This is a genomic window from Synechococcus sp. W70.1 (genome assembly GCF_047461515.1).
Taxonomy (GTDB): domain Bacteria; phylum Cyanobacteriota; class Cyanobacteriia; order Thermostichales; family Thermostichaceae; genus Thermostichus.
In genome coordinates, this window is the sequence record NZ_JANSHH010000003.1 from 1 (window position 1) to 55,675 (window position 55,675).

The 55,675-nt window shown below is 60.7% G+C and carries 56 protein-coding genes and 2 tRNA genes (1 of these 58 cut by a window edge); 30 read left to right on the forward strand and 28 right to left on the reverse strand.

The genetic code is table 11. The annotated features are described in order from the left end of the window. Positions 1-132: 132 nt before the first annotated feature. Together NW808_RS00460 and NW808_RS00465 are read right to left on the reverse strand one after the other, a co-directional pair. Positions 133-1,662: a TM0106 family RecB-like putative nuclease gene (locus NW808_RS00460; protein WP_414419922.1), complete on the reverse strand. Its 1,530-nt coding sequence runs from the start codon at positions 1,660-1,662 to the stop codon at positions 133-135. 75 nt (positions 1,663-1,737) lie between these two features. After that, positions 1,738-2,016 carry a hypothetical protein gene (locus NW808_RS00465; protein ID WP_414402159.1) on the reverse strand — a complete coding sequence of 93 codons (279 nt, stop codon included), beginning with the start codon at positions 2,014-2,016 and terminating at the stop codon, positions 1,738-1,740. A 198-nt stretch (positions 2,017-2,214) separates the two neighbouring features. Here NW808_RS00465 and NW808_RS00470 point away from each other — a divergent pair, with 198 nt between their 5' ends. Next, positions 2,215-3,093 (forward strand): ABC transporter ATP-binding protein, encoded by an 879-nt coding sequence (locus NW808_RS00470; protein WP_414411058.1) that lies wholly within the window; start codon positions 2,215-2,217, stop codon positions 3,091-3,093. Between the two features lie 35 nt (positions 3,094-3,128). On the opposite strand, the gene NW808_RS00475 is transcribed toward NW808_RS00470, so the two are convergent. Continuing rightward, positions 3,129-3,845 carry a response regulator transcription factor gene (locus NW808_RS00475; RefSeq protein ID WP_414419923.1) on the reverse strand — a complete coding sequence of 239 codons (717 nt, stop codon included), beginning with the start codon at positions 3,843-3,845 and terminating at the stop codon, positions 3,129-3,131. 282 nt (positions 3,846-4,127) lie between these two features. Here NW808_RS00475 and NW808_RS00480 point away from each other — a divergent pair, with 282 nt between their 5' ends. The 8 genes from NW808_RS00480 (at position 4,128) to rpiA (ending at position 10,150) form a co-directional block, all read left to right on the forward strand. Beyond that, a complete protein-coding gene (locus tag NW808_RS00480) occupies positions 4,128-4,499 on the forward strand; it encodes a hypothetical protein (protein WP_414396293.1) in 372 nt (123 codons plus the stop codon). Between the two features lie 146 nt (positions 4,500-4,645). Then, positions 4,646-5,449 (forward strand): SH3 domain-containing protein, encoded by an 804-nt coding sequence (locus NW808_RS00485; RefSeq protein ID WP_414419924.1) that lies wholly within the window; start codon positions 4,646-4,648, stop codon positions 5,447-5,449. A gap of 261 nt (positions 5,450-5,710) precedes the next feature. Further along, positions 5,711-5,836 (forward strand): hypothetical protein, encoded by a 126-nt coding sequence (locus tag NW808_RS00490; protein WP_414406100.1) that lies wholly within the window; start codon positions 5,711-5,713, stop codon positions 5,834-5,836. Positions 5,837-5,943: 107 nt separating this feature from the next. Further along, positions 5,944-6,429 (forward strand): hypothetical protein, encoded by a 486-nt coding sequence (locus NW808_RS00495; protein WP_414419925.1) that lies wholly within the window; start codon positions 5,944-5,946, stop codon positions 6,427-6,429. A 2-nt stretch (positions 6,430-6,431) separates the two neighbouring features. Continuing rightward, positions 6,432-7,076 carry a cobalt transporter CbiM gene (cbiM, locus tag NW808_RS00500; RefSeq protein WP_414419926.1) on the forward strand — a complete coding sequence of 215 codons (645 nt, stop codon included), beginning with the start codon at positions 6,432-6,434 and terminating at the stop codon, positions 7,074-7,076. Next, a complete protein-coding gene (gene cbiQ / locus NW808_RS00505) occupies positions 7,063-7,878 on the forward strand; it encodes a cobalt ECF transporter T component CbiQ (RefSeq protein WP_414411053.1) in 816 nt (271 codons plus the stop codon). Before cbiM ends, cbiQ begins: the two co-directional genes overlap by 14 nt. A gap of 148 nt (positions 7,879-8,026) precedes the next feature. Continuing rightward, a complete protein-coding gene (gene rimO / locus NW808_RS00510; RefSeq protein WP_414419927.1) occupies positions 8,027-9,427 on the forward strand; it encodes a 30S ribosomal protein S12 methylthiotransferase RimO in 1,401 nt (466 codons plus the stop codon). A gap of 30 nt (positions 9,428-9,457) precedes the next feature. Further along, entirely contained in the window at positions 9,458-10,150 is a 693-nt protein-coding gene (rpiA, locus tag NW808_RS00515; protein WP_414419928.1) for a ribose-5-phosphate isomerase RpiA, read from the forward strand. Here rpiA and pdxA read toward each other — a convergent pair. Next, positions 10,107-11,159 carry a 4-hydroxythreonine-4-phosphate dehydrogenase PdxA gene (pdxA, locus tag NW808_RS00520; RefSeq protein ID WP_414419929.1) on the reverse strand — a complete coding sequence of 351 codons (1,053 nt, stop codon included), beginning with the start codon at positions 11,157-11,159 and terminating at the stop codon, positions 10,107-10,109. The genes rpiA and pdxA overlap by 44 nt on opposite strands. Before the next feature lie 366 nt (positions 11,160-11,525). On the opposite strand from pdxA, the gene NW808_RS00525 reads away from it, so the two are divergent. Then, the gene (locus NW808_RS00525) at positions 11,526-11,825 is read left to right on the forward strand and encodes a hypothetical protein (protein ID WP_414419930.1); all 300 of its coding nucleotides are present in this window, start codon (positions 11,526-11,528) and stop codon (positions 11,823-11,825) included. A gap of 95 nt (positions 11,826-11,920) precedes the next feature. On the opposite strand, the gene NW808_RS00530 is transcribed toward NW808_RS00525, so the two are convergent. The 5 genes from NW808_RS00530 to NW808_RS00550 all read right to left on the reverse strand — a co-directional run bounded on the left by NW808_RS00530 (position 11,921) and on the right by NW808_RS00550 (position 14,374). Further along, complete coding sequence (locus NW808_RS00530) at positions 11,921-12,460, reverse strand: AarF/UbiB family protein (RefSeq protein WP_414419970.1); 540 nt, start codon at positions 12,458-12,460, stop codon at positions 11,921-11,923. Continuing rightward, positions 12,343-12,663: a hypothetical protein gene (locus tag NW808_RS00535; protein ID WP_414419973.1), complete on the reverse strand. Its 321-nt coding sequence runs from the start codon at positions 12,661-12,663 to the stop codon at positions 12,343-12,345. The genes NW808_RS00530 and NW808_RS00535 overlap by 118 nt, the downstream gene beginning before the upstream one ends. Before the next feature lie 96 nt (positions 12,664-12,759). After that, positions 12,760-13,341, reverse strand: a complete 582-nt coding sequence (locus NW808_RS00540) for a peroxiredoxin family protein (RefSeq protein ID WP_414396314.1) — start codon at positions 13,339-13,341, stop codon at positions 12,760-12,762. Positions 13,342-13,378: 37 nt separating this feature from the next. After that, complete coding sequence (locus NW808_RS00545) at positions 13,379-13,816, reverse strand: SRPBCC family protein (protein WP_414419931.1); 438 nt, start codon at positions 13,814-13,816, stop codon at positions 13,379-13,381. A gap of 3 nt (positions 13,817-13,819) precedes the next feature. Beyond that, the gene (locus tag NW808_RS00550) at positions 13,820-14,374 is read right to left on the reverse strand and encodes a hypothetical protein (RefSeq protein WP_414419932.1); all 555 of its coding nucleotides are present in this window, start codon (positions 14,372-14,374) and stop codon (positions 13,820-13,822) included. Positions 14,375-14,521: 147 nt separating this feature from the next. Between NW808_RS00550 and NW808_RS00555 the strand changes: the two genes are divergently transcribed. Further along, positions 14,522-14,606, forward strand: a tRNA-Ser gene (locus tag NW808_RS00555). Positions 14,607-14,759: 153 nt separating this feature from the next. Continuing rightward, positions 14,760-15,071: an Arm DNA-binding domain-containing protein gene (locus NW808_RS00560; RefSeq protein ID WP_414419933.1), complete on the forward strand. Its 312-nt coding sequence runs from the start codon at positions 14,760-14,762 to the stop codon at positions 15,069-15,071. Here NW808_RS00560 and NW808_RS00565 read toward each other — a convergent pair. From NW808_RS00565 to NW808_RS00595, 7 genes are all read right to left on the reverse strand, one after another. Then, on the reverse strand, positions 15,023-17,845 hold the full coding sequence (locus NW808_RS00565) for a BPTD_3080 family restriction endonuclease (RefSeq protein ID WP_414419934.1): 2,823 nt from the start codon (positions 17,843-17,845) through the stop codon (positions 15,023-15,025). The two genes, NW808_RS00560 and NW808_RS00565, sit on opposite strands and share 49 nt — an antisense overlap. Further along, positions 17,826-18,251: a HEPN domain-containing protein gene (locus NW808_RS00570; RefSeq protein ID WP_414396324.1), complete on the reverse strand. Its 426-nt coding sequence runs from the start codon at positions 18,249-18,251 to the stop codon at positions 17,826-17,828. The genes NW808_RS00565 and NW808_RS00570 overlap by 20 nt, the downstream gene beginning before the upstream one ends. Further along, a complete protein-coding gene (locus NW808_RS00575; protein WP_414396327.1) occupies positions 18,235-18,555 on the reverse strand; it encodes a nucleotidyltransferase domain-containing protein in 321 nt (106 codons plus the stop codon). Before NW808_RS00575 ends, NW808_RS00570 begins: the two co-directional genes overlap by 17 nt. Next, positions 18,552-21,461: a site-specific DNA-methyltransferase gene (locus tag NW808_RS00580; protein ID WP_414419935.1), complete on the reverse strand. Its 2,910-nt coding sequence runs from the start codon at positions 21,459-21,461 to the stop codon at positions 18,552-18,554. Before NW808_RS00580 ends, NW808_RS00575 begins: the two co-directional genes overlap by 4 nt. Before the next feature lie 363 nt (positions 21,462-21,824). Further along, positions 21,825-22,082 (reverse strand): hypothetical protein, encoded by a 258-nt coding sequence (locus NW808_RS00585; RefSeq protein ID WP_414396330.1) that lies wholly within the window; start codon positions 22,080-22,082, stop codon positions 21,825-21,827. Between the two features lie 12 nt (positions 22,083-22,094). Then, positions 22,095-22,355 carry a hypothetical protein gene (locus NW808_RS00590; protein ID WP_414396333.1) on the reverse strand — a complete coding sequence of 87 codons (261 nt, stop codon included), beginning with the start codon at positions 22,353-22,355 and terminating at the stop codon, positions 22,095-22,097. A gap of 220 nt (positions 22,356-22,575) precedes the next feature. Beyond that, entirely contained in the window at positions 22,576-24,987 is a 2,412-nt protein-coding gene (locus NW808_RS00595) for a DEAD/DEAH box helicase (RefSeq protein WP_414419936.1), read from the reverse strand. Between the two features lie 159 nt (positions 24,988-25,146). Here NW808_RS00595 and NW808_RS00600 point away from each other — a divergent pair, with 159 nt between their 5' ends. Both NW808_RS00600 and NW808_RS00605 read left to right on the forward strand, forming a co-directional pair. Next, entirely contained in the window at positions 25,147-25,782 is a 636-nt protein-coding gene (locus NW808_RS00600; RefSeq protein ID WP_099813308.1) for an anthranilate synthase component II, read from the forward strand. Next, positions 25,779-26,567, forward strand: a complete 789-nt coding sequence (locus NW808_RS00605; protein ID WP_414419937.1) for an MBL fold metallo-hydrolase — start codon at positions 25,779-25,781, stop codon at positions 26,565-26,567. The genes NW808_RS00600 and NW808_RS00605 overlap by 4 nt, the downstream gene beginning before the upstream one ends. A 46-nt stretch (positions 26,568-26,613) precedes the next feature. Here the strand turns inward: NW808_RS00605 and NW808_RS00610 are convergent, their stop codons facing one another. Further along, complete coding sequence (locus NW808_RS00610; RefSeq protein ID WP_414419938.1) at positions 26,614-27,591, reverse strand: deoxyhypusine synthase family protein; 978 nt, start codon at positions 27,589-27,591, stop codon at positions 26,614-26,616. 159 nt (positions 27,592-27,750) lie between these two features. Here NW808_RS00610 and bioB point away from each other — a divergent pair, with 159 nt between their 5' ends. From bioB to NW808_RS00625, 3 genes are all read left to right on the forward strand, one after another. Continuing rightward, on the forward strand, positions 27,751-28,683 hold the full coding sequence (gene bioB / locus NW808_RS00615; RefSeq protein ID WP_414419939.1) for a biotin synthase BioB: 933 nt from the start codon (positions 27,751-27,753) through the stop codon (positions 28,681-28,683). A 266-nt stretch (positions 28,684-28,949) separates the two neighbouring features. Next, positions 28,950-30,923 (forward strand): ATP-binding protein, encoded by a 1,974-nt coding sequence (locus tag NW808_RS00620; RefSeq protein ID WP_414419971.1) that lies wholly within the window; start codon positions 28,950-28,952, stop codon positions 30,921-30,923. A gap of 69 nt (positions 30,924-30,992) precedes the next feature. After that, positions 30,993-31,280 carry a 2TM domain-containing protein gene (locus NW808_RS00625; protein WP_414419940.1) on the forward strand — a complete coding sequence of 96 codons (288 nt, stop codon included), beginning with the start codon at positions 30,993-30,995 and terminating at the stop codon, positions 31,278-31,280. Here NW808_RS00625 and NW808_RS00630 read toward each other — a convergent pair. The 3 genes from NW808_RS00630 to petG all read right to left on the reverse strand — a co-directional run bounded on the left by NW808_RS00630 (position 31,273) and on the right by petG (position 34,196). Continuing rightward, on the reverse strand, positions 31,273-32,301 hold the full coding sequence (locus tag NW808_RS00630) for a hemolysin family protein (protein ID WP_414411037.1): 1,029 nt from the start codon (positions 32,299-32,301) through the stop codon (positions 31,273-31,275). The genes NW808_RS00625 and NW808_RS00630 overlap by 8 nt on opposite strands. An 83-nt stretch (positions 32,302-32,384) precedes the next feature. After that, positions 32,385-34,010, reverse strand: a complete 1,626-nt coding sequence (locus NW808_RS00635; protein WP_414419941.1) for a bifunctional pantoate--beta-alanine ligase/(d)CMP kinase — start codon at positions 34,008-34,010, stop codon at positions 32,385-32,387. 72 nt (positions 34,011-34,082) lie between these two features. After that, positions 34,083-34,196, reverse strand: a complete 114-nt coding sequence (petG, locus tag NW808_RS00640) for a cytochrome b6-f complex subunit V (protein WP_414361271.1) — start codon at positions 34,194-34,196, stop codon at positions 34,083-34,085. A gap of 123 nt (positions 34,197-34,319) precedes the next feature. Here petG and NW808_RS00645 point away from each other — a divergent pair, with 123 nt between their 5' ends. The 7 genes from NW808_RS00645 (at position 34,320) to NW808_RS00675 (ending at position 41,508) form a co-directional block, all read left to right on the forward strand. Further along, positions 34,320-35,729, forward strand: a complete 1,410-nt coding sequence (locus NW808_RS00645; RefSeq protein WP_414419942.1) for a 2-succinylbenzoate--CoA ligase — start codon at positions 34,320-34,322, stop codon at positions 35,727-35,729. Positions 35,730-36,208: 479 nt separating this feature from the next. Next, positions 36,209-36,964: an ankyrin repeat domain-containing protein gene (locus NW808_RS00650; protein WP_414419943.1), complete on the forward strand. Its 756-nt coding sequence runs from the start codon at positions 36,209-36,211 to the stop codon at positions 36,962-36,964. A 334-nt stretch (positions 36,965-37,298) separates the two neighbouring features. After that, positions 37,299-37,649 (forward strand): hypothetical protein, encoded by a 351-nt coding sequence (locus NW808_RS00655; RefSeq protein ID WP_414419944.1) that lies wholly within the window; start codon positions 37,299-37,301, stop codon positions 37,647-37,649. 483 nt (positions 37,650-38,132) lie between these two features. Next, entirely contained in the window at positions 38,133-38,951 is an 819-nt protein-coding gene (locus NW808_RS00660) for a hypothetical protein (RefSeq protein ID WP_414419945.1), read from the forward strand. 256 nt (positions 38,952-39,207) lie between these two features. Further along, positions 39,208-39,894: a thermonuclease family protein gene (locus NW808_RS00665; protein WP_414419946.1), complete on the forward strand. Its 687-nt coding sequence runs from the start codon at positions 39,208-39,210 to the stop codon at positions 39,892-39,894. A 426-nt stretch (positions 39,895-40,320) separates the two neighbouring features. Beyond that, a complete protein-coding gene (locus tag NW808_RS00670; RefSeq protein WP_414419947.1) occupies positions 40,321-40,533 on the forward strand; it encodes a hypothetical protein in 213 nt (70 codons plus the stop codon). A 552-nt stretch (positions 40,534-41,085) separates the two neighbouring features. After that, positions 41,086-41,508 (forward strand): hypothetical protein, encoded by a 423-nt coding sequence (locus tag NW808_RS00675; protein WP_414419948.1) that lies wholly within the window; start codon positions 41,086-41,088, stop codon positions 41,506-41,508. Here the strand turns inward: NW808_RS00675 and mazG are convergent. Together mazG and NW808_RS00685 are read right to left on the reverse strand one after the other, a co-directional pair. Then, the gene (gene mazG / locus NW808_RS00680; RefSeq protein WP_414419949.1) at positions 41,470-42,585 is read right to left on the reverse strand and encodes a nucleoside triphosphate pyrophosphohydrolase; all 1,116 of its coding nucleotides are present in this window, start codon (positions 42,583-42,585) and stop codon (positions 41,470-41,472) included. The two genes, NW808_RS00675 and mazG, sit on opposite strands and share 39 nt — an antisense overlap. After that, positions 42,554-42,781 (reverse strand): DUF2949 domain-containing protein, encoded by a 228-nt coding sequence (locus NW808_RS00685; protein ID WP_414396373.1) that lies wholly within the window; start codon positions 42,779-42,781, stop codon positions 42,554-42,556. Before NW808_RS00685 ends, mazG begins: the two co-directional genes overlap by 32 nt. A gap of 354 nt (positions 42,782-43,135) precedes the next feature. Between NW808_RS00685 and NW808_RS00690 the strand changes: the two genes are divergently transcribed. The 3 genes from NW808_RS00690 (at position 43,136) to NW808_RS00700 (ending at position 46,449) form a co-directional block, all read left to right on the forward strand. Beyond that, positions 43,136-43,369, forward strand: a complete 234-nt coding sequence (locus NW808_RS00690; RefSeq protein WP_414396374.1) for a DUF3148 domain-containing protein — start codon at positions 43,136-43,138, stop codon at positions 43,367-43,369. Positions 43,370-43,507: 138 nt separating this feature from the next. Next, entirely contained in the window at positions 43,508-45,091 is a 1,584-nt protein-coding gene (gene serA, locus NW808_RS00695; RefSeq protein ID WP_414406090.1) for a phosphoglycerate dehydrogenase, read from the forward strand. 68 nt (positions 45,092-45,159) lie between these two features. Next, on the forward strand, positions 45,160-46,449 hold the full coding sequence (locus tag NW808_RS00700) for a bifunctional folylpolyglutamate synthase/dihydrofolate synthase (RefSeq protein WP_414419950.1): 1,290 nt from the start codon (positions 45,160-45,162) through the stop codon (positions 46,447-46,449). A gap of 45 nt (positions 46,450-46,494) precedes the next feature. Here NW808_RS00700 and NW808_RS00705 read toward each other — a convergent pair. The 4 genes from NW808_RS00705 to NW808_RS00720 form a co-directional block, all read right to left on the reverse strand. After that, a tRNA-Pro gene (locus NW808_RS00705) sits at positions 46,495-46,568 on the reverse strand. A 76-nt stretch (positions 46,569-46,644) separates the two neighbouring features. Further along, a complete protein-coding gene (locus tag NW808_RS00710) occupies positions 46,645-46,947 on the reverse strand; it encodes a Mo-dependent nitrogenase C-terminal domain-containing protein (protein WP_414419951.1) in 303 nt (100 codons plus the stop codon). A gap of 323 nt (positions 46,948-47,270) precedes the next feature. Then, a complete protein-coding gene (locus NW808_RS00715) occupies positions 47,271-48,383 on the reverse strand; it encodes an LptF/LptG family permease (protein WP_414410952.1) in 1,113 nt (370 codons plus the stop codon). A 6-nt stretch (positions 48,384-48,389) separates the two neighbouring features. After that, a complete protein-coding gene (locus tag NW808_RS00720) occupies positions 48,390-49,568 on the reverse strand; it encodes a pentapeptide repeat-containing protein (protein ID WP_414419952.1) in 1,179 nt (392 codons plus the stop codon). 145 nt (positions 49,569-49,713) lie between these two features. Between NW808_RS00720 and NW808_RS00725 the strand changes: the two genes are divergently transcribed. The 3 genes from NW808_RS00725 to NW808_RS00735 all read left to right on the forward strand — a co-directional run bounded on the left by NW808_RS00725 (position 49,714) and on the right by NW808_RS00735 (position 54,101). Further along, entirely contained in the window at positions 49,714-51,495 is a 1,782-nt protein-coding gene (locus NW808_RS00725) for a DUF1565 domain-containing protein (RefSeq protein ID WP_414419953.1), read from the forward strand. Between the two features lie 60 nt (positions 51,496-51,555). Further along, on the forward strand, positions 51,556-53,571 hold the full coding sequence (locus tag NW808_RS00730) for an ArsA family ATPase (protein WP_414419954.1): 2,016 nt from the start codon (positions 51,556-51,558) through the stop codon (positions 53,569-53,571). A 71-nt stretch (positions 53,572-53,642) separates the two neighbouring features. Then, positions 53,643-54,101, forward strand: a complete 459-nt coding sequence (locus tag NW808_RS00735; protein WP_414419955.1) for an MAPEG family protein — start codon at positions 53,643-53,645, stop codon at positions 54,099-54,101. Here NW808_RS00735 and NW808_RS00740 read toward each other — a convergent pair. After that, entirely contained in the window at positions 54,098-55,126 is a 1,029-nt protein-coding gene (locus tag NW808_RS00740; RefSeq protein WP_414419956.1) for a DUF3326 domain-containing protein, read from the reverse strand. The two genes, NW808_RS00735 and NW808_RS00740, sit on opposite strands and share 4 nt — an antisense overlap. Before the next feature lie 17 nt (positions 55,127-55,143). Further along, positions 55,144-55,675, reverse strand: partial view of a protoporphyrinogen oxidase gene (gene hemG / locus NW808_RS00745; protein WP_414419957.1) — the 3' end only. Its footprint extends 935 nt past the window's final position; the window shows 532 of its 1,467 coding nt (coding positions 936-1,467); its start codon lies beyond the right edge, outside the window — the gene reads right to left on this strand; the stop codon is at positions 55,144-55,146.

Genomic DNA, 55,675 nt, shown 5'->3' on the forward strand with positions numbered 1-55,675 from the left:
CAGCGGCGAACCTACTGGAGGGGTGACCCTCCGGAAAAATAGCTCGGTGCCAGACCCTACTACACCCCTCGGTGGGGGTTTTTTGCTGGAAGAAGGAGGGCAGTTACTGCCTTGCTAGGCAATGGGAAGGAGCTATCTCCTACTGGACTCAGAAGCTGCACTCTGACTCAACCAAGCTTTAAGGCGATAGGTAGCCTGGCAATCGTCCTCGTTGTAGATGAGTGTCTGCTCTAGATAGTGGCGATCTCGTGTTTCTAGCCACTGGCTATACCAGTAGATGGAGTAGGCTCCATTGGCCTCGGGCAGTCGCCACTTGAACCCCAGCCAGCGGGCGATGTTCTTCAGGGAGTAGCTCTCAACGGGCAGCACTACCGACCGCTGAATCCAGGTGTGTAAATCCACAAAGCGCTCCAACAGTTGCTGCACCTCTCGGGGATCCGTTTGGTACTGCTCCCCCAGTTGCCGGCAAGTCTGTACTTCAAAGCCATGGAAATGATAAATGGGCGCCTCAGGGTAACGTTGAACCAACTCTAGAAACTGTTGCCAGGCCTGTCCTTCCTCCTGTGGCTCGGCAGCTAGGCAACTGTAGTAGTTGACAACCTTGTGCTCCTCTGCTTGTTCTACCACGAGCAAGCCCAGCAGGTAAGCAACGTTGTGGCGGGGATCTGCCTCGATGTCGAAGTACAGCTCCACGGGCGCTGTCGGCAGAGCTGGGGGTGGGGATTGCAGCCAGATAGGCTGGCGGCTGAGGGCGGCGCGGGCTTGGAGCTGCAGTTGCAGGGCCACGCGGGCTCCCAACTGGGGAATGGCCTGCAGCGTTTCCAGAGGGGCGTTGGCTAAGGCTTCAATTGAGTCGATCCCCGCCTTTTGCAGAAGGGGATAGCGGGATCTAGTTACACCCGGTAGCAGGCTGAGGGGCTGGGCGGTGGCGTTTAGCTGCCGACAGTAGTTCCGCCAGTGGCAGAGATGACAGCGGCTGCGGGCCATTAACACCTGGGGCGGCTCGGGTCGACTGAGGGAGCGCAGGTAATCTTGCAGCAGGCGGCGCACCTGAGCACGTCGTCGATCTAGCTCGACGGGGTACCATTCCTTGTCTTTCAAAATTAGAAAGCCGTGCTTGGGCACCTGCCCCTCCAGGGATCCAAGCAACTCGGCCTGCAAAGCCAACAACAGTTCGTACTCCGGCTTGGGGCGCTTGCCGAGGCGAATGTGCACCGGCAGGTAAACGGGCCGGTCTTGGCTGCGAAGGGCGGGATCCCGAATCAGGAGGTCCAGCGAGCTGCTTACCCAAACGGAGCGAAACTCTGGAACAGCCCTAGTGGAGTCGTCCTCAGGGAGCTCAAGCTCTGTCTCAGGGGAAGAGGCGAGGGCAACTTCAGAGCTGGCAAGCTCCGCCTCAGCTTCCCAAAACAGCTCTGCTACAATCTGCCCGCCGTAGATCCGCTCCGCCCCTGCTGCCATAGCTGCCAGAAGGGCTTCATTGCCCGGCGCGACCTGTTCTCCCGGGAATCGCTCCAGGACAGTAGCTTGCAGAGCTTGGCGATCCCGACGCCATTGCTCCAGCAGGTTTTCCGTCGGCAGCTTGGCTTCTTGAGGTCCAAAGCGATCCAAGTAGGGCAGGCGACGACAGCGAAAAAAGGCCAGCACCTCTTCTGTGTCCACAGAACCCTGCTGGGCTGGTGCAAGCGGGAACTCCAAGGGCGGATGACCTCAGCTCTGCTGTCATTGTGACATGCCTTAAGCCTTGGGCTGCTGAGCTAGCAAGAAGTGGGCAATGAGGCGCTCAACCGTTGCGGCCTGGCGCTGGGCGGTTTCAGCTTGCTGCTGGCAGACGGCCTTGAACTCCTCCAGCCACGCGCTGTGCTCTTGCGTCATCCGCGCCTGCTGCTGAACGATGTCTTTTAACTGGGACAAGTCGTCTTTGATAGAGCTGACGGCTTCAACTAGGGTCAACACAGCGCCGACTAGGCGATCCAGGCGGAAGTCAATCTGATCGAATCGGTCTCCACTTGGCATAGTTCCTCTCCACTCTGGTGCTTCGGGTAGAGCTTCGGCTAGCCCCGCTCCTCAGCAATTATTTTGCAAGGGCGAGGTGAAAGCTCCGAGTAAGGAAGATCACAGCCGCCCAGGAGAGAAGGCCAACCCAACTGGCGTATGCTAGGGAAGAAAGGTTTCTTTACACTGCAGATGGAGCCGACTGCAACCACTCTTTCAATGGCCCCGACTCTGCCCCAGACCCAGCCGGCGGCAGTGGAAACGCAGGGGGTGTGGAAGCGCTTTGGGCAGCAGGTGGCTGTTCAGGACTTGAGCCTGCGGATCTTTCAGGGGGAGGTATTTGCCCTGCTGGGGCCCAACGGCGCCGGCAAATCCACCACCATCCGCATGCTCACTAGCCTCACGCGACCCAGCCAGGGATCCATCCAAGTGGGGGGCTACGACGTGGTGCGGGATCCCTTAGCAGTGCGGCGGCAGATTGGGGTGGTGTTGCAGCCTATTACCCTAGAGGCGGAGCTAACGGTTTGGGAAAACCTGGAGTTCCACGGCCGCATGCACCACATTCCCAACCCGGAGCGGCAGCGGCGCATTGACGAGTGGCTGGAGTACGTGAAGCTGGCCGACCGGCGGCACGACAAGGTGAAGACCCTCTCCGGCGGCATGAAGCGGCGCCTGCAAGTGGCCAGAGCCCTGCTGCACCAGCCTCAAATCTTGTTCCTGGACGAGCCGACGGTTGGATTGGATCCCCAAGCGCGGCGGCTGTTGTGGGAGATCCTGCGGGATCTGAATCGACAGGGGATGACCTTGCTAGTTACCACCCACTACATGGAGGAGGCCGAAGAGCTGTGCGACCGCATCGGCATCATGGACGGCGGCAAGCTGATCGAGCTGGGCAGCCCTAGTCAGTTGCGGGCCAAGTACGGGGAAGCTCTGCTGGTGCGCTCCCGACCTGGACAGGAGGTGAGCTACACCTTTTTCCCCAGCTTGGCGGAGGCCCAGCGGCAGTTGGAAGCTGAATCCGACAAAACCGGCCTGATGGTGCGCCCTGCCAACCTAGAAGATATCTTTGTGCGCTTGACAGGCCGTCGTCTGGATTAGCGCGCTTTTACTCTCAACCTCTCTCTCTTTTATGGCTATTTGAATTCCCCTCCTCCCTCCTTTGGAGTGGGGGGCTCAAACTTGTAGCCAACGCCGCGCACGGTGCGGATTAGCTCTGGCTGACTGGCATCAGTCTCTAACTTCTTGCGAATTTGGCCAATGTGGACATCAACGACTCGCTCATCTCCTTCATAGTTAAAGTCCCACACCTCTCGGATCAGCTCAGCGCGTCGCCAAACCCGTCCAGGGTAGCGGGCCATGGTGTAGAGCAAGTCAAACTCCAGAGCCGTTAGGCTAATGGGGCGCTGGTCGCGAGTGACTTCCCGGGTTTCTGGGTTAATCACCAAGGAGGCAAAGGTTAGAACGGGGGCGCTTCCTCCCTGGGCTTTCGTCCGCCCTCGGCGCAGGATAGCCTGCACCCGTGCTTGTAGCTCCGGTAGGGTGAAGGGTTTGGTCAGGTAGTCATCTGCGCCTAGCTGAAATCCTTGCAGCTTGTCGGCAGGATTCACTCGGCTGGTTAGCATCAATACATACACGCCAGTCTCCTTTTGCATCTGCCGGCAGAGGCTGTAGCCGCTGACATCTGGCAAGTTCAAATCCAAAATCACCAAGTCCGGCTGAAAAGTACGTAACTGCTGCAGGCCCTCGGCACCGGTTGCAGCCACCTCGACCGTGTACCCTTGGCGCTGCAAGTACCGCTTGAGCAGCGTGCAAATGCTGGGATCGTCGTCGACAATAAGGATGCGGAACATAGCGGGGTAACTAGGAGGGGACAGGGCTGCAGAAAAGCTCTGCCAGCAGGACATATCCGGGCTGCAGAAAGCGGCAAACCCAGGCAGTCTTTATTTATACAACAGACTGCTTCAGACTCTTATTGAATTGGCTGTTTGAATTGGCTGTTTGGCTTTCCTCGAGCCTCTGTCTCTAGGCAAATGAGTGGCAACCACTCCAGTTAGGCTGTCTGCAAAGAAGGGGAGTAACAACTTGCCGGCCAGGCCTTAGAGTGGCATGGTGGGGGTTTTTCCCAGAGGCTTATGTACTACGATCCCAACGCCGTCTTTCGCAAGGATATCCAGGTGGCCCTCTTCACCTGGGGAGTGCTAGAGCTGGTCTGTTTCGTCATCATGCCGTTCACGCGGGCCTACGAGTATGCGCAGGTAGCGGATTGGCTGTGGCCATCGCTGGTGCTGGGGCCAGCGGGGGCGGTGGTGGTAGCCTTTTGCTCAAAGCTCACGGTAGCTGCTAGTAACATCCCCGACCCGAAAAGGAAAAGGGCACAGCGGCAAATTGCTCAGGTAATCAGTTTCTTCGGCTTCTTGGGCTTGGCCTTGCCCTTGCTCCTAGCCGGCTGGACCTTTGGCCACGAAATTCTCACCACTGACTGGGAGAATATGTTCACCAAGTAGAGGCTAAACGTGCTGCTGAGCTTGCCCCTTGGGAGATAGCTTCCCAAGCCAGCACCCAGAGGCGAAACTAGAAGTACTAGAGATGCTCTGGGGCTTGCAAGCGTTGGCAAGGCTCTTACTCTCAGCTTTTGGGAGCTGAGTTTTGGATGGCTAACTACCCGGTGCGAGGCCGTTCTTCTCCCGCGGCGGGGAGTTTTCCCTTCGGCACCCTAATGGCCCTGAGCCTCTCGGTTGGGGCCTTGGCTGCTCTGGGTTGGCAGGCGTGGCAGTTCATTGCTCCCCTGCTGGCTCCCCCTGCAGTGCCGCAGTTTCCTCGAGCGGTGCGGGTGGAGCCTTTGCCTAGACCGACAAGCTTGCCCTTTTCCCCCTCGGCTCGCCCTACTCAGAGGGAGTCTCCGCCGGCTGTAGGCAGCCTTGATTCCACTGCCTTTCCGCCTGGCAGCCGGGGGCGGGTGATCGAGCCTCTGGGTCTAGCCATCCGCAGCAAGCCCTCGGTGGAGGGAGCTTACCAAGGGGGAATTGGGGCGGGGGAAATAGTGACGGTGCTGGAGTACAGCGCCGATGGCCGCTGGCAACGGGTGCGGCGAGAGCTGAACGGCCAGGAAGGCTGGGTACGCGCTGGCAACCTGGGCCCCGTGGAAGGAGCAGCAGTTGCCTCGGCTCCACTTTCTGCAACTTCTGGGGTTGAATCTACACCTAACTCTACCCCCTCGCCAATTCGGCCACTGGTAGAAACCAGCCTTGCTCCAGGGGAACGGGGACGGGTAATTGAGCCGATTGGCCTAGCGCTACGGGCCACTCCCGACCGGGAAGGAGCTTACATCGGTGGTGTGCCCATGAACGAGGTGGTGGAAGTGCTGGAATACAGCGCCGATGGCCGCTGGCAGCGCATCCGGCGGCAGAACGGGCAGGAAGGTTGGGTGCGGGCCGGAAACTTGGCGCAGGAGTAGTTTCTGGGGGATGCCCCAGCGGGGGATTGTAAGGGTGAAGAAATCTGTGGTTCGGTAGAGCAGGACTGCCTGGGCCAAGCGACAAATGCCGGCGCTGGAGGGTCCGTCGAAGGGCTACTCTCTCTGGATCAAGGGTAGAGCCTGAACAGCAAAAAGGGAGGCGGAGGGGATCCCATGTGTGCTCAAGTTCAGTCCTGAGCTGGCCCTCGTCTGTGGCGAGTAGGTGGGAGAAGAGCACAAGGGTCTTGTCCGGGAGGCCAGGTGGCGGACTGGGAAGCCGCCTTTCACTTCGACCACCTGTTTGGGAATGACAGGCTGCCCTTCAAGGACGGCCTCAAAGGCAGCGCTGGGGTTCGCCTGATTGCCTCGGCAGGACGGGGTTCTTGACGTAGGTCTTTGCCCTCAAGTCCCGTTGGCTTTTGTTGTCCTCTATCCTTTGCTTAGCGATGAACCCAGTCTGGCCAAGTCGCGCCCCTTTCCACTCTTGCTGGCAATTGAGCTGGCTGGCTTTTGGCTTGCTTCTGGCTGCCCCGGCTTGGGGACACGGGGTGGAGGCCTCTTGGCGAGCAGTTCCCACGTTCGAGATCCAGGCCCGCTACGATACAGGCGAGCCGATGCGTTCGGCGCAGGTAACGGTGTTTGCACCTAGCAATCCCAGCACTCCTTGGCAGGAGGGGCAGACGGACGCCCAGGGCCGGTTTTGGCTGCAGCCGGATCCGGAGCTCAAGGGCCTGTGGCAGGTGCACATTCGCCAGGCGGGGCACGGCGTAGTGGTGAAGGTGCCGGTTGGAGAGGGGCTAGGGATCCCCAGCCCCCCCTCTCCTGGCTTTGGGCCTCTGCAGCGGGGGGTCATGGCTGCCTGCGTTATCTGGGGCTGCTTAGGCACAGCGCTGTTTTTCTTGCGGCCCCGCCCTGCCGCCTCTGTGGGTGGAGAACGGCCAAGCTCCGAAGTCGGCGCTGCTGCTCTGGAGCAGGACTAGCCATGCACATCAGCGAGGGCCTTTTGCCAGCGCCCCTGTGGTTGGGAGGCTATGGCCTCACCGCCTTGATCACCGGCTACAGCCTGGGCCGCCTGCAGCGGCTGGAAAGGGATCCCCGCCGCCCGCTCCCCAAGGCAGCGCTGCTGACAGCGGCTTTTTTTGTCGCCTCCTCCATTCACCTGCCCTTTCCTCCAACCAGCCTGCACCTGCTGCTCAATGGCCTAATGGGCGTGCTCTTGGGGGTCTTGGCCTACCCGGCCATCCTGGTGGGCCTGTTCTTTCAGGCCGTGGCTTTCGGGCATGGAGGGCTGACCACCCTGGGGATCAACGCCGCCATCCTGGGGATCCCGGCGCTTTTGGCAGGAGGGATCTTTCAAGCAAGCCGGCGGCAGCTGGGAACGGGCTGGGCTGCCTTTTGGGCAGGAGCTGCAGGGGTGGTGCTGGCGGCGCTGCTATTTTACGGCGTGGTGCTGGCGGCGCTGTACAGCGAGGGGATCCCTTCCACGTCCGCAGAGCGCTTGGCCCTGGCCGGCTTGATGGCAGCTCATCTGCCGCTGGCAGGGGTGGAGGGGCTGTTTACCCGTTGGGTGGTGCTGTTCTTGCAGCGGGTACAGCCGCAGCTTTTGGGGGAGGATGAAAAGCTCTAAGGCTAATCTGCCCTGCCCACCTCTCGCCTCCAGGAGTTTTTCCTCCCCTTGGCTCCACCGCTGGCGGCCTCTGCCCAAGGTGGTTGGCCTACTGGCATTGATGGCGGCTTTTGCCCAGGTGCAGCGCTTGGCCTTGCTACCCCTAGTTTGGGTGTTGGTGGCTCTTCTTTGGGCGCTCTCCGGCTTGCCCCTGCGCCGAGGGCTAAGACGGCTGGCCGCCCCAGGAGTTTTGTTGATAGCCTTCGTCCTCTTCTTGCCTTTTGCCGTTGGGGAGACCTTCCTCTGGCAGTGGGGCTCCTTGGCTTTGCGCTGGGAGGGGCTGGAGAGGGCGCTTTGCCTTGGCGGGCGCAGCCTGGCGCTGTTGGCCCTGGCAATGCTGCTGGGGGAGACCACCCCTCTGCCGGCCCTGTTGGCAGCCCTAGGGGCTTTGGGGATCCCCGACCTACTCCTGGAACTGGCTTGGCTAACCCAGCGCTATTTGCAGGAGGTGGCTACCCAGTGGCAGCGGATGCAGCGGGCAGCTCGGCTGAGGGGCTGGCGACCGCGGGGATCCCTGTGGCGTCCGGACCTGGCCTTGCGACAAGACCTTCCCTTCCTGGCTGCTGCAGTGGGCACTCTCCTGGTGCGCAGCTACGAGCGCTCCGAGCGGGTCTATCAGGCGCTGCGCCTGAGGGGCTATGGAAGAGCACCTCTGCTCCCAGAAGAGATGGCAAGGGATCCCTGGAGCTGGGCAGCCACGGGGCTGGCGGTGGCTGTGGCTCTCGGCTTGGTGTGGGTTCAATTTGGGGGTTATCCCGATTGAGCTGGTTGGCAGGGGAGTTAGACAAGATGGACAGTCCTCCTCCCCGCCTTTAGAAGCGAAACCCAACTAGAACTAGAATAGGAAGGCCTCAATTTTCCCAATTCATTTGTTGTCTATTGTTGCCATTCTCTCGGCCTCTCCTGTGGCTATGAACCGGTTGGAAACCGCTCTGCCTACGCCCTCTCGCAGCCTTTCTGCTTCCCCAAAGGAAGCGCCGGCTGTTGCCGTTGTGCATCTGGGCTGTGAGAAAAACCGCGTGGACACGGAACACATGATGGGCCTGCTGGCCCAGGCGGGCTACCGGGTGGAGGGGGATGAAGAGAGCGCCGACTACATCATTGTCAACACCTGCAGCTTCATCGAAGCGGCGCGGCGGGAGTCGGTCAGCACCTTGATGGAGCTGGCAGTGCAGGGCAAGAAGCTCATCATCGCTGGCTGCTTGGCGCAGCACTTCCAGGAGGAGCTGCTGCGGGAGATCCCGGAGGCGGTGGCCATTGTGGGCACGGGCGACTACCACCAAATCGTCCAAGTTATGGAGCGGGTGGAGCGGGGAGAGCGGGTTAATGCCGTCACCTCCAGCTTGGACTACATTGCTGATGAGACTGTCCCCCGCTATCGCACTACCCACGCGCCAGTGGCCTACCTGCGGGTGGCAGAGGGGTGTGACTATCGCTGCTCTTTCTGCATCATCCCCCACCTGCGGGGCAAGCAACGCTCTCGTCCCATCGAGTCCATCCTGCGGGAGGCCGAACAACTGGCTGCAGAAGGGGTGCAGGAGCTGATTCTCATTTCCCAGATCACCACCAACTACGGGATCGACCTCTACGGGGAGCCGCGGCTGGCTGAGCTCATCCGTGCTCTGGGCAAGATCCCTATTCCCTGGGTCCGCATGCTCTATGCCTACCCTACGGGCATTACTCCGGCAGTGGTAGAGGCCATTCAGGAGACCCCCAATTTCTTGCTCTACCTAGATCTGCCGCTGCAGCACAGCCACCCCGAGATCCTCAAGGCCATGAACCGCCCCTGGCAGGACCAGGTCAACGACCGGTTGATCGAGCGGCTGCGTCAGGCCCTACCCAAGGCCGTGCTGCGCACCAGCTTCATCGTCGGCTTTCCTGGCGAGACAGAGGAGCACTTCCAGCATCTGTTGGACTTTGTGCAGCGCCACCAATTTGACCATGTGGGGGTGTTTACCTTTTCTCCTGAAGAAGGCACGCCTGCCTACCACCTTCCTCACCAAGTGCCTGAGCGCGTCAAAAAAGAGCGCCGCGCCCGCCTGATGCAGCTGCAGCAGGGGATCGCCTTCCGCCGCAACCGCGAGCAGGTGGGGCAGGTGGTGCCTGTGCTCCTGGAGCAGGAAAACCCCCGCACGGGCGAGTGGATTGGCCGCTCCCCCCGCTTTGCCCCTGAGGTGGACGGGGTGGTGTATGTGCGCGGGCCCGGATCTCTGGGATCCCTGGTGCCGGTCCAGATTACGCGGGCCGAGCCCTACGATCTCTTTGGCCAGGTGGTGGAGGCGCCGCAGGGCTTTAGTTGGAGTGGGCGGTAGAATAGCAAGTTGGACTCCAGCGGGAATAGGATGGCTAGTTCTGAGGAGCTGAAACAGGCGGCAGCCCAGGCAGCAGCCCAGCGGGTACAGTCAGGCATGGTGGTGGGCCTGGGGACGGGCTCCACAGCCACCTTTGCGGTGAGCGCCCTAGCCCAGCGCATGCGAAAGGAGGGGCTGCAGTTCATTGGGGTGCCCACTTCCGAGCGCACGGCAGAACAGGCCCGCTCTCTAGGGATCCCGCTGACCACGCTGGAAGAGCAGCCCCGCTTGGATCTGGCCATCGATGGAGCTGATGAAATTGAGGTGGGATCCCTCAATCTCATCAAGGGGGCAGGGGGAGCCCTGCTGCGGGAGAAACTGGTGGAGGCCAGCGCCGCCGAGCTAATCATCATTGCCGACGCCTCCAAGAAGGTGGCGCAGCTAGGCACGCGCTTCCCAGTGCCGGTGGAGGTGGTGCGCTTTGGCTGGAAGACTACCCTGGCGCGGGTGGAAGCCCTGGGCTGCCAGGCGGTGCTGCGGCGCACGGCCGACGGGGATCCCTACCTCACCGACGAGCAGCACTACATCCTCGACTGCCAGTTTGGCCCTATTGCCGATCCAGCCAAGCTAGCTGAGCAACTCAAAGCAACGGTGGGGGTAGTGGAGCACGGCCTGTTTATCGGCATGGCCACGGAGGCCATTATCGCTGGCCCTGGAGGGATCGAGACGCTGCGGCGGCCGTAGGGGCCAGTTCGGCTGCCAGCAGGATTGCCTGCTTGAGGCTCTCGGCGCGGGCCACCCCCTGTCCAGCTATGTCAAAGGCAGTGCCGTGGTCGGGGGAGGTGCGAATAAAGGGCAGCCCCAGGGTTAGGTTGACGGCTCGGTCAAACGCCAGCAGCTTCACCGGGATCAGGCCTTGGTCGTGGTAGAGGGCCAGGTAGGCATCGGCCACGGCGGGAGACCCTTGACCATACCAGGCTTGGGCGGGAGCTAGCCACATCGTATCGGGGGGAAGCGGCCCCCAGATTCTGGCGTGGGGATAGGTACCTAGCAGCTCCGCCAGCCACTCCTGTTCTTCTGAACCCAGTTGCCCCTGTTCGCCGGCATGGGGGTTGAGGCCAGCCACGGCAATCACGGGATCGCCAATCCCAAAAAGCTCGCGCAGGGACCCCGCCAGCAAGTCCAACTTCCTGCGCACCAGCTCTGGGGTGAGGGTGAGGGGCACCTGGCTCAAGGGGATGTGGGTGGTGGCCAGTAGAACCCGCATCTGCCAGCCGCTGTAGGGAGAACGGGCCACAAACAGCATCCCGTAGCACTCGCGCCCGCTGAGCTGGGCCAGTACCTCTGTTTGGCCGGGGAAGGGGTAGCCTGCTTGGTGCCAGAGGTATTTGGCAATGGGGGCGGTCACGATCCCCTGGAACTGGCTTTGCAGCGCCCCTTCAACAGCCGTTTTCAGGTAGACAAAGCTGGCCGCTCCGCTCTGGGCATCCCCCCGGCCCACGCCAGAGGGCTCTAGGTGGAAGCCGCTGCCGCACTCTAGGACTGGAATCCCTTCTGGGTCAGCTAAGGGATCCGCTACCCCTTTTGCTTTCAAGAGACGGTAGGTAGCCTGCAAAACCTGCCGCTCGCCCACCACCGTTATCTGGGCGCAGGCCTGCACCTGGGGATCCGCCAGCGCCTTGAGCACAATCTCTGGCCCAATCCCCGCTGGATCTCCCAACGTCAGGGCGAGCTTTGGCAGCACTAGGCTCACAGGGGCGTTCCCGATTCCTTTCCAATTTTTATCCCCCCGAAGGGGGAGCTACAGCCAAGCCCCGCGCTTTGCCGCTAGGTAATGCCTGGCGTTTTCAACTTCTAGGGATCCTCCCGAAGGGGGAACGCGAGGCGGCCAAATGGCCGACCGGATCATTATCGAGTAGTTTCCAATTTCTAGGAATCCCCCCGAAGGGAGAACAGCCCTAGCTTTCGGGGCAGAGCCCCTAGCCAGCAGAGCCAGCACTAGGACTGCTCCTCGATTGAAGCCAAGCAGGGCAAGGGGTACAAGACCCATTTGCGAGGGGGTCGGTCGAAAAGGGCAAAAAGTGGCCTTGGAGAGGGGCGGTGAGAGCCTGAAAGCCTTGTGGCGCAAGGCATCGAGCGGGTAACGAAAAAATGGGCCTTTCCTGGATCCTTGGAGGCGCTCGCAAAGGCGTTGATACCGCTTTTTTGTTGTTTCGCAAACATCCCGAGCACAGGGATACCTAGGCAGCTGGCCTGGGGATTAGCCGCGCAGGCGACCGGAGCGGAGGATGCTCAGGATAAGCCACAGGCCCAACAGGCTGGCGGCGCTAAAAAGCAGCTCGCTCAGCCAGAAGACCTGAAAGCACTAGGTTTGCGCCGAGATGATGGCGGCGCCGATAATCAGGGATCCAACCACTAGGAGAGGCAGTTGGCTGACTGATCCAGGCTGCTGCGCAGGCCTTCCAGATCCTGCACCGTCAGGTTCCAGCGTTGGGTTTCCGAAGTGTGATGCGGCTAAGCAGCACTTCCAATTGCCCCGGAGATTGCAGGGAGAGGTTTTTCAGATCCAGGGCCCTGCGCAGCAACGAAGGTAGGGGAGCTTTCCCCAGCAACTGCTGCCGAAATACGTCTGCCATCAGGGCCCGCAAGCTGCCCCTGGGACTTTCCGGCAGGGCCAGTTCCAGAGTCAGCTCGGCACAGCGCTGGGCATCCAAGCTGACGATGGCCAAAATCAGCTCCAGCACAATCGGCTGTGTGCAGGGATCCAGCCGCCCGACCATGCCACAGTTCAAGAGAGCAACGCGACCAGAGCCCAACCGGATGGCTCGGCAAAATTCGTTGGCCAAGGCCACCACGTCGGTCAGCCGGCCCAACTCTGTTTGCGCCACCAGCTCGGCAATGCTGCCGCTGGATCTTGAGGGCCACTGCTTCGCCGCTCACGAGGCGGGCACGATGGACTTGGGCGATGGATCCCGCTGCCACCGCTCCTGTGTCAAGGCTGCTGAAGACCCGCTCCAGCGGCTGGCGCAACTGCTGGCGCAGCAGGATCTCCACCGCGTTCCAGGGCACGGGGGGCACATTGCTCTGCAGACTGCTGAGGGCTCGATGTACTCCCGCGGCAGCAGATCGAGGCGGGTGCTCAGCAACTGGCCTAGCTTCACGTAAACCGGCCCCAAATCCACCAGGATGTTGCGCAGCACCAGAGGCGGCGGCAGTTGTGGCTCTTCCGCCTTGCCCAAGGAGAGCAAGCGCCGCATGTAGTCCCAGGATCTCCGCCTGCCGGGCGCTGTTCTGGGCCAGCCGCGCAAGGACCACCCCTTTTCCCTCCTCTTCCCAGCTTGCCTAGAAACCGCCTAGAAAAAGGGCACTGGAGCCACTCGACGGGTTCCGTCCCAACCGCTGGTCAGCCCCTCCCGCAAGACCCGCAGCACTTCGTCGGTGCTGGCGTTGGGCTCGGCAAAGGAGAAGAGGTGCTTATAGCGCAGCCTCCCTTCGCGATCAACAACAAACTGGCCCGGCAGGGGCGCCCCTAGGGCTTGGCCAACGCCGTAGAGCCGAAAAGTTTTGCACTCTGGATCCACCAACAGCGGATAGGGCAGTTGCAGGTCGGCTTGGATCTGTTGGCTTTGCACCGGGTCGGTGCTGGTAACCATCAGCAGCTCTGCTCCCAGCGCCCGGATCTCTTCGTAGCGGGCCTTCAGCTCCTGGATGTGGGGGTAGCAGAAGGGGCAGAAGAGCTTTTCCGTAAAGATGCGGGTAAAGGCCAGAACCACCGGCTTGTGGCCGCGGTAGTCTGACAGGCGCACGGGATCCCCTTGGACGTTAGGCAGCTCAAAGTCGGGGGCCAGCTCGCCAATCTGCAGAGAGTTGTTGGCTGGCTGGGGGATGAAGTTTTCGAAGAAGCGACGGTTGAACAAGCCGCTGTTGCTGGTCATGGCAGTTTTTTACGTTTCTTTACTCCCTGCCACCAGCCTAACCCAAAGCCTCGGCTACTGCCTTTAGCCGCCGCAGTTGCGCCCGCATGTCGTGCCGGGTCAGCTCTGCTGCCACGAGATGAAACCCTGCCGCCACCCAGGGGTTGGGGATGCAAAACTCAAAGCGGTTGACCAAGAGCGTCCCCAATGCTTGGGGGTGGCACTCCCAGCGGTCAGTGCCCTGAAAAAAACCCTCGAACTGCCACTCCACCAGGCCCTCGGCGCGCTCGACAATCACGCAGTCCAAGCTGGGGGAGACTAGAGGCAGGCGTAGGAAAAAGCGGTAGCGGCTACCCAATTGTCCCGTAGGGGATCCCAAGGCTTCACATCCCAAAAGGGGGCTGAGCCAGCGCCGCATCAGCTCGGGGTCGACTAGGCAGCGCTCCACCTGGGCCACGCCAGCGGCAATTTCAATTGCTTGGGTATAGACGGGCATGCTCTAAGGAGCAGCAGGCGGCGCTTCGCCAACAGGGGCAATGGTACTCAGCAAAATCAAGATATCGCGGTACTCCACCTGATCCGGCCCGCGGCGAGGGGATCCCAGCTGGATGACTGCCTGCTGGAGTGGTCTGTCGGGGCGGGGGGGAGACTCGAACACTAGCGTGCGGATGCCGTTGGCCTGCTCAACATCGGAGAGGAGATCCCAGCCCCGGCCCCAGAGGGTGCGGCGGTAGTAAGCGGCAATCTCCTCCAGAGGCTGAGAGGTCTCCAGGATCAAGGAAGCCAATCCCCCCTCCTGATCCCAAATCTGCCCGGAAGAGACGACGGTGGCGTTGGGCAGGCGCAACTGCTGCGGGAAGTGGGGAGGAAGGGCGCGGGTATCGCCCACAGAAGCCTCAAAGTGGGTGCCATCTTCACCGATGTGGCGCAGCACTGGATCCGGCTGGGCAGCGGCAGGAGGTTCCGTAGACGGCAGGAGTCGACAGGCGGTCAGCAACACCGGCGCCAGCCAAGCTAGAAGTCGCACCTGGGCTGGGCAAAAGTGTCCTCTCATCGGTCAGCCAGGGATCCCTCAGGTGGGTTATAGCGGATCCCTGTTCTTGCTCACAAGCTATTGTCAGGGGGGTGGCTCCCCGGCTGCACAAAGGCAATTGCAGAGCCTAAGATAGGTAAGGCTGCAGATCCCTGCCAGGGATAGGGTGGAGAGGTGTCCGAGTGGTTTAAGGAAGCAGTCTTGAAAACTGCCGTGGCGCAAGCCACCGTGGGTTCGAATCCCACCCTCTCCGTTACTACGTAGTCCGATGACATCCACCCAGATCCAGCCAGCCCTTGTCTAGAAGGGCTTCCGGGCTTTTCAGTGTCCAAGATAGACTGACAGAATCCACTGTAATCCGGGCTGAAGTGGGACATGACCAGGGACACAAAAGCCAGGGCGGGACATGGCTCTGTCGGAGATAGTTATCAGGAATGCCAAACCCAAGGACAAGCCCTACCAGTTGCCAGACAAAGAAGGGCTGTACTTGGAGGTGAAGCCCAACGGGTCGAGGCTCTGGCGGTTTCGCTACCGATTCCGGGGCCAGGAAAGACGGCTCAGTCTTGGCGAATATCCGTACATCCCTCTGAGAGAGGGCCGCAGTATGTACGGGGGGCCCAGCAGTTGGCTGCTATCAACACGTTCACAAGCCTTTCGGGTTCCAGCTTCCTACTGCTCTAGGCTTTGCAACAAAATGTCCCGTATCTCGCCTGGGTGACGGGCCACCTTCCACTGCCAGCGACCGAACGCGCCATGCGTATTGACGGCTTGCACCCACTCCTCGAGATAGCACCGCTTCACCCGGTCTAGTTCAGTGTCCTGTCCCTTCGTTTCCAGAATGAGCATGTCGCCATTGGCAAGCCGCACAAGAAAATCTGGCCGATACTTCCGCACCACGCCACGATAGACGTAAGGCACCTCGAAGCCCAGATGGTCGTTTTTTGCCCAGGCGCTCACGGCACTGCTATTGTCCAGGACGAAAGCGTCCGACGCCTCCCAGGTGCTGTCGTAGACACAGACGTTGATGTGTGACTTGCGCGTGCGTTGGCAGGGTTTGCTCGTGTACCAGGTACGCATTTGGCCCGTCGAGCGGATAGGGTGATCGCGGTCGAAGATTGGAGTAAGCCGCTCTATGTTTTCCTGCCGCACCGCCTCGCACACATGTTGCACAATCCGTGACATGTTGAGGGTGATGATCAACCGACGGCGCAGTTCGTCCTGATAAAAAAGAGGTGGGGAGATCAAGATGCGGTCAGAGCGAATGAACTGCTCCACAATCCGCACCAACTGCGCCAGCAAGATTTCGCGACTGCCTTTCCAGCTTTGCTTGATTTGATCGAACACGTTCCGGGCAGTTTCGAAGATGATGCGCTGGGTGCGAAACTCCCGGGCCAACTGCTCCAGTTCGATGCGGCTGATTTGAGTTACGTCTGGCTTGCCTTCGAGAATTGGTGCCAGTTCGGCCACCTGCGGTGTCTGGGCCGCGTTCAGCTCCAAGGGCTGCACCTTCGACCAATCAAGAGTCAATACTGGCTGAAGTACGCGCTCGATACGCACCACATTCGGCCAGCGGATCTCAAACTCCGCTTTGGCTGGATCCGGCTCTACCGCAGTCTTGGGCGTTGGCGGCGGTGGCGGGCCATCTCCGCTATTCTCATGCGGTAAGAACGTGAAAGGCACGCCGAAGATGTTGACGTACTCGGGCTCAAGCAGCCCGGTCTGTGGGTTGATCTCGTAGGATGTGCGGCGCAGGCCCCGGCCTACAACCTGCTCGCACAGCAGTTGCGAGGTAAAGGCCCGCAGCCCCATAATGTGCGTCACCGTCTTGGCGTCCCAGCCCTCGCTCAGCATCCCGACGGAAATGACGTTCTGGATCTTCTCGCCTGGCTGCCCCACCTTGCCAACCGTATCTACGATCTTCCGCAAAAGTTCCGCCTGTTCTGCCTTGGTTAGCCTGCGCTCGACGGGTGCCTCTTCCTCCTCCCCCTCCTCGGTCTCGTTCGACGCCTCTACTGTTACCGCGGACTCTTCCTTTGCCTCAGCCTCTTCTAGCACCTTCGAGTCGATATGCAGGATTCGCTCCGGGTCGCATAGCTCGTCGATGTGAATGCTCCGCGAATCGAAGGCGTGCTTGACCCGCGCTGCTGTCTCAGTTCGGTTACAGACGGTGATCATCACAGGCGGCGTGGGCAGGCCGGCCGCTTTCCAGGCTCTCCATGTCTCACGCCAGTCGTAACCCAGCAGGTAATAGGCGTTCAGCACCAGATCCGGCAGCGGCTCGTGGAGTTCGGCGCGGCGGTTGAGGTCGTCTCTGACTTCTGGGTCGTTGTAGATGTGGTAGAGACGGGATTTGTAGGTTTTGGCGTCCGGCACGGCGTCGTCGCGCACCACCACACGCGGCGTCTTGACTAAGCCGGATTCGATTGCGTCGTTGAGGCCAAAATCACTGACAATCCAGCCGAACAGGTTCTCCTCGCTGCTCTTTTTTCCCGATGGTGCAAAAGGGGTGGCGGAAAAGTCGTAGCAGGTCAGAATGCCTCGTGAGCGATGCAGACGATCCAGCCCGCCTACCCAGACTGTGGCTTCCGCAGCGCTGTCTTTCAGGTCGCGAGCGCGCAAGGACTTCCCTTCAGCTTCCTGGTTGACGCGCCAGGCGTGGTGCGCCTCATCGTTGATGACTAGCAGATTGGAAGCATTTGCCATCTCGCCCAAAACTTCACGGGCATAGGCTTCGTCACTTTTGACGCCGCGCTTGTCCACGCTTTTGCGCGCCTTGATTTGCTCTTCGCTTTCCCAAGCCAGGGCGTGCCAGTTGCGCACCAATACTTTCCCTTGGCGAAGCTTATCGAGGAAGGCGGGGGGCACGATGGAAAACGCCTCATAGTAGTTGCCCTCGGCGGCTGGCTCGAGGACAGCCAGTCTCTGCTTCACCGTCAGTCCCGGCGCGATGACCAGCACGTTTTTCGAAAAGCGCGCATCTTGGGGATTGGCCACCTTGTTGAGGATGTGCCAGGCAATCACCATCGCCATCACGATGGTCTTGCCCGTACCCGTTGCCATCTTGCAGCACCGACGCAAGAAGGCCCCGCCGTCACCTGGGATCTCAATGCCTACCCGCTCGGCAGGCGGCGCCTCGGTCAGCCAAATGAGCGTCTCTGCCGCCTCCAACTGGCAAAAGAAAAAGCGACGTCTGTCGAACTCCTCGGGGTCATGCCAGTACTCCAAGAGCCGCTTGGTGATGGCGGTAACGCCGGGATAGCCTGCCTCGCGCCAGGCTTTGACGCGGGGTCGAATTTGGTTGACAAGTGGGATCTCGACGAAGATGCCCGGATCGTCGAAAGATTTTGAACCGGGAGTCGCCACCACGTAGCCCGCCGGGCGGCGGCCCTCCACCAGCTCGAAGGTGCGCGTCTTGCGGTCGTAGTGCCAGTGGTATTTCGGCTCTTCGTAGGGCGAGTTGATAATCAAGCGGTCAATCGTAGTCCGGGCCATCGCCTTTCTCCCGTTCCGTTGCTGCACTGACTTCTTCCGCTGCCCAACAGCGAATCTCTGTCAGCAGACTTGCCACCTCTTGTTGGGGAATAGGCGCAAATTCTGTGTCGTCGTAGCGAAAGGCAACAGCAAAGGGGTTGAGTTGACGGAGTTGATCTTCCCCAACCGGCAACGAAATGCCCCGGTCGTTGAGCAGACGCGCTAGCTTGACCAGGTCATGGGTGCGTGTGAATTCAATCTGTTGGGCAAACAAGACTGCCTTGAGAGATTTCTCTACCGCTTGCTGGGCATGGAAATAGAGGATAGCAGGGTGAACCTCGGGGTCTTTTTTCAACACTTCAAATGCCTTGAGGTCGCGATCCGCCAAGCGCAGGGATCGCCAGGCCTCTTCAAGATGGGGCTTCATAGAGGGCTCTTCCCTCCTTGCGTGCCCAGTACAGCACCGTGCCCGGCACCTGACTGCGCCGCTGGTATTCGGCCTCAGAATAAACCAGCAGATCGATCCCTGGGCCAAGCGAGCCTACAGCTTTGTGCAAGCGGATCATTTCGCTATACGGGTCGGGCACTTCTGGTTCGACCACTATGAGATCCACGTCAGAGCCAGCGTCGGCATCGCCACGGCCATAGGAACCAAACAAAAGTATGCGGCTGGGCTGCGCTACTGCCACGATTCGTTGAACAATTTCTTGCAGAGCTTGCTCGTCCATCATGGATCCACTTTTACGACCTTCAGGCTCTCGATGCCCCGGTCATCCACAATTTTGACGGCAATGCGTCGGTGCTCACCGAGCGCAAACGGCAGCGACACCGTGCCTCGGTAAGCTTCGATCCGCTCCTCATCGATTTCTGCCTTGAGATTGCGAGCCAGTTTTGCCCAGCCCTCCTTCTCGCCTGCCATCGGGAAGAACACCTGGCGCGGGTAGAGGCTGCGCCCGTCGTAGTCAGTGTCGAGCATCCAGAGGGCAATTCTATCTGCGCCGCCCGATTCAATCTGGCCGGTCTTGGTGTTGTAGTAATCGAAGCCGAGAACTGAAACGCGATACTTTCCCTTGTCCTCGCCGTCAGCAATGCGTTCCAGGTACACATCCGGTTGCCCAATAAGCCAGAAGGACTCGTTGCTGGCGCGCTTTTTCTTCAGGTCGTCGGTCAAAAGGTCAGCGTTCATTTGCACTTTGAGGAACTGCATTCCAGCCAGCTCCGGCTTCATCTCGTCAATGTCTTTCGCCGCTTCCGGGTCAAACTGAAAGGCGGCAAAGATCAGCAGTTTTGGCCGTGGGACAAGCATCCGCGCTTCTTCCCAGGCCTGCTCTACTTGCCGTTGCTCGAGCGGGCCATATTCCGGGCCAAAGGAGACCACCACGCGCAGGGGGTCATAGGCAGGCGCCGACTCGCGCACGGTATTTGCCCCTTCGTCGCTGGGCCGCGTTTCCCCCACGGCATGGAGCCAACGGCAGCCGGGCAGCGGTTCCAGCCGGGCAAAGCGGATGTATTGCCCGTTCTTCCCGCGGATACCCGTCTTGAGCAGCTCGTCGCGCCATTCCTCCTGACGCAGTGTTTCGCCGGAGCGGGCAATCGAGGCATCTGCCGGCTCGGGCTTGGGCTCCAAAATCTCATCCACCGATTTCACCGCTGGGGCTGGCACTGCTTCCACGGTGAACGGGCCTGTCACCCGCACCTTCTTCCTGTCCACAAAGGGCTGGTCGTAAAGCGTCTCCTGCGGCGCGTGGCGGGCAATGGCCTCATCGATGGCTGCTCGCAGGGCACGGCGGGCTTGATGGAATCGCTCGAATGGCGTCCGGGCAGCTTCCGGCCAGTCGGCGGGAAACTCAAAGGGCACCTCCCATTCCACCAGCTCATTGACCTTAACCACCTGGCCAGCGGGCATGGTGAAGGTTTCTGTGTCGGGCGCGGCAAAGTCTACAAAGTGGCCGGCCCGGCCACCTTGGGTCACCTTAAACTTCACCGGCTGGCCCTTCAGCGCGGTGTTGAGCTCAGCCAGGGCCTCCTCCACCGCCGGGTGCAGGCGCGCGTAGATGTCGTCGATTTCCGGATTGTTGGCGATGGACTTGAGCGTGATGTGCGGCACCGTCTTGTACTTAAAGCCGCTGCCTACGCCCTCCTGCGGGTGCGCGAGTTCATAGTAATCGAAGACGGCGGTCATCAGCCGCTGACGGGCAAGGGTAATCGCCACGCGCGAGGTGTCGCAGGTGATCCAGCGCCGGCCCCACTGCTCGGCTACGTAGGCCGTCGTGCCGCTGCCGCAGGTCGGGTCGAACACCAGGTCGCCGGGGTCGGTGGTCATCAGGATGCAGCGCTCGACGACTTTGGTGTTGGTTTGGACGGCGTAGAGTTTCTCTCCTGCCCATGCGCCAGCGATGACGGTATCCGTCCAGATATTCGTCAAGGGTCGATTTGGAATCTCGTCCAGGAAGCGGACATACCTGAGCGCGTTCCCTACAGCAAATAGGCGCTCCGCCTGCCGTAGCCGTTCCATGCCCTCATACCCGGTTTTCCAGTGGCTGTTCTTACCGCAATGGAAAGCTCGCCCTTCAAAGGGATACGAGAATGTGGTGGCGCCTGCCTCCTGCGACGTCATATTGTCCGCCATGAACACTCGGACGCCCTCCGGGAGGCGGGTGGGTGATTCGAGCTCTGATCTAGTCAGACGGCGTCGGGCGCCGTCCGAAAGCTGCACGTGCTGGTAACCTTTAGTGCCCTCTTCTCCCAGCTCTTTCTCCAGAAAGAGCTGACGGTATTTCACCTGGGCCTTGTCTTTGGCATACCAGAGCAGGAAATCGTTGACCACGTCCAGCAACGCCCCGCCCTTACCGCTGGTTTTCACGAAACTGATGACGCTTACAAAATTCTCCCTTCCGAACACCTCATCCAGCAGGCAGCGCACCAGGTGCAGGTTCTCGTCGTTGATCTGCACGAAGATGGAGCCGCTCTCGCTGAGGAGTTCCCGGCACAAAAGCAGGCGGTCGCGCAGGTAGGTGAGGTAAGAGTGGATGCCCAGCTCCCAGGTGTCGCGGAAGGCTTTGATCTGCTCCGGCTCTGAGGTCAAATCCTCGTCCTCGCCGTCTTTGACGTCGCGCTTATTCACAAAGGGCTGGAAGTTGGAGCCGTACTTGATGCCGTAGGGCGGGTCAAAGTAGATCATCTGCACCTTGCCGGCCATTCCCTCCTTTTCCAAGAGCGAGTTCATCACCAAGAGCGAATCGCCGGCAATCAGCCGGTTCGTCCAGCCATGCTTGTGCTGGTAAAATTCGATGGCCTGGCGCAGGGGCTCCTTGCGTTCTTCCTCAAACAACCCCAGTTGTACCGGGCCAGCTTGGTCGTTTTTCTTGCGCACGGCCTCGATGATGGTGCGCGGGTCAATCCGCTCGTGGACGTGGAGCGAAACCGTGGGCACCTCGAACGAAGTGTGCTCGGCCTTGCCAGCCCAGACAAGCTGCGGATCCAGGTGCGGGTCGTAGGCGTAGGTTTTCTTCTTCTGCCCCGCGTCCCGGTCGTTCTCAGGCGTCACCAGTCCCACAGGCGGGTTGTTGAGCCGCTGTTTGTCCCGGTGCTCGTAGGATTCGATTGAGCGTTGGGTGTTGGTCTTCTTGCCTGCCATCCAGTCCTGCCTGTTGGTTGCGTCGTGGGCTTATTAGGAAGGCTAGCTTGAGACCAAACCGCTCTGAAAGACCTACAAGAGGCTAACAAACACTCCTACTTGTGGGTAGCGCAGCGTCTGTCGGGTTTCTGCTCTCTTCCTGCTAAGGTCTACGGCCCGCTAGCGCCTCTCTCCAGAGGCATGCCGTTGTTAGCCCCTGAATCACAAACTCAAAAATTCTGCTAAGGGGAGCTAGCCCCGCCCCCGATCCTGTTCCCGTATCCCCTTTCCGTTTATTTGCCTAATAGGCGGGTCAAAGCTGTTTCCATGTCGGGGACTGGGAAGCGAACCCAGTCGGGATCCTGAGGCTTTGAGTGTCCACAGCTACCTCCCCTCCCTCAGAATCAACAGCAAAGTACCAGCAATGACCGTAACAGCAGCGCTGGCGATGAGCGTGTTGGCGCGGTTGGCGGTGTCTTTGGCGAACTCGAAGAAGCGCTCATCCCACCGTCGCACCTCATCCCTCAGTTCTTGCCGGGTGGCAGCGAGGTCTGAGCGGATCTCTTGCAGCTCCTTATCAAGCCGCTCCACCGCTGCCAAAACGTCGGCCAGAGTTGGCTGTTGGTTGTTGCTCTCACTCATAGCTGAGTCCACCTACCAAAACTGAGCCAGGCCGGCTTCTATTTGCTTCCAGGGGACAAGGACTAGCCACTCCCCGCTGAAGGGATCCTGCAGCAGCACTACCTCTTCCGGATCTAGCCCCAGCTTGCGGGCTTCCTCCTGCTGCAGCCGCAAACACTCTTCTGCGTCTTCGCGGCTGGCGTGGCGAATGTCGTGGTAGTTGGGCGGCTCAATCTTGCCAGCTACCAGATCCTCTATCCAGCGCTCAAAGTCTTCAACTGAGTCGAAGTGCATATTGGCTACTACGCGCAAGTGGACGGACTTGACTGGGTGGAGGCTAGGCGGCCATCGCGCTCAGCCTGTTTGATACAGGTGCTCATCGGAGGGGAGAGGCTAGCTGGATTCTAGCCTGCCACTGGGAAGAGGCCATTCGCTTAGGCCTTAACCCGGACAGGGTGGTAGTGAAAGTCACTGCCGCGCAAGGGCTTATGATCCCACCCTCGCCAAAGTGCTGCTAGATCAGCTCGCTCACCGGGAAGCGATCCAGCATTTTTTGGGCTTCGCGGGCATTTTCCCGCAGCTCCGCTGGCAAATGAGGAATGTGGGGGATCTGAGAGAGCAAATCCAAGGTGCGGCGAATCAGGCGCACAATATCCCCAGCATCCAGGTTGGTGCTGGCCTCCAGCTTTTCCCAGGGGATCCCTTGGGCCCAGTGTTCCACGATCCCGGCCAGATCGGGCTCAAACCCAATTGGCACATGAAACACCTGGTGTTGACGTTGGCTGCGGAACAGTTGCCGCCGCAGGCCTCGCAAGCCATGCAGCACATCCTCAACTAGCCCAGAAGTCCGCAGCCGGCTGTAGGTACCTGAACGGGGAGGCTCGGCCACCAGAGCAGCCATGACCCCAGCCAAGTGATGGGGGGCACAGCCTAGACATTCGCCAGAGAGCAGAGCTAGACCCAGCCAGAGCTCGTTATCCCCTCGCAGAGCAGCCACCACTTCCCCACTAACTGTTGGCTGATACCCTTGCAGACAGTCGAACTCCTGCAGCACGCCCACCAGGGCCATAAATTGCTGCCAGCGCAACTCCTGCACAGACTCACTCTGGCGCTCCAAGTGCTGGAGGCGCTTGAGCAGGCGCTGGCGCTTTTCCTGTAAACCCAGCAGCCTTTTCCCGACCCTATGGGCAGGGTTGGCGCGGATGCGGGCTTCTAGGGCGCGGATTTTCTCCTCTTGGGCTTGGATGTGGGGAAAGGCCAATAGGCGCAGGGTGGGATCCGGTTCTGCTTCCTGCTGTTTGAGCAGATAGCGCAAAAGGCGCCGCTCTTCCCGCCGTTGCGCCTGCATTTTCTCGTAGCGGGCGATATCTTCGTCGGAAATCCCCTCCAGGAGGCGGTCAATTTCCTCCAGCTCGGCGCGAGTGCGCTGGAGCTCCTGTTGTTCGGGCAACCTTTGCAGCGAGAGCAAATACTGGCCAAAGCTGCGGTTGATGAGATCCCGGGCCGCCTCCAGAGAGTGCTTCTGCAGCAAGTTCAGCACCATGCCATAGGTGGGGGTAAACTGGCTCACCAGGGGATCCGCTCCTGCCGTGGCCAGCCGCGCTGCCTCCTGCGCCCCCTCAAAGGGAGATTGCAAGGTCACCACATGCCCAATCACATCTTTGCCCCGCCGTCCAGCCCGCCCTGACATTTGCATAAACTCAGAGGCAGTTAGAAGGCGATGGCCGTTGTCGGTGCGCTTGGAGAGGGAGGAAATCACCGTCGTGCGGGCGGGCATGTTGATCCCGGCAGCCAGCGTCTCGGTGGCAAAAACTAGCTTCACCAGCCCCTGCTGAAACAGGTGCTCGACCAGGCCCTTCCAGGCGGGCAACAGGCCGGCATGGTGGGCGGCAATGCCCCGGTAGAGGGCATCCAGTTGATCCCGGCGCACTGCCTCTGGCATTTCCTGGCAGAAACGGTCGATCTGCTCGGCCAACTGCCGCCGCTCTTCTTCAGAGCTAATTAAGTCCAAGTTTCCCAAACTGGCCACCGCCAGGTCACAGCCCTTGCGGCTGAAGATGAAATAGATGGCCGGCAGCATATCCCGTCGGCGCAGGTTTTCCACCACCTGGGCCATATCCGGTACTTCTCCGTAGGGAGCCTGGCCTGACTTGGAGGGCTTGCTTCTCAGGCGGCGATTGCAAACCCACTGGCCTGACTCGGTTTGCTCCAGCAGGGGGAACAGCCCTTTGCGATTGGCAAAGTGAAATTGCAGCGGCACTGGGCGATGGCTGGAATCGACAAGTCGCGTGGGGCCATGCACCTGGTTCATCCAGTCGGTGAGCTGGTCGCTGTTGGCCAGGGTGGCCGAGAGGGCAACAAGCTGGATGTGGGCAGGGCAGTAGATAATTGCCTCTTCCCAGACAGTGCCTCGCTGTTGGTCGTTCATGTAGTGGCATTCGTCCAGGATCACCGCCTGCACGTCCCGCAAGGGATCCCGGCTTAGAGCCTCCGCCTCTTCCCACGCATCCCTCTCGCTGCCGTAGGGCCCGCGCTGGACAGCCAGAGAGAGCGGCGTGCCGTAGAGCATATTGCGGAAGATCTCGGTGGTCATCACCAAGATCGGCGCCTCCCGGTTGATGGAGATGTCGCCGGTGAGGAGGCCAACCCGCTCCGGGCCGAATTGCTGGCTGAAATCGCGAAACTTTTGGTTGGAAAGAGCCTTCAGAGGGGTTGTATAGAAAACCCGCTTGCCTTGGGACAAGGCTCGGTGGATGGCATACTCTCCAATCAGGGTCTTGCCGGATCCCGTAGGCGCACAGACCACCACCGATTCCCCCGCGGCCAGAGCTTGAATCGCTTGGATCTGAAACTCATCCAGCTCAAAAGGGAAAAGCCTGCGCAACTCGTCCAGCAAGTCGGTCGCCGGAGAGAGAAGCAAGTTCATGGGATCTGAAAAATCAAAAACAACCTAAAAGCTAGCCACCTTGCTGCTGCTTGTGTGCTATACCCTCCAGGATACAAGCTGGATTTGGGTGTTGGCTCCGGGTTGCGGGCCCTGAAGCCTGGGCAATGCTAAAATGGGGTGCCGTTGCCGGGTGCCATCGTGCTGGTTGTTATCGACAACTACGACAGCTTCACCTACAACCTGGTGCAATACCTGGGGGAGCTAGGCGCAGGGGTACGAGTTTTTCGCAATGACGAGATTTCAGTGGCCCAGCTGCGCCAGATGCGTCCCCAGGCGGTTGTCATTTCTCCAGGGCCAGGACGGCCCGAAGATGCCGGCATCTCGCTGGAGTTGATCCGCGAGCTGGGGCCGGAGCTGCCGATTTTGGGCGTCTGTCTGGGTCACCAGTGCATTGGACAGGTCTACGGCGGTCGGATCGTGCGCGCACCTGAGCTGATGCACGGCAAGACTTCCCTCATCTATCATCGAGGGGTGGGAGTGTTTGAGGGGCTGAGCCAGCCTTTTGTTGCAACCCGCTACCACAGCTTGGTGATTGAGGCTTCCACCTGTCCTGACGAACTAGAGGTGACGGCCCAAACCCAGGACGGCATCATTATGGGGATCCGCCACCGCCGCTATCTTCATGTGCAGGGCGTGCAGTTCCACCCGGAGAGCATTTTGACCGCGGAGGGCAAACGCCTGCTGAGCAACTTCCTGCGCTTGGCCCAGATCCCTACCTCGGGATTGCTCCAGCCGGCGGCTGCCGGGGTTGTGTCAAGGATCCCCACCCGATGAAGCGTCGCCAACTTTTGCAAGCCAGCGCCAGCTTGCTGGGATCCCTTGCCGCAGGGGGTCAATGGGCAAGGGCGCAAACTGATCCTTCTCCAGGGGGATCCCTGGAGTTTACCCCCGGCTCCAGCGCCCAGGGCCTGCAGCTGACCTGGCTGCACCACAGTTGCGTTTTGTTTGAGGGGGAGGGCAAGCGCTTTCTGGTTAACCCCTTTCGGCCAGCCGGTTGTACAGCCGGCTACCCTCCCCCCCGCGTCGCTGCCGATCTGGTGCTCCTCAGCAGCCGCCTTTTGGACGAGGGAGCTTTGGACGTGGTGCCCGGCAACCCCAAAGTGCTGTTTCAGCCAGGCGACTACCTCATCGACGGGATCCGCGTGCAGGGGGTGCGCATGCCACGGGGCCCCCGCTTTGGCCTCAACGTAGGCTGGCGCTGGCGCATGGGCGGGATCGACATTGTCCACCTGGGAGGGGCACTGCAGCCCATTGGCCGGGAGCAGTCCATCTTGCTCTCTCGCCCTGACCTGTTGTTGGTGCCGGTGGGAGGTGGGCCGAAGAATTACGATCCCAAGGCAGCCAAGGCAGCCATCGAAGCACTGCAGCCCAAGTTGGTCATCCCCACCATGTATCGCACCGCCGCCGCCGAGGAGTCCCAATGCGAGCTGTTGCCTCTGGAGGCGTTTTTGCGCCTATTTCCCCCCGCTGCCGCGCAACCTGCCCCCAGCAACCCATTGCTACTTTCGGCTCAAGCCCTGCCCAGGCAAGGGATGGCCATCCTGTACTTTGAGCAGTAAGGCCACGCAGCGCAGGCGATGGGCTGTGAGCGTTGGCCTGGGAGTTTTACCACCCCAACACCCAGGCAAAGATTAAAGGCGCCACGATGGTGGCATCCGACTCGATGACGAACTTGGGTGTGTCGACCCCCAACTTGCCCCAGGTGATCTTCTCGTTGGGCGCCGCCCCCGAGTAGGAGCCGTAGCTGGTGGTAGAGTCGCTGATCTGGCAGAAATAGCCCCACAGGGGGATCCCCTTGCGGCCTAGGTCTTGGTGCAGCATGGGCACTACACAGATGGGAAAATCTCCGGCAATGCCACCGCCAATCTGGAAGAAGCCGACGGAGCACTCCGCTGAGGTGCGTGTGTACCAATCGGCCAGGTGGATCATGTACTCAATGCCTGTGCGGACGGTGTGGACATTGCGGATCTCACCGGTGATGCAGTGGGCAGCGTACATGTTGCCGGTGGTGGAGTCCTCCCAGCCCGGCACGTAGAGGGGCAAGTCAGCCTCCATGGCCGCGTAAACCCAGGAATCCCGGGGATTAATTTGGTAGTAGGGCTCCAGCCTGCCGCTGCGCAGGATGCGGTAGATGAACTCGTGCGGGAAGTAGCGCTCCCCCGCCTGGTCGGCAGCTATCCACTCTTCCAGCAGAGCTTTTTCTAGGCGCCGCATCGCCTCTTCCTCCGGGATGCAGGTATCCGTTACCCGGTTCATGTGCCGCTCCAGCAGCTCCTGCTCCTGCTGCGGGCTGAGATCCCGGTAGTTGGGCACCCGCTCGTAGAAGTCGTGGGCAATGAGGTTAAAGATGTCTTCCTCAAGGTTGGCGCCAGTGCAGGAGATGGCGTGCACCTTGCCCTGCCGAATCATCTCCGCCAGGGAAAGGCCTAGCTCCGCCGTGCTCATGGCACCCGCCAAGGTCACCATCATCTTGCCGCCTTTTTCCAAGTGGGCAGAGTAGCCCTTGGCCGCTTCTACCAGGGCGGCGGCGTTGAAGTGGCGAAAGTGATGCTCGATAAATTGGCTGACAGGGCCGTTGGTCACTGCTTCCCCCGTTATTATGTGTTATTATGTGTCTATTGTGTCTATGGTTGAGTTCCTGAGCGCGGCAGGATCCGCCGTCGCAAAGCAGGATCACCAATTCTAGCAAGCCCAGAAGGGCTAGCAAACTTTTGGGGATTTTTTCCCCCTTCCGGCGTGGACATGGCCATTGCTCTAGAGGACGTCCGCCAAATCTACCATCGGCCTCTCCTGCAGTTAGTGTACGAGGCGCAAGCGGTACACCGGCAGCACCACCCGCCCGACCGGGTGCAACTGTGTGCCCTTGTCAACATCAAATCGGGCCGCTGTCCGGAAGACTGCGCCTATTGCCCCCAAAGCGCCCGCTACTCGACGGGCATCGAGACCTATCCCTTGATTGCGCTGGATACGCTGCGTCAGCACGCCATTGCCGCCCAAAAGGCAGGCGCCACTCGGCTGTGCATGGGGGCTGCCTGGCGGTCAGCCCCGCAAGGGGAGGCGTTTGAGCGCGTGCTGGAGATGGTGCGCGTGGTGCGCGAGCTGGGGATGGAGGCCTGTGCCACTCTGGGAATGCTGTCGGCGGCTCAGGCCCAGCAGCTGGCGGCGGCGGGGCTGACGGCCTACAACCATAACCTGGACACCTCGCCGGAGTTCTACTCCCGCATCATCACGACGCGCACCTACCGGGAGCGGCTGGAGACTTTGGCCCATGTGGCGGCAGCCGGCTTGCAGATCTGCTGTGGCGGCATTGTCGGCCTTGGAGAAACCGACGAAGACCGCATCGGCCTGCTGCACGTGCTGGCCAACCTGACGCCGCCGCCCACCTCAGTGCCCATCAACGCTCTGGTGCCGGTGCCCGGCACGCCCTTAGGCCAGCTTCCCCCTCCCGATCCGCTGCTGCTGGTGCGCACCATCGCCACTGCTCGCCTGCTGCTGCCCACGGCCCAGATCCGGCTCTCGGCAGGGCGGAGAAATCTTTCCGAGAGCGAGCAAGCCCTGTGCTTCTTGGCAGGTGCCAACTCCATTTTTACCGGCGACAAATTGCTGACCACGCCCAACCCAGGGTCGGCTGCCGATGCAGCTTTGCTGCAAAAGCTGGGCCTGCGACCGCTCTAGGGGCAAATGTCTTGGCGCTTCTGCAATGCCGTTGCAGGTTTCGGCTGGGCGGGCTGTGCTCTTCTGCTGGGTGACGATTCTTGACAGAGGAGGTCACTATCTCCTAACCCTGTCGGCAGCCATGTCAGAATGATGGCGACAGTGTTTCCAAGGTTGCTAGCGTTGGGTTGATGCCTCCTGTCAGCACCGTCGAGCCAGCTGAGCCAATTGTTGAAGCCCAATCTCCAGAAGCGACTGCTCCGTCTCCAGAGCCATTGCCTGGGGCTGTGGATCCCTCGCAGTCGAAGCCAGCCGGGTCTTCGATGGGATCCCTGCAGCGCTGGTGGGCGCGCTGGAAATACAAGCTGCGCCTGGAGACCCAGTTGCTCTTTGTGGCCACGCTGGTGGTCTCGCTGGTGGTGAGCAGCTTCACCTTCTGGGCCGTCAGCACCGTGCAGCAAGATGCCCGCTTTAACGAGGCCCGCTTTGGCCGGGATCTAGGGTTGCTATTGGCAGCCAATGTTGCTCCCCTCATTGCTGAAGAGCGCCTTGGTGAAGTGGCCCAACTGTCGCGGCAATACTTTGAGAGCACCAGCAGCATCCGCTATTTGCTCTACGCCGACCCCGAGGGGAACATCTACTACGGGATCCCGTTTTCCAACCAGGAGGTGAAAACCTCTCTCAGCCTTACCCGTCGCATGCAACTGCCGGGCAACCGTCCGCCTGCTGAGGGCCAGCCCCTGGTGCGCGCCCACCTCACCCCTGCCGGGCGGGTGACGGACATTTTTGTTGGCATCTACCATCAGGGCCGCTTTTTGGGCACCCTGGCCCTGGGCATCAACCCCAACCCTGCCCTGGTGCGCTCTACGCAACTGGCGCGCGAGGTCTCGATTGGGGTGTTTTTGGCGGTGTGGGTTCTGGCCATCCTGGGAGCCGTGGTCAACGCTCTCACCATCACCTACCCCATCAAGGAGCTGGTCAAAGGCGTCCAGGAAATCACCAAGGGTAACTTCAAACAGCGCATCGACCTGCCCTTTGGGGGGGAGCTGGCCCAACTCATCGACAGCTTTAACAAGATGGCAGAGCGGCTGCAGAGCTACGAGGAGCAGAACATTGAGGAACTGGCTGCTGCCAAGGCTAAGCTGGAGACGCTGGTGTTTTCCATCGTCGATGCGGCCATCTTGCTGGATGCCGAGTTTCGGGTCCTGCTGCTCAACCCAGCTGCCTCGCGCATGTTTGGCTGGGAAGGCGAGCCTGTCCTGGGCAAACCCTTGCTGGAGCTCTTGCCCGAGGATCTGCGGCAGCAACTGGCCCGCCCGCTCACGCAAATTGCCCGCGGGGATCAAGAGGCAGAGGAAATTCGCGTCAACCTCACCAGCCCTACCAAGCGGGTTATCCGCATCCTGCTTTCGCCAGTGTCCGACCCGCGGCGGCAAAACCTCAAGGGGATTGTCATCACCGTGCAGGATATTACCCGCGAGGCAGAGCTCAACGAGGCCAAAGCCCAGTTCATCAGCAACATCAGCCACGAACTGCGCACTCCTCTATTTAGCATCAAGTCGTTCATCGAGACCCTCTACGAGTATGGCGAGCAAATGTCGCCGCAGGAGCGGCTGGACTACCTGGAAATTGCCAACCGCGAAACAGATCGCCTCACTCGTTTGGTCAATGACGTATTGGATTTGTCGCGCCTAGAGTCGGGCAAGCAGTATCACTTTGAGGCTGTTGACATCTCCGCCGTTATCGAGCAAACCCTGCGCACCCATCACCTGCAAGCCCGCGACAAGGGGATCCTGCTGCGCCAGTTTCTCGATCCGGATCTGCCGCCGGTGTGGGGCAACTACGATCTCCTCTTGCAGGTCATGACCAACCTCTTGAGCAATGCCATCAAGTTCACCCCCTCCGGAGGCACAGTGACGGTGCATGCCCACCTGGTGGTTCGGCCGGATGGAGCCCCACAGGCAGTGCGGGTGGCGGTGGCCGACACTGGCATTGGCATCGCCCCGGAGGATCAGGAGCGGATTTTCGAGCGCTTTTTCCGAGTGGAGAACCGGGTACATACCCTGGAGGGCACTGGCCTGGGCCTAGCCATCGTGCGCAACATCCTGGAGAAGCACCGAACCCGCATCTGCCTAGAAAGCAAGCTGGAACAGGGCTCCACCTTTTGGTTTGACCTGCACCTGTACACTGAGGAGGGCCCCTTGGAGTTTGAGGACCAGCCAGCCGAGACGGATCCCCCCAGTTGCCGCTGGCGGCAGTGACCTTGAGGAGCAAAAGGCTGGGGTTGGGATGTTCTACGCTGGAGAAAGTTTTAACTAGACGGTTTTGCCATGCCGCCGCGCTGGCCCCGCAAACCCTCCCGTCGGGATCCCGAGTTTCGCAAGCTGGATGACCGCTACACCTACGCAACTCATCTGGCTGTTTTTCTCTGCAGCGCCTCGGGGCTGGTGTTTTTCCAACAGCTGTATCGGGCCGATTGGCCGTGGCTGCTACCTCTACTAGGCTGGTGGGGCCTAGGCTTGGGGATCCACAGCTTTTGGATCTTTTTTGTGGCCCGCTACCCCAACGACCCAAGCTTTCGGGATCCCGCCAACGAAGACTCTGCAAAAGTTAGCTAGAGGCGGAGCGCTGCCGTTGTTGCCGCCGCAAAAGCAGGGGAGAGAGGTCGCTCTCGTCGTAGATCTCCCCCACCAGCTCCTCCAAGATGTCCTCCAGCGTGATGAGGCCACTGGTGCCGCCAAATTCATCTACCACAATCCCCAGGTGTTGGCGGGAGCGCAGCATCTCTTTAAGCAGTAGGCTGACGCGCTTGGTCTCGGGGACAAAAAAGGGCGGCGACATCGCCTTGGTTACCTCGACATTGCCTTCTTGCTCCAGGTGGCGCAGGGCCTGCTTGAGGTGGATGACGCCCACAATCTCGTCTTTGGATTCCCCTTGGACGGGGATGCGGGAGTAGCCTGTCTCCAGGCAGAGTTTCACCACATCCTGCAGCGTTTTATCGTGGGAGATGGTTTCCATTTTTACTCTAGGCTTGGCCACATCCCGGGCCCGCAGCCCATCTAAAGCTAGGGCACCGCGGAACAGGCGCCGCTTCTGCCAGTCCAGCAGCCCCCGCTGCCCCAACACATCAATCAACAGTTCCAAATCCTTGAGAGAAGTAGTGGACGTCAAGGGAGAAAGCTCCAGGAGATGAAAAAGTCTGCCAACAAGCCACTCAAAGGCATGGGTCAAGGGGCGCAGCAGCACCGCTAGGGCATAGACAGGCCGCACCACCCAGCGGAAAACTGCCAGCGGATGGCTGACCGCCAAGGACTTGGGAGCCACTTCGCCTATCAAGAGCACCAGGATCGTGGTGGGCAGGGTGGCAACCAAGCCCCCTAGCGGGGATCCCAGCAGCTCAATGGAGATGGTTGTAGCCAGGGCAGCAATGCCAATGTTGACAAAGTTGTTCACCAGCAGCAAGCTCGTGATGAGCTGTGACCGCTGCTGTTGAACCAGCCGGTAGAACCCCTGCGGATCCCCCTTGTCCTCGATTAGGGACTCCAGGCGCAGGTTGTCCATGGCGGTAATGGCTGTCTCCGCACCGGAGCAAAACGCTGAGACAAGGAGTAAAACGGCAAGGAGAAGCAGACTACCCATAGCGTTCCCGACTACCCAGAGCCGGAGAGAAGGCGTTTGCGTTGGGGAGGCACTTCCCTTATCCCGCTACCTCACTTCGCGGCTTAGCCTTTTGCATCAGGCTGATCTGAGCCGGCCTTCTCCAAAAGCTGCCGGTACAACGTCACAATTTTGTTCTCCACCTCGGCCTGGCTTAGGTGATCCGTATCGATCACAATGGCATCGGGAGCAGGCCGCAAGGGCGCAATCTGACGCTCACTGTCGTAGCGATCCCGCTGCTCGAGCTGGGCTTTTAGTTCTTCCAAGGACACTACCTGCCCTTGCGCCTGCAGCTGATGTTGCCGACGCTGCGCCCGCTCTCCCAGCGAGGCCGTTAAGAAGACTTTTAGCTCAGCATCGGGAAAGACATGGGTACCAATATCGCGTCCTTCCAGAACGGCCCCTCCATCTCGACCTAGGAGGCGCTGCTGCTTCACCAACTCCTGTCGCACTCCTGGCACTGCCGCCACTTGGGAAACCCAGCGGGTTACTTCAGGAGAGCGAATGGCCTGGGTAATTTCTTGGCCATTGGCCCAGATGCGGGTTGGTTCGTCAGGCGAGGGGCCGCTTTGCAGCCTCAGTTGAGTTTGGGCAGCCAGTTGGGTGAGCTGCTCGGCGTCGTCCAACGGGATCCCCCGTTGCAGGGCTAGCCAGGTAATAGCCCGATACATGGCCCCTGTGTCCAAGTACAGCAGCTGCAGCTGAGCGGCCACCGCTCGGGCTACACTGGACTTACCCGCTCCTGCAGGGCCGTCGATGGCAATCAGGGGACGGCGCCCTCTCTTTGGAGAAGGCAGCAGGGCCCCCTCTTCCTTTTGAGGCAGCAAATCGCTTTTCTCCCTTGCCAAAAGTAAGTTGTCGATGAGGCGCGTTTGCCCGACGTAGGCTGCAATAGCTAGGAGCCCCTTGTCTTTTACTTCCGAGAGGGGTTGGAGGGTTTGCGGATCCACCAGCTCTAGGTATTGCAGGCGCAGCTCAGGGGTGTGCTCCAGCTCGGCACGCGCCGCCGCCAGGATCCCTTCAGCAGAGGAATCTCCGGCCTGCCAGTGCTCATAGCCCCGGCGCAAAGCGCGGTAGAGGCCCGCTGCCACCTGCCGTTCCTCTGCCGAGAGGTAGCGGTTGCGGGAACTGTAGGCCAGGCCGTCCGCCTCTCGAACGGTGGGGCAGGGGACAATGGTGGTGGGAATCTTCAGGTCTTGAACCAGCCGCTGGATGATGGCCAGTTGCTGGGCATCCTTTTGGCCAAAGTAAGCCCGCTGGGGCTGGACCAGGTTTAGCAGTTGTACCACAATGGTGGCTACCCCGCGGAAGTGACCTGGCCGGTGGGGAGCGCAGAGGGTTTGCAAGAGGGAGGGCGGGGGATCGACCCAAGTGCGATCTCTAGCAGATGCCGGGTCCGCTCCCATTTCTTGCAGGTCGGGGGCAAAAACCACATCCACGCCTGCGGCTTCACACAGAGCTCGATCTCCCTCCTCATCGCGGGGGTAGCGCTCCCAGTCTTCGTTGGGGCCAAATTGCAGCGGGTTGACGAAAATACTGACCACCGTGTGGTCACACTCCTGGCGGCAGCGGCGAATCAAGCTGAGATGCCCCTCGTGCAGGGATCCCATCGTTGGCACCAAGCCAATGGTGGATCCCCGCCACTTGGCCACTTGCTCCCGCAATGCCGCCACCGTGCGCAGCCACTGCATGGCTTTGCCGCCTCACCCCCTTGGCCAGTTTCCTGGCTGCAGGCCAGGGCCAGTTGGCTGGACTGCCTGCCTTTACAGACCCATCTTATTGCTGCGCTGATACTGCCGGTAGGCCGACACAAACAAGCCTGCTAGGGTAACCAGAACCATCCCCAAGACGATCCCCAGCAAAATGGGCTCGATCACAAACCCCACCTCCTACTCCAAACCTAGATCATGATAAGCCATGCTCCAAAAACTGCCGAGTTGGCTTGTAGGTACCCGCTGGCCTTTGACTGCCGTGGCGTGTAGGCTGAGGATCCCCTTGCCATGATGGCCTCTAACTCTTCTTGCTCTCCCAGCTTGAAGGAGCGCCTGTCTAACCTGGAAGGACACCTACGTCCTTTGGCAGAAAAGGCTGTGCCTCTGCTGGTGGCAGACTCGGATCCGCTGCAGGTGTGGGCTTTGGTTTTGGCCTGCCAGCGCTTGGGGATCCCCCTCTTCTTGGCCAATCCCCGCTGGGGAGAACGGGAGTGGAGCCAGGCTTTGGCTGGCCTGGGATCCGCTTGGCGCTGGCGGCAAGGGCAGTTGCAGGGGGATCCCACCTCCTCCACCTCCCCTCTGGGGCACTGGCAGCGGATCTTGCCCAGCGCCGACTGGCCAGTGATTGGGATCCCTACTGGTGGCTCCAGCGGCCAGGTGAGATGGGCGGTGCACTCCTGGCGTACCCTCAGCGCCTCCGCCAGAGCCCACCAACAGCACTTCGGCGTGGAGTGTGTCCATAGCTATTGTATGCTGCCCTTGTACCACGTCAGCGGCCTCATGCAGGCCGTTCGCTCCTGGCTGAGCAACGGGCAGTGGATTGTCTGGGATTGGAAACGCCAGCAGCAAGCTGAGGCCTGGGATCCGCCTTTGCCGGGTAGCTTCCTGTCCCTGGTGCCCACCCAGTTGCAGCGGCTGCTACTGGATGCCCGGCCGAGAGTGCTGGAAAGCCTGCGCCAATTCCAGGCCATTTTGGTTGGCGGCGGCCCTATCTGGCCCAGCTTGCGACAACAGGCCCGGCAGTTGTACCTGCCCCTGGCCCTCACCTACGGCATGACCGAAACCGCCTCCCAGGTATGTACGCTGCTGCCGCAAGCCTTCTTACAAGGGAGCGACAGCTTGGGTCGACCCCTACCCCATGCCCGCCTGGAGATCCGGGGCGAAGCCGGGGATCCCCTACCCGTCCAGACAGTGGGCTCTATCCACGTCTGGGCCGAATCCCTGGCCCTAGGCTACTACCCCTTGGCGGGGGAGGCTGAGGGCCTGGGCAAGTGGCAACAGCAGGGTTTTGCCCCTGGGGATTGGGGCTACCTCGACTCCCAAGGTCACCTCCACTGGCTGGGCCGCGCCGACGACCTAATCCTAACGGGAGGGGAAAAAGTGATGGCGGCTGAGGTGGAAGGGGAAATCCGCGCCAGCGGCTGGGTGGAAGATGTCTGTGTGCTGGGCCTGCCTGACCAGGAGTGGGGGCAGCAGCTGGTGGCCGTGGCTGTGCCCAAGGTTGGGATCCCTCTGACCGCCGACGAGCTGGAGAAACACCTGAAGCGGCACCTCACGCAACAACTAAGCCCCTTCAAACACCCCAAGCGGTGGCTATGGTGTAGCGGGATCCCGCGCAACGCCCAAGGCAAGGTCAACCGCCAGCAGCTCCGGCAGTGGGCAGCCCAGCAGTTGGGAGTTGCAGCGCTAGGCAGCTAGCCAGATCCCCCCTGGACACTCAGAAGGCTCAGAGCTTGCCGGACTTCAAAGGCCAGCTCCTGGTTATTCCTGCCGTTGGCGGCCTGCCGAAGCGTTGATAGGCCAGAGCTAGGGGGTGGATGAGAGATCCTAACTTCCCAAAACTGAGCGGGGGATTGTCATCGGGCGTCGTAGTGCCGCCTCGGGATCCACCTCCCGCAACACCAGAGTGAATGGGAACCACGTAGAGATCCACCAGTAGCAGGATAAGTGGGAAAATTTGCAGAAGCCGGGTTAAGGCTCGAGCTTGGCCTGTGCCCCTACCGATCCCGCTGTTTAACCCGGATCCGCCTGGCTTGAATCTCAAATCTTCTCATGACTGCGGCTAGACGCTGAGCGTTCCTGCAGCTACCAGTGTTAGACTTTGCCTGGGTTATCAGCCCCCAACCGATTTGGCTTAGCTTTCCTATTCGAACAACTTTCAGCGAGAACCCTTCTATATGAGTGAAGCCCTGCACCGCGCCCTTGCTGACGGCGATTCTCAACGACTACTGGACTATCTGCAGCAAGGGGAAGATGTGAACGCCCCTGATTGGCAGGGATTGACCCCCCTCCACAAAGCTGTCCTCAGCGGCAATTTGGAGCTGGTAGATTTGCTCTTGGCCCATGGCGCTTCTGTCCACGCTCTGGATCCTACAGGGGCAACTCCACTCCATTTGGCTGCCGCCAGCGGCCAGGTGGAAGCGGTGGAGCGGCTTCTGAAAGCAGGCAGCGATATCAACTTGCCAGACCGCCATGGGTACACTCCTCTGCATCGGGCTGTCTTGGCAGATCGAGCAGAAGTCATCAGCCTGCTGATCCAACAAGGAGCAGACGTCTGTAGGGTTCTTCACTGGGCTGTGGCCACGGGTCGGAAAAGTGCTCTGGCCCGCCTACTTTCTAAAGGAGCCCCTGTGGATGCAGTCGACGAAGCAGGGCGAACCCCTTTACACGAGGCAGCGGCCCAAGGACATCTAGGTATTGCTTGCTTTTTGATCCTGTACGGGGCTAACGTCAATGCCCGCAGCCGCTTTGGAGCAACGCCCCTGCACTGGGCTGCCTGGGGAGGACATGTCCCGATGCTGGAGCTTTTGCTGGAGCATGGGGCCGAATTAAACCCTCGCAATCAGGATGGACACACTCCCTTAGCCTATGCGCAAAAACGCCAGCACAGGCTAGCTGTTCAGTGGCTACAAGAACGAGGCGCAACTCTCTGAACTTCTCACCTCTCCCACCCCCCAATCCCCTCAAAAAACCCTGCCCCTGTTAACAGCCTAGAACCTCAACCAGGAGGAAAGGGATCCCTTGGCTGGTTCCGCCGGTGCGGGATCCCCTGCTTCGCCCAAGACAAGAGAGGAAGACGAACACCCAACTGGGTGACAGCATAGCACTATTGAGATTAAATTGCAATATCTTACCCAGCTAGCTGGGGGTCTCTTTGATAAAGACTTGCATCAGCACGGGAGGTTCTGGTAGAGTTCCTGCCTAGAGGGTAGTTGGCAAAGATTTGCAGCTAGATCTCCGCCGGAGAAGAGGCTTAGAGTGGCAGGTATGGAAGGGCAGCAAGTTCAGGCAGACATATGGTGTCGGCCGTTGGGACAACTGGCGCCTCAGTGGTGGCTGGGATGGAGTCCTGAGCAGGGCTTTCGGCTCTACCGCAAAGAGTTTCTGCCTTCTCCTTGTGCTTTGCGGATTAGCTACCGAGAGCAAGACGGCTGGCTGGATGTGTATCTGGGGGAAGCCGAGCAGCATCCCCAGCGGCGGTGCAGCCTCTTAGAGGCAACAGCGCGGGTGGCTTTGCACTACTTGCCAGAGGATTTGCCCCAGGTTCGCCTTCTTCAGTGCCCGCATGAGCGCATTCCTCTGCGGCTTTGGCAGCGGCTAACGCAGCAGCATAGCTGAGAACAGTTCAGAATTTGGGTAGCTCCGCGGGCTCTCCTCTAGTCCTTGATTCACTAGACAATCAGCCACTTTGTGGCATGACCAACCTCCTGCCTTGACGGAGATGGGCTGAGCTAGTAGGCTTGCGAGTACATCTTTTCTGGTAGGCACTTTGCCTAGGCTAAAGTTGGCTCCGTCTTTAGCCGGTGTGCCTTATGGGGGCTCGTAGCACCTACCTGCAGCAAGGCCTACGGCCCGCTATCGCGATCGCGGGGAAGTGACGCCTGTGGAGATCCCTCTGGCGGGGTGGCAGGGGTAAGCTCTGCCACTAGCTACGGGTCGTGGAAGCAGGAAGAAAGCGTCAACCTGGAGCAAAAGTCCGCTTTTGTCCAGCGCTGTATAAGTCTTTCAGAGCGGTCAGCCAAAGTTACCCAGAAGCCGGTCTCCTCCTTTGGGGAGCGGGGAGTGTCATGATGGACTGGAGCCACCCAAGAACCTGCCCGTATGACCACCGCTGCTTTACCTCGTCGTCGCTCTCACTTGTCCCTGGCCGGCACTTTGGCTGCCGTTGGGGGGGCACTGCTGTGTGGGATCCTGGTAGTGCAGCTCCAGTTGCCCATGTTGGAGCGGATCAACCTGGAGGCCATAGAAAATGCCGAGGTCCGCAAAAACCGCAACATTGCCCTGGCCAATACCTTGGGCTGGCTGGGCTACCGCAATCTGGGAGCTTCCTGGCTGTGGTTAGAGCTGATCCAGTACTACGGCGACGCCCGCGCCCGCGCCCAGACCGGCTACGGCCTTGCCTACGAGTACTTTGACCACATGCTGCGGCTGGATCCCTCTTTCTTCCAGGGCTACCGACTGTCTAGCTTGGTGTTGGCCTATTGGGCCGGTCAGCCGGAAAAAGCTATCGAGATTTTGGATCGCGGCCTACAGCAGTTCACCCCCCAGAACAATCCCGATGCCTGGCGGCTCTACGTGGATCGCGCCCTGATCAATTTCATGTTTCTGGGGGATGCGGAAGCAGGTCGCAATGACTACTACCAAGCCGCGGCCTGGCGGGAGCAGGTGGGCTTGCCCGGCGACGACTTTCGCCAGTTGGGGGACAACATTGCCCGCAGCCCTCTCAGCCGCCGTTCTCGCTTCGATGTCTGGCTGAGCGTGTTTAACGCCACCAGCGACCGGGACACCCGCTTGTTTGCCCTAAAGCAACTGGCCCAACTGGGCAGGGTTTTGCGGACGCTGCCCACAGGTGAAGTGGAAATTCTCCCGCCTCCCTTGCCTGATGGGATCGAGGGAGAGCCCTATCGCCTCCGCCTGTAATTCAACTGCCAGCGCAAAGATTGTGCTCCAGGAGCAGGCTCTGCTGGGCTGAACTCTAGCCCGAATTCTGCTGTTTGCTTGAGGTGGTTGGCCAAAAGCCGTGTCTTTTGGCTAGGAAAGTTAGCTTTCCTTGTGCGAAAGGTGGCAGCCACCGTCCCAGGGAGCAGCAGCTACCCTTGTAGAAGCCTCTAGGGACGCTCTAGGGCTTGGGTTTGTTCCCAGAGTTTTTCTTGACTTCACCTTAGGAGTGACCCCTATGAGCTCAAAAACTTCCCTCCCGATGACGGCGGCTGTCCTTGCCAGCAGTTGGGTTATCCTGCCTGCAGCAGCCCAATCTTTCGAGACAGTGCGAGTGCGGTCGGTGGTCGATGGGGACACCTTCTGGGCAGACCTAAACGACAGGCCAACCCGTTTTCGCCTTGCCTATGTAGATGCGCCGGAGCTGACGCAGGGACAGTGGGGACGGCTCTCGCAGGAGGCTTTGCAAAAGCTGCTGCCACCGGGATCCCTGGTGCAGGTCGACACTCTTTACATCACCCCAGAGGGGCTGCACATTGTCGAGGTGTACAACGCCGATGGCCTGGTGAATTTGGAGATGCTGCGCCAAGGACAGGCGGTGGTCTACGAGCGCTTTTTGCACGAGGCCAGCCGGGAGCGCTACCTAGAAGCTCAAGGGATCGCGCAGGCGGCACACCGTGGTTTTTGGCAACAACCCAAGCCGGTGATGCCGTGGGAGTTTCGAGAAACAGCGCTGCAGACTGTAGCTTTTGCAGGGCCTTACGCTTTGGAGGGGTCTTTCCTGCGGGAAAACCCAGCCGCAGCAGCAGGTGTGGGTATTGCCACGGCGGTGGTGATGGTGGGGCTAGGCAAACTGCTGTGGAAAAAGTCCAGCCAGCAGGGGGTAGGCATCCGGCAGCTGGAGCGGGATCTAAAACACCTGTAGCGCAGCCTGACCACAACCCTGGCCAGCCGTAAGCAACTGGAACGGAAGTACACTCAACTCCTGCAAAAGGCCGAGGATTGGTTGGTCAGAGCCCAAAGGGTTCTCCTCTAGTCCTTGATTCACCGGACCTAACCAACCTTCTGCCTTGACGTAGATGGGCTGAGCTAGTAGGCTAGCAGGTACATCTTCTTGGGTAGGCGTTTTGCCTAGGCTAAAAGTTGGCTCCGTCTTTAGCCGGTGTGCCTTATGGGGGCAAGGAGCAACTACCTGCAGCAAGGCCTACGGCCCGCTATCGCGATCGCGGGGAAGTGACGCCTGTGGAGATCCCTCTGGCGGGGTAGTGGAGGTGAACTCTACTACTAGCTACGGGTCGTGGAAGCAGGAAGAAAGCCTCAACCCCGAGTGAAAGTCTGCTTTTACCCTGGGTTGTATAAGTCTTTCAGAGCGGCTATCCAGCATAACCAGGACGAGCTGGCACGCCAGGCTTTGGTGCAGCGAGACCAACATCTCAGGGCGGTAGAGATCGTTCGCCGCTCCCTAGAGGAGGTGGAAGCCCAGGCAGTTGCCCTTCGCGAGGGCATTTCCCACCTAGAAAGCCAGATTGCAATGGCCAAGCTGGAACAGGAGAGGAACACCTAAGCTTCTCCGTAAGTAGGGGTGCCCCAGTGGGAGCCCCCGGAGGAAGGGGTCTCAAGGCAGTTTCTGCAGCATGGCCGGCCCTGGCGCAGGGTTGCAGCAGGAGGTTGACCTGCAGATCACCCCGTGTCCAGCCGACTACCTTCGGTTTTGCCTCCTGTCTGGGCAGCGCTGCGCTTCAGCCCCCTAGGTTTCGCGAGGGGTTCTCACGCTTGAAGAAAGAACCTCACCCCCCGCAGAGGGTAGAGGGCTTGGATCTGCGCATTGGCGAAACGGTTGTTAGGGATCCCCGTAGCCAGAGACTCAAGTTGCAGCCTAGTAGGGGGAGGCAGGGGTTGCCTAGATTGGGATCAAGGCGGCTGGGGCTCGAGGCAGGGGCAGGGTTATAGACTGGGAAAGGATTCGGTGAGAGAAAGCTGCTGCTGTGGGCTCTTGTTCTAGCTTTAGCGCAGCGTGGAGTACAACGTGGGAGCAATGGCCTTCTTAGCTTGCTGTTCCTCTTTCCCTCGGCGTTGGGGGAGAGCGCTACAAAGCTGGGGGAGCTGGACAGGACTGTTGCTCCTGGCTCTGCAACTGGGGCAGTCTGCTGGGGCTCAAGAGACCCAAGTCTGGATTGGCACTGGCCAGATCCTGAGCGGCCAAGGACAGGGAGCAACGGTGCAACTGGTTCTGGAAACAGGAGGCGGACGGATTTGGAGCCAGTCGGGGCCAGCTTTGGATGCGCCCTTTTCTGGCGAACAGATTTCGGTTACCAGCAGCGATGGCACCTGGCAAATCCAACCCCAAGGGGATCAGTTGGTGGTGACCTTTTACCGCGGTGAGCAGATCATCCGCTGGCAACTACGCCCTGTGGGCAAGGTGCCAACTTCTTCTTCCCCTCTGCCACCTGCCTCTTGGAGGGGCGAGACTCCCCAGCCCCTGGCTTTGCCTAAGCGAGAGCTAGTTCTTCCTGTCCTCAATCTGCTGCGCCATCCCTAAAGGATGGAGGTGTTCTTGCTTTGCTTGCTGCCAAAGCGCCTCTAGCTCTTGAGGGCTGCGGCCTTTGAGAGGGAAGTCTTGTTCTGCCTGTTGCCGCGCCAGCTCTTCCAGGCGCAAAAAGCGGCGAGCAAGGCGCAGGTTAGTCTGGGTCAGAGCCTGGGCAGCATCCAGCCCATACCAGCAGCCCAAGGCGACCAGGGCAAACAGCAGATCCCCCAGCTCAGCTTCCTGTCGCGCCCGGTCGGGGGGATCTCGTTCCAGCTCTTGGCGCAGTTCGGCCTCCTCCTCGCGGATCTTGGCCCAGATCCTTTCTCCTGTTGGCCACTCCAACCCGGAGCTCACCACCTTTTGGGAGATTTTCAAGGCGGCCAGCAGGGGGGGCAAAGTTTCAGCGTAGTGCAGCAGTTTTTGACCCAGAGTTTGCTGCGGCTGCTCTTGCTGCTTGATGTCTTCCCAAAAGCGGTGCAACTCGGACAGGTCAGAACTCTCTGGCTGGGGGCTATCCCCAAACACATGGGGGTGGCGACGGATGAGCTTGTCGGCAATCCGCGCTGCCACGGTTTCCAGGTTGAAGTGGTTGCGCTCAGCAAAAATCTGGGATTGCAACACCACCTGCAACAACAAGTCCCCCAGCTCTTCGGCAATAGCCGCCGGATCCCCGGATCGAATGGCCGCCACTGTCTCGTAGGCTTCTTCAAGGATGTAGGGAGTGAGGGATTCGGGCGTTTGGGCACGATCCCAAGGACAACCCCTGGGGGAACGTAGCTGGGCCACGATTGCTGCAAGGCGGCTGAGGTGCTGGGCAGACTCGGCGCGCTCCAGGTAGAGATGGGCAAAAGCACCCGTTTTTTCAGGCTCCCAGCTTTGCAGCGTCAGGGGGCCAGCCACCACTTGCAAGTCTGCTGTCAGCAGCGTCAAAGATTGAGCAGGGGCACAGACCTGCCGTAAACAACGATCCAGCTCTGCCAGTTCCTTGCTCCCGCAATTTTTCAGTAGCAGGGATCCCTGCCCCGCCGCCGACCAGTGGGCCAGCTCCTGTTGCCAGTTAGGCTGTAGGCTGTCCAGCGTTTGCAGCATGGTCGTAGGTGCGGCCCAGATCTAGAAGACGCCTGAGCTGCTCGAGGTCAATGAAACTCAGCTCCAAAAGGATCATCAGCAGCGGTCCTTGCTGGCGGCGCTGCAGTTTCTTGGCCAAGCTCAGTTGCGAGCGGTCGATGATGCCCGCTTGCAAGAGGTATTCTTCCAAAGCCGGAGGAGGAATGGGATCTACCATGGTTGTTTCCAATCCTGAAAAGAACCGCTGAAAAAACTGAGAAAGTAGCCGGCTGACGTAACTATTCTTAACACTCCTACAGGGTTTGCGCAAAGAGGCAGCAAGCACGCCAAGGGTGAGCAAGGGGAATGAGGTCGAGTGGTTGCCACCCAGAGCACGGGAAATCAAGGCCCTGAGGTCAGAGTATAATAGCAAGCCTGCTGGCGATTGACAGCGGCTTAGGAAGCCGAAGCACTTTCCTTAAGCTAACTGGGAGCTGCTGTTTTTAGCGCCGCGCTTCTGGCGGCAGGGAGCTAGCGCAAGCTCCGCTAAGCTGAAAGCAGGTGTCGCGTCACCCCTTGGGGGATTCTTGCTATGGCTGAACCTCAAGATTTGCTGCCGGTGGGGGCAAGGGTTGAGGTAGTGGAGATGCCTCCTTATCTAAAGACGGCCGATCCAATCCCAATGTTGCGCCCGGCCCATCTGATTCGGCTGCACGAGCAAGGGGTGATTCGGCAGCGGCGGATGTTGGGCACTTATTGTGTGCAGTTTGCCAATGGCCTCTTTTTGATCGACGGCAAATATCTTGCCCCCGTGGGATCCCGCTGAGATGAAGCTACAGGCCTTGAGAGGGCCGGCAGACTTTCGCGGTAGATTAAAGGTGCTTGCTGGAGTCGGGTCAACATTCAGCGCCGCGGCGGGAGTCAGGCTGGCTTGCGGCATTGGCAATTTAGGCTAGCGTTGCGTATGCCCAGAGTTATCGTCACCGATCCCATTGACCAGGCGGGAATTGACATCCTCTCCCAGGTAGCTCAGGTGGATGTGCGCACCAACCTCACCCTCGAGGAGCTGATCGCAGTTATCCCCAACTACGATGCCATTATGGTGCGCTCCGGCACGCGGGTTACCCGTGAGGTCATTGAGGCCGGGAAGAACTTGAAAATCATTGGCCGGGCAGGGGTAGGTGTGGACAACATCGACGTGGCTGCTGCCACCAAAGCAGGGATCCTGGTGGTCAACTCCCCTGAGGGCAATACCATTGCTGCCGCCGAGCACACTATTGCTCTGATGATGGCCCTCTCGCGCCACATTGCCGATGCCAATGCCTCCCTGAAAGCAGGCCAGTGGAAGCGAGAGGAGTTTGTGGGGGTAGAGGTTTACAAAAAGACCCTGGGTATCGTTGGCCTGGGCCGGATTGGCTCCCATGTAGCCCAGATTGCCAAAGCGATGGGGATGCGGCTTTTGGCCTACGATCCCTACATTTCCGTAGAGCGGGCGGAGCAACTGGGGGTGCGCCTGGTGGATTTCACAACCCTGGTGCAGGAATCGGACTACATCACCCTGCATGTTCCCAAGACCCCCGAGACCACTAACCTGTTTAACGCTGAAACCTTTCGCCTAATGAAGCCGACCGCCCGCCTGATTAACTGTGCCCGTGGCGGCCTAGTAGACGAGCAGGCCCTTTACGAAGCCCTCAAATCCGGCCAGATTGCCGGGGCGGCCCTGGACGTCTTTGCCGAAGAGCCCCTCAGCAAAGATTCACCTCTTCTTTCCTTGGGCAAGGAGCTCCTGCTGACACCGCACCTGGGGGCTTCTACCGAGGAGGCGCAGGTCAATGTAGCCATCGATGTAGCCGAGCAGATCCGCGATGTGTTGCTGGGGCTGCCCGCTCGCTCGGCTGTGAACATTCCCGGCCTGCAGGCAGAGGTGCTGCAAAGCCTCAAGCCCTACCTCGAGTTGGCCGAAACGCTGGGCAATCTGGTGGGTCAGTTGGCGGGGGATCGGGTTAGCCAGTTGGAGATCCGCCTGCAGGGATCCCTGGCAGAGAAAGACAGCCGGCCAATTGTCATCGCCGCCCTCAAGGGGCTTTTGACGCTGGCCTTGCGGGAGCGGGTCAACTACGTCAACGCTTCCATTGAGGCCAAGGAGCGGGGCATCCGCGTAGTGGAAACTCGGGATCCCTCGGTGAAGGACTACTCCGGCTCCCTGACTTTGATTGCCCACGGCCCCAACGGGGTGCGTTCTGTCTCGGGGGCGCTGATTGGGGAGCGGGAGGTGCGCATTACCCAGATCGACGAGTTCCCGGTCAATGTGCCGCCTTCGGCCAACATGCTGATGACCTTGCACCGGGATATGCCAGGGATCATCGGGCGGATTGGCACCCTGCTGGGGGCCTACAACGTCAACATCGCCAGCATGCAGGTGGGGCGCAAGATCATCCGCGGCGATGCGGTGATGGTGCTCAGCCTAGATGATCCCCTGCCGGATGGAATCCTAGAAGAGGTGCTCAAGCAGCCGGGCATTCGCGACGCTTTTGTGGTGAACCTTTGACAGCTTTTGGCGCCAGTGAGGAAGTGCTGAGTTGAGGTGAAGCTTGAGCCCGAATAACCTGTCGCCCAATGGGTGGGATCTCAACCTGGGATTGGCCTGGGTTTCTGGAGTCGCTGGGCCACTTTGGCGTCGATCTCAGCCTGGATCGCATGCAGGTTCTGCTGCAGCGCCTGGGCCAGCCGCAGGCGGGGATCCCAGCCATCCACGTCGCTGGCACCAACGGCAAGGGATCCGTCTGCGCCTGGGTTAGCCACGTGCTGTGGGCGGCGGGCTACCGGGTGGGCCGCTACACCTCCCCCCATTTGGTGGATTGGCGCGAGCGGATCTGGCTCAATGGGGAGTATATTTCCGCCGCCGACTGGAGCCAAGCGTTGGCCCAAGTGCGGGACTGTCTACAAACCTACCCTCCTGGCGAGGCCTCTCCGACGCAGTTTGAGGCCCTCACTGCTACTGCCTGGCTATACTTCCGCCAGCAAAAGGTGGAGGTGGCTGTAATGGAGGTGGGCTTAGGGGGTCGGCTAGATGCCACTAATGCCGGAATCGAGCCGGTGGTGACCGCCATCACCTCCATCGGCTGGGATCACTGGCAACGCCTAGGCAATAGCCTGGAGCAAATTGCCGCCGAAAAGGCCGGCATCCTTAAGCCAGGGATCCCCGCGGTGTGCGCGCCCCAACCCCCTGAGGTGATGGCCGTGATCCAGGCCAAGGCAGAGCAGGTGGGCAGCCCCCTGCGGGTAGTAGAGCCCCTGCACTGGTCGGGTCACCAGACTGTCCGCTGGCGGGATCAGGTGCTTACCCTGCCCCTTGCCGGTGAGGTGCAACTGATCAATGGGGCGGTAGCTCTGGCCGTTGTGGAAACTCTTCAGGAACAAGGTTGGCGCATCCCAGATGTTGCTGTTGCCAAAGGATTTGCTCTCACCCGTTGGCCGGGCCGCCTACAGAGAGTGCAGATGGGATCCCGCCAGCTGCTGCTGGATGGAGCCCATAACTTGCCGGCTGCCCAAGCTCTGCGCCGCTACCTTGACCAGCACCAGCCCGGACCCCTCACCTGGTACATGGGCATCCTCACTACCAAGGATGTCAAGGGTATTCTGGCTACCCTACTGCGACCGGGGGATCGCTTCTTGGCCCTGCCCATCCTCGGCCATGCGGGAACGGATCCGCAAGAATTGGCCCACCTAGCTCGAAGCCTCCAGCCCCATCTCTGCCTTGCCCAGGCCCTGCCAGATCTTGACGCTCTGCGGGCCCAACTGCAGCAGCCTCCTGATCCCGACGAGCCACCCGGGGTGGTCTGTGGATCCCTATACCTGCTGGGCCAGGTGATGCAGGCTTGCCTGGGCTGGGATCTAGCCTGCTGAGAATCCTGCAGCTAGTCTGACCAAGCGCCTCCTTTTGCCGCCTTATCGGGATGACAGGATTTGAACCTGCGGCCCTCTGCTCCCAAAGCAGATGCGCTACCAAGCTGCGCTACATCCCGTCATTACTAAATTATGGCAGAAAATTGCCCCAGATCTCTACCTGCAAGCGCCAAACTCCTGCCCCCTCTTCTCGCCTCACAGGTAGTGGCTGATGTCGTCCCCCCGCTCCGCTAGGAAGGACAGAGCTCGCAAGCGCAGCCTTACCAACTGCTCATAAAAGGGGTTGAGCTTGCATAGTGCTGGGATGTGCATTACCCTATAGCCAAACAAGATGATGTCTCGCTCAAAGGGGCAGCGGGCGGGAATCCGCCGGCACAGAAAGTGGGCAAGGCGGGGATCCCGCACTTCTACAGCATCGATGGCTGCTCGAATAAGCTCCAGAGGGGTCTGTAGCCAGTTGCCTAGACGAGCTATAGGCTTGAGATATATGGAAGCCATGGATAGCTTGTTCCCTCCTACAGTTAGTTTGACTCTCTCGACGGAAAGCTTGCTTTTGGGAATAAGGATCTCTGCTCAACCTTGCAGAGCTACATGTTTTGCATACAAAAGTTGATTTGTAGATAAAGCTACATTCTTACCCTCTCTCCAGTTCCTCCGATATACTCCTACCTATACCCATCATAAGTAAGGTGGATCTGGAGAAACCCCCTGGGGGAGGAGGGGGATCCCTGTACCTATAGGTGCCTTCTAGCCCTAGGTTAACCCTAGGCCAAGCTTTTCCCTGGCAAAAGCCTCCTGAAAACTCCTGGAAGTCGACCTCCCTAGCGTAAGAAACGGGCCAACAGCAGCAGGCCGAGGCCGCCGAAGAGGAGGTTGAAGCTCCAGGCTGCTGCCCAGGGGGGAAGAGCTCCTGCTTCCCCAAGGCTGCGAGACACGCTCAGCACCACGTAGTAGGCAAACACCAAGAGGATCCCCAAGACGACGCCCCCGTAGCGGCCTACGCTTCGCGCGGTGGTGGAGCCTAAGGGGAGGGAAATGAGCACGGCAAAAAAGCTGGCCAAGGGCAGGGAAAAGCGCATGTGGAACTCGGTGCGCAGAGGCTGAGTATTGAGGTTGGAGCGGGCAAGGTGGGCAATGCGCTCCGCCAGCTCCGGCAGGCTCAGCTCGTTGGGGGGAACTGGCGGCTGCATCAGGGTGGCCAGATCTTGGGAGACTTCTAGCGGCTTGTAGTCGAAGGGTTCCTCAGCCAGGCTGAGGCCGTCGGGGCCGTAGCGGTGGGTTACGCCTTCCCTGAGAGTCCAGCCCAGGCCATTCCACACTGCCTGAGCTGCCAGGGTCACCTCCACCAACTGGTACTTGCCCCCCGGCAAGGGATCCACCCGCAAGATGGTGACATCCTGCATGGTGTTGAGGCGGGGATCCACCTGGCGGATAAAAAACCAGAGGTTGTCTTCGGTTTTGAAAAAGACGTCGTATTGCACCAAACTGGTGGCCTGGGTCAGAAGTGCCTGCTGGTCGATACGGCGGATTTCCCGCTTGCTAGCTGGCAAGAGCACGTTGCTCATCACAAAAGCGGCTAGGCTCAAAAGCAGCCCCACTAGAAGCAGGGGTCGAAAAATGCGCGTAAACGGAATCCCCGCCGCCCGCATGGCGGTTATTTCACTGTTGCCGCTCAGCTTGCCCAAGGTCAGTAGGGTGGCAAAAAAAGCGGCGATGGGCATGCCCAGGACCACCATCTCCGGCAAGTCCAAAATGAGAAGGCGCAGCACCCCTAGGGGCGGCACGGATCCCTCGACTAGCCGCTCGGCTAGAGTAAAGAGCCGGCCCGCCAAAAGCAGCAGGGTTCCTCCCGCCAGGCCAGCCAAAAGGGGGGCGAGCATCTGGCCAAAGAGGTAGCGCTCCAGCAGCCAAAACTTGGTGAACAAGCGGGCCATCTCTAGCTAGCTTGAACGGTTCCCTGGCAGGCCCTCACCCCTCGCCCCTTTTCCCTGCGGAGGCTCGGGATCGAGCTTAGCTCCCCAGGCGGCTAGGTAAGCTCTCTGTTCGGGGGAAAGGCGACGCACCCGGCGAAAGTCTGCCCCCGCCACGATGGCGCCGGCGTAAGCTCCCGTTTTGAAATCGGGCTTTTGCCCCGGCTGGACAGGGGAAGCTGTCTGGAGGGATCCCACAAACAGCAAAGCGCGGTAAAGATCGGCCCCACGGAGGTCAGCATTGCGCAGGTTGGCCCCGCAGAGGTTGGTGTGGCTAAGATCGCAATCCCGCAGGTCAGCTCCTTCTAGGCTGGCATCGCTGAAGTCTACCCCCCGCAACGAGGTGCCATGGAGATCGGCTCCTTCCAGCATCGTGCCCAGGTTAACCACGCGGATGCCATTCACGCGATCCCGCTGGTAGCCGCCTTTGCCGTCCAAAATGGGCCGGCCCAGGTGTTCGTCGCGGCGCAGGGGGCTGAGCAAGTTGGCGGTGGAGAGGAAGCGCAGGATCTTGGCTTTGCCAAAGCGATCCACCCCGTTCAAGATGGCTGCCGTGCGCCCAGCCGCAATGGCCCGCTCCAGGGGCCAGTCGTCCAACTGCCCGTCAGGGGAGAGAACCAGGTTGGAAATGCCCTCAAAGTAGGCGTCGATGGTCTGCTGCTGGGTGATGATGTTCTGCTGGATGGTAAGATCCCGGGAGATAACATACTGCCGCCAGGCGATGTAGGCGGCTAGAAGGGCAATCAGGATCTGGCCTGTAGCCCCGAACACCTCGCCCAGGGCCCCAATGGCCTCCCAACTCAGGGATCTCAGGGTCGAGAAGACCCCACTCCCGGCCAATCCTCCCACCCCAGCCAAGCCAAGGGCAGCCACCGCCCATCCCAGAGTGGGCCAAGTAGTCAGCCACTGCCAGAGGTCGCGCCCAATCTGCACCCAGAGCGGACGCCCCCACCAACTCGCCAGGCCCAGCCAGGCCAGCACCGCCCCCCAGCCCAAGGCTGGCTGCCTTGTCCAGTGGCCCAAGGGCAATAGGAGGGCCGGGATCCCCAACAGCAGCAGCTTGAGCAGAGGCGGCCACGGCGAGGCCGCGAAGGGCGGGGTTTCGGCTTCTGCCAAGGGCAACTCTTTGGGCAAGCCTTCGTCGGTCATGGCAGGGGGACACTCTAGGGGTAGTGTCAGGTATTCCAAGTCGGCGTTAATCCGTACCTAGAGGTGGGGGCTAAGGCAGGATCTTGCCGGTTAGGTTTGGTAGGATAACCTCGACCTTCCTTCTCTAGCGCAGCCTGGTGTGGGGATGAGCACTATGATCCCTTGCCTATCGTCTATCCACCCTCAGAAATCCAGCGAACACCAATCTATAGCAGCTTTGCCTGCCTTGCGGCGGCAGCAGGGTGCTCCAAGCCTGAGGCGGCTAGCGGTCTCTTTTCTCCTCAGCACCAGCTTACTGTTGGCCGCGAAGTTGGATCCCAGTTGGGCGCAAACTTCTCTAGACGCCAGCCTTCTGGAGAAGCAAGCCCTGCCCCAAGCGCCACCGCTGCCGGACGATCGCCCGGTCATCTTTGTGGATGCTGCCAATGGCAGCGATGCCCAAGGGGATGGATCCCGCAGCAACCCCTTTAAGACCATCACCTATGCCATCAGCCGGGCCCCAGCCGGCAGCATTATCCAGCTTCTGCCGGGGGTCTACAGCGCAGAAAGCGGCGAGGTCTTCCCCATTCGCCTCAAGGCTGGCCTCATCCTGCGCGGAGATGAGTCCACCTTGGGAGAGGGCTACCTTATCGATGGCGGCGGCACCTACATAAGCCCAACCTTGGCTCGGCAAAATGTTGCCCTGCTGGCAGAGACCGGCTCAGAAGTTCGGGGGGTTACCCTGCGCAACCAGGGGCGCCGCGGCTATGCCCTCTGGGTAGAATCGGCCTCTCCCCGCATTCTCAACAACAGCTTTGTGGGCAGCATCCACGACGGCATTTTCATTGCCGGCGCCTCCAACCCCTGGATAGAGGGCAACCGCTTCTACAAAAATGGGGCCAACGGCATCTCCGTCTTGGGCACCTCCCAGCCCACCATTGTCAACAACCTCTTCCAAGAAACTGGCTTTGGCCTCACCATCGACCAGCGCTCGGCCCCTATTGTCCGCCACAACCGCATCCTGCAAAACCGCACAGGCGTTGTTGTCGGCGGCAGCGCCCGTCCCATCCTGCGCAACAATCTCATCGCCCGCAACTTAGAAACCGGTCTCACGGCCATCACCAACGCCCAGCCAGACTTGGGCACGGCCTCGGATCCGGGCAACAACATTTTTGAGGGCAACGGCCAGTACGACATCCTCAACGCCACCCGCAGTCTGCGCCTCAGCGCCAAGGGTAACCGGCTAACGGGCAAAACCAAAGGGGAACTGGACCTGGCTGGCCAAGCCACCGTGGCTGCCTTGCCCAGCAACGCTCCTCCACCCATTGCTGCAAATGGCTTGACGCTGCCCAGCGCTCCCAAGGCCGGTCCTCCAGCTTCCAGCAGGGATCCCCAGCCGGCGGCGGCCTCTCCCACCCTGCCGGTGGTGACGGTACCCCAATCGACTGCCCCCCTTCCCCCTCCTCCAACGGTATCGGGAGGGCGGATTCTGCCCAGTGCCCCCAGCCAGTCGGCAGGCGCTCGACCCTTGGCCCAGGAGTTTGTTGCCGTTCCCTTTACCCCCGATGGCTCCACCACCCCTGCCCAGCCGGTTGAGCCTGCTCCCGCCGCTCCTGTCCACCGGGCCTCTGCAGCTCCCCTCACTGACATCACCACCCTGCTGCCGCCGCCGGCCCGCCGCCAAGCCACGGAAAATCCCACTACCCCAGCCGCACCTTCAAGCTCGGCCCCAGCTTCGCCCACTCGCTTTCGCGTCTTGGTGACCCCCAAGAGCAGCGACGACCTCAAGCGCCTGCGGCAGCTGGTCCCCGAGGCGGTGGAAACGGTGTTCAACGGCAGAACCGTGCTGCAGGCTGGCCTCTACGATAGCCGCAGCCAGGCCCAGTCGGTGTTGGATCGCCTGTTGGACGCTGGCTTTGACGCGGTGGCCGAGATGCTTTTCCGCTAGGCTCTCTGAACGGGATCCAGGCCACAATACGGGTGACCTGCCCAACCAAGAGGGATCCCTTTGCCGCCTCCTCAACTTGCCAACTCCCCTTTTGCTGGCCTCCCTGCTTCCTGTCGCTTGCTGCTGTTTAGCGGCAAGGGAGGGGTGGGCAAAACCACCCTCACCTGTGCCCTGGCCCGTCACCTGGCCCAGACACAACCAGAGCGACGTCTGCTGTTGCTGTCCACCGACCCGGCCCACTCCCTGGGGGATGTGCTGGGGATCCCGGTGGCGGACGTTCCCCAACCCCTGCCGGATTGGCCCAACTTGCAGGTGCGCGCCTTGCACGCTGAGGTGTTGCTGCAGGATTTTAAGCGGACCTACGGCCTGGCTCTGGAGCTCATTGCCGAGCGGGGTAGTTGGCTGGGCAGGGAAGATCTCCTGCCCCTGTGGGATCTAAGCTGGCCGGGGGTGGACGAGCTGATGGCCATCCTGGAGGTCAATCGCCTGCTGGCAGGCCAAGAGGTGGATACGGTGATCCTGGACACGGCCCCCACTGGCCACACCCTGCGGCTCTTGGAACTGCCCGACTTTCTCGACCAGTTGCTGGCGGTGTTTGCCACTTTCCAGGCCAAGCACTGCGAAGTTGTCCGATCCCTAACAGGCACCTATCGACCCGATGAGGCCGATGCCTTCCTGGCGCGCTTGCAGAGCGAGCTGGAGGGGGGCAAAGCCAGACTGACCGACCCGGAGAGCACTGCCGCCTGGCTGGTGCTGATCCCGGAGCTGTTGAGCGTGGCGGAGACCCGCCGCTTCTGTTGCCAGTTGCTGAACCGCCGAGTGCCCATTGGCGGCCTGTTGGTCAACCAGGTTCTCCTGGAAGGGATCTACCTGGCCCGCCAGCAGGAGCAGCGGCTCTGGCTAAAAACGCTCCAAGAGGAGTTGGCTGGCTACCCCATCTGGGTCTGTCCCTATCAACTGGAAGAGCCGATTGGGCCGGCGGCGCTGGACAAACTGGTGCAGCAGCTTCGTCCCTTGCAGGAGGTGCTGCCGCGGTTGGAAGGGATCCCTGCCCCGGGAGAACTCTCCCCTTCGCCCCAGCAGGACAGAGTCCTTGGGATGGCCTCTGGGCAGAGCCAGGCTTTGGGCCTTCCGGATTTTTTGGCCCAAGGGATCCGCCTGCTCTTGGTAGGGGGCAAGGGCGGGGTGGGCAAGACCACGGTGGCTGGGGCCCTGGCCTGGAACTTGGCCAAACGCCATCCCGACAAGCAGCTCTTGCTGGTCTCTATCGACCCGGCCCACTCCTTGGGAGATCTGTTCCAAGTGACCTTGGGACAGGAGCCGCTCCCTCTCTTGCCCAACCTGCTGGGCCAGGAGATCGAGGCGGCGGCGGTGCTGGAGCGCTTCCGGCAGGCGTACCTGGAAGAGGTGGCGGCCATGTTGGCAGGAGAGGGGATGGCAGGCGTAGAAATCCAGTACGACCCACAGGCTTGGCGGCAGCTTTTGCACATGGCTCCACCGGGCCTGGACGAGGTGATGGCCCTGCTGACGGTGCTGCAACAGGAGTCAAGCGGCCAGTTCGACCTGGTGGTGGTGGATACAGCCCCCACCGGCCATCTCCTGCGCTTTTTGCAGATGCCGCAGGCCCTGGAAGGCTGGGTAAGCCTGGCCCTCAAGCTGTGGCTAAAGTACCGCGACCTGGTGGGCCGGCCGGAATGGGCGCAGCGGCTGCGGGATCTCTTGGCCCAGGTGCGGCAGCTCCAAAAGCGGCTGCGGGATCCCCAGTTTGCTAGCTTTATCCCCGTCTTCAACCCCGAACAGGCAGTTCTGGCGGAAACTGAGCGCCTTCTGGCAGAACTGGATGCCCTGGGGATCCCTCATCCCTATGCCGTTCTCAACCGCGTGTGGCCGGAGGATTCCACCCCCTTTGGTGCAGCTCTTCGGCGCCGCCACCAGGCCATCCTGGCCCAGTTGCCCCAGCGCTTTCCCCAGCAGGCCATTGTCACCGTCCCTTTTCTGCACCCACCCAGCTTAGAGGCCATCGGGGCTTACCTGCTGGCTTCCTCTAGCCCGATGTTGCCAGAAACCTCCACCTAGCGCCTGGCAGAGCCGCTAGCCTGGAAAAGGTGCCAGTGCGGCTTTTCCCCCTCACCTTGCTGCTTTTGCCTATGGTGTTCAACCTCCCCCTGCAAGCCATTCCTCTGTTCTCCATCGCAGCGGCCATCCTGTTGGTGTACCTGCCTATGGGCGTGGTGGGCTATGCCCGCGCCCGCGTCGGCTACGATCCCCATGCGCCCCGGGCGATGTTCGACCGGCTGCCTCCCTACGGCCAGCGGGCTACCTGGGCCCACGCCAATGGCTTCGAGGCCCTGGGCACCTTTGCGCCCTCAGCTCTAGTAGCCTACATCACCGGCCCCCACCCGGATCCCTGGCTGTTTGGCCTCAGCGGCGATGAAGGGGTGGCCGTGCTCTGCGGCGTGTTTCTGCTGGCGCGGCTGCTCTACAACTTCTTCTACATTGGCGACATTCCCATCGGGCGCTCCCTCTCCTTCTTGGTCGGGTCGCTGGCCACGCTGGGCCTGCTGCTCATCAGTCTCTTGCCGTTTCTGGGCCAAAACCTGGCCTAGACCTGCAGTCTTAGGGAAGATAGTGCCACCCCAGCCCGGTGGGCCACCACCACGCCAATGGCCTCTAAGTAGGAGCTAACTGCCACATGGGGGATCCCCAGCTGGCGAGGGTGGACCTGCATCACCGTGGCGTTTTCTTCGACAGCGATAAACAGGGGCGGGCGGGGGCGGCTAGCTAGGTAAAGCAGGCCGGGGCCGCCAAAGGCAGTGGCTGGGGCAATGACGCTATCCACCTGCTCGGCCGTCAGGTCGCCCGGCTGGGGGGGATCCCCCCTTCTGATAAACTGGGGGGCGTAGCTCAGCCCCGCCAAAACCGAGGGCAGGAAGGTAAACCCCACCTCTTCAGCGGCAGCCCGGGGGTGAACCGGCTTAGGGTCAGGATCAGGGTAGAGAGCAGGAGCGTGGGCACAAGGGATCCCCAGCTCCCGCACCACCAGGTGGCTGAGGATGGCCTCGGCTCCGGCCAGGGGATCTACCCCCTGCCCCTGCTCGTACTGGCTAAAGTCAAGGTCGTCCGGGAAGCGGGCCACCACGGCAAGGGCCTCAGCTCCCAAGCGGACGAGCTCTTGGGCAGTTTCCAAAAGCGCATCCGGCTGGGCCAGGGATCCCTGGCTGGCCCCGGCAGGGGAAAAGCTGACGGAAACGCCTAAGGGTCGAGGGGTCAAGCGCCAGGGGCCAATGTCCAGCCCCAGGGTGGCCTGGGCGGCCTGCAAAACCTGCAGGTGGCGTTGGCGGAGGTCCTCTGGGATCCCGGCATCCAGGATGACGCCGACGCGGTTTTGCCGCACTGGCCTGAGGTGCCACTCCCCGGCGCAGAAGCGATCCAGGCCGTACCCTTCCACATAGAGGACGTTCTTCAGGGGCCAAAACAGGGTGGCGCCGTTAAGCACATTGGGATGGGTGACGAGGCAGTCGACAGCAGCCGCCAAAGCGCGGGCCACCGGCAGGGCATCGCCGGCAAAGCCACCCACGCGGGCGCCGATGCCCGTGGGAACCAAAAGCAGCGCCGTGTAGGGGCGACCCATGGGCCACTAGCGGAGGACTAGGCCTGGGACAAAAGCTGCTGCGCCAGGGCCTCAGCTCGCCGCACGCAATCGCCCAGAGCTACGCCATCCAGGTAGTTGGCACACACCCAGATCCCCGGCGTCTGGGAGGCCAGGTGGGCCTGCACCTGGGCTATCCGCTGCCGGTGGCCGAGGGTGTACTGGGGGATGGCGCGGGGCCATAGGCGTTCCCCGAGGTAGATGGGCTCGACGCGGCGGGTGAGCAGAACCTGGCTAAGCTCGGCGTGGGCAATTTGCGCTCGCTCCTCAGGAGACAGCGTAGGGATGGGTGGGATCCCTTGCCGGCGGGCCAAGGCAGCATCGGTGGCGCCGCCGAGGAAGCTGAGGAAGCTGTGGTAGCCCTGGGGAGCGCGCTCGGGAAAAAGGCAGGAAGCCCAGATGGTGCCCAGGGTGCGCAGGCCCTGGGAGCGAGGGATGAGGTGGCCAAAGCCCCGCAGCGGCTGGGGCAGGGCCTCTTGGGGATAGGCCAGAGCCACCACCACTACCGGCGGATAGGGGATCTCCGCCAAG

Coding starts and splice junctions, on each gene's coding strand:
- NW808_RS00465 (WP_414402159.1), bottom strand. CDS start 2,016: ATGCCAAGTGGAGACCGATTCGATCAGATTGACTTCCGCCTGGATCGC.
- NW808_RS00470 (WP_414411058.1), top strand. CDS start 2,215: ATGGCCCCGACTCTGCCCCAGACCCAGCCGGCGGCAGTGGAAACGCAG.
- NW808_RS00475 (WP_414419923.1), bottom strand. CDS start 3,845: ATGTTCCGCATCCTTATTGTCGACGACGATCCCAGCATTTGCACGCTG.
- NW808_RS00480 (WP_414396293.1), top strand. CDS start 4,128: ATGTACTACGATCCCAACGCCGTCTTTCGCAAGGATATCCAGGTGGCC.
- NW808_RS00485 (WP_414419924.1), top strand. CDS start 4,646: ATGGCTAACTACCCGGTGCGAGGCCGTTCTTCTCCCGCGGCGGGGAGT.
- cbiM (WP_414419926.1), top strand. CDS start 6,432: ATGCACATCAGCGAGGGCCTTTTGCCAGCGCCCCTGTGGTTGGGAGGC.
- cbiQ (WP_414411053.1), top strand. CDS start 7,063: ATGAAAAGCTCTAAGGCTAATCTGCCCTGCCCACCTCTCGCCTCCAGG.
- rimO (WP_414419927.1), top strand. CDS start 8,027: ATGAACCGGTTGGAAACCGCTCTGCCTACGCCCTCTCGCAGCCTTTCT.
- rpiA (WP_414419928.1), top strand. CDS start 9,458: ATGGCTAGTTCTGAGGAGCTGAAACAGGCGGCAGCCCAGGCAGCAGCC.
- NW808_RS00535 (WP_414419973.1), bottom strand. CDS start 12,663: ATGCGGCGCTTGCTCTCCTTGGGCAAGGCGGAAGAGCCACAACTGCCG.
- NW808_RS00540 (WP_414396314.1), bottom strand. CDS start 13,341: ATGACCAGCAACAGCGGCTTGTTCAACCGTCGCTTCTTCGAAAACTTC.
- NW808_RS00545 (WP_414419931.1), bottom strand. CDS start 13,816: ATGCCCGTCTATACCCAAGCAATTGAAATTGCCGCTGGCGTGGCCCAG.
- NW808_RS00550 (WP_414419932.1), bottom strand. CDS start 14,374: ATGAGAGGACACTTTTGCCCAGCCCAGGTGCGACTTCTAGCTTGGCTG.
- NW808_RS00560 (WP_414419933.1), top strand. CDS start 14,760: ATGGCTCTGTCGGAGATAGTTATCAGGAATGCCAAACCCAAGGACAAG.
- NW808_RS00565 (WP_414419934.1), bottom strand. CDS start 17,845: ATGGCCCGGACTACGATTGACCGCTTGATTATCAACTCGCCCTACGAA.
- NW808_RS00570 (WP_414396324.1), bottom strand. CDS start 18,251: ATGAAGCCCCATCTTGAAGAGGCCTGGCGATCCCTGCGCTTGGCGGAT.
- NW808_RS00575 (WP_414396327.1), bottom strand. CDS start 18,555: ATGATGGACGAGCAAGCTCTGCAAGAAATTGTTCAACGAATCGTGGCA.
- NW808_RS00580 (WP_414419935.1), bottom strand. CDS start 21,461: ATGGCAGGCAAGAAGACCAACACCCAACGCTCAATCGAATCCTACGAG.
- NW808_RS00585 (WP_414396330.1), bottom strand. CDS start 22,082: ATGAGTGAGAGCAACAACCAACAGCCAACTCTGGCCGACGTTTTGGCA.
- NW808_RS00590 (WP_414396333.1), bottom strand. CDS start 22,355: ATGCACTTCGACTCAGTTGAAGACTTTGAGCGCTGGATAGAGGATCTG.
- NW808_RS00595 (WP_414419936.1), bottom strand. CDS start 24,987: ATGAACTTGCTTCTCTCTCCGGCGACCGACTTGCTGGACGAGTTGCGC.
- NW808_RS00605 (WP_414419937.1), top strand. CDS start 25,779: ATGAAGCGTCGCCAACTTTTGCAAGCCAGCGCCAGCTTGCTGGGATCC.
- bioB (WP_414419939.1), top strand. CDS start 27,751: ATGGCCATTGCTCTAGAGGACGTCCGCCAAATCTACCATCGGCCTCTC.
- NW808_RS00625 (WP_414419940.1), top strand. CDS start 30,993: ATGCCGCCGCGCTGGCCCCGCAAACCCTCCCGTCGGGATCCCGAGTTT.
- NW808_RS00630 (WP_414411037.1), bottom strand. CDS start 32,301: ATGGGTAGTCTGCTTCTCCTTGCCGTTTTACTCCTTGTCTCAGCGTTT.
- NW808_RS00635 (WP_414419941.1), bottom strand. CDS start 34,010: ATGCAGTGGCTGCGCACGGTGGCGGCATTGCGGGAGCAAGTGGCCAAG.
- NW808_RS00645 (WP_414419942.1), top strand. CDS start 34,320: ATGATGGCCTCTAACTCTTCTTGCTCTCCCAGCTTGAAGGAGCGCCTG.
- NW808_RS00650 (WP_414419943.1), top strand. CDS start 36,209: ATGAGTGAAGCCCTGCACCGCGCCCTTGCTGACGGCGATTCTCAACGA.
- NW808_RS00655 (WP_414419944.1), top strand. CDS start 37,299: ATGGAAGGGCAGCAAGTTCAGGCAGACATATGGTGTCGGCCGTTGGGA.
- NW808_RS00660 (WP_414419945.1), top strand. CDS start 38,133: ATGACCACCGCTGCTTTACCTCGTCGTCGCTCTCACTTGTCCCTGGCC.
- NW808_RS00665 (WP_414419946.1), top strand. CDS start 39,208: ATGAGCTCAAAAACTTCCCTCCCGATGACGGCGGCTGTCCTTGCCAGC.
- mazG (WP_414419949.1), bottom strand. CDS start 42,585: ATGCTGCAAACGCTGGACAGCCTACAGCCTAACTGGCAACAGGAGCTG.
- NW808_RS00685 (WP_414396373.1), bottom strand. CDS start 42,781: ATGGTAGATCCCATTCCTCCTCCGGCTTTGGAAGAATACCTCTTGCAA.
- NW808_RS00690 (WP_414396374.1), top strand. CDS start 43,136: ATGGCTGAACCTCAAGATTTGCTGCCGGTGGGGGCAAGGGTTGAGGTA.
- serA (WP_414406090.1), top strand. CDS start 43,508: ATGCCCAGAGTTATCGTCACCGATCCCATTGACCAGGCGGGAATTGAC.
- NW808_RS00700 (WP_414419950.1), top strand. CDS start 45,160: ATGGGTGGGATCTCAACCTGGGATTGGCCTGGGTTTCTGGAGTCGCTG.
- NW808_RS00710 (WP_414419951.1), bottom strand. CDS start 46,947: ATGGCTTCCATATATCTCAAGCCTATAGCTCGTCTAGGCAACTGGCTA.
- NW808_RS00715 (WP_414410952.1), bottom strand. CDS start 48,383: ATGGCCCGCTTGTTCACCAAGTTTTGGCTGCTGGAGCGCTACCTCTTT.
- NW808_RS00720 (WP_414419952.1), bottom strand. CDS start 49,568: ATGACCGACGAAGGCTTGCCCAAAGAGTTGCCCTTGGCAGAAGCCGAA.
- NW808_RS00725 (WP_414419953.1), top strand. CDS start 49,714: ATGAGCACTATGATCCCTTGCCTATCGTCTATCCACCCTCAGAAATCC.
- NW808_RS00735 (WP_414419955.1), top strand. CDS start 53,643: ATGGTGTTCAACCTCCCCCTGCAAGCCATTCCTCTGTTCTCCATCGCA.
- NW808_RS00740 (WP_414419956.1), bottom strand. CDS start 55,126: ATGGGTCGCCCCTACACGGCGCTGCTTTTGGTTCCCACGGGCATCGGC.